The 55790-nt window shown below is 70.0% G+C and carries 54 protein-coding genes and 1 tRNA gene (2 of these 55 cut by a window edge); 26 read left to right on the top strand and 29 right to left on the bottom strand.

What is annotated here, in order from left to right:
- Both radA and ACT3UN_RS08525 read right to left on the bottom strand, forming a co-directional pair.
- Positions 1–20: the start of a DNA repair protein RadA gene (gene radA, locus ACT3UN_RS08520; protein WP_301442746.1), read on the bottom strand. 1390 nt of this gene lie to the left of the window's left edge; the window shows 20 of its 1410 coding nt (coding positions 1–20); its start codon is at positions 18–20; the stop codon falls past the left edge of the window.
- Between the two features lie 94 nt (positions 21–114).
- Complete coding sequence (locus ACT3UN_RS08525) at positions 115–714, bottom strand: hypothetical protein (protein ID WP_441579312.1); 600 nt, start codon at positions 712–714, stop codon at positions 115–117.
- A gap of 223 nt (positions 715–937) precedes the next feature.
- On the opposite strand from ACT3UN_RS08525, the gene ACT3UN_RS08530 reads away from it, so the two are divergent.
- The 9 genes from ACT3UN_RS08530 (at position 938) to ACT3UN_RS08570 (ending at position 7958) form a co-directional block, all read left to right on the top strand.
- Positions 938–1528, top strand: a complete 591-nt coding sequence (locus tag ACT3UN_RS08530; protein WP_301444228.1) for a CarD family transcriptional regulator — start codon at positions 938–940, stop codon at positions 1526–1528.
- A 5-nt stretch (positions 1529–1533) separates the two neighbouring features.
- Complete coding sequence (locus tag ACT3UN_RS08535) at positions 1534–2466, top strand: IspD/TarI family cytidylyltransferase (protein ID WP_301444229.1); 933 nt, start codon at positions 1534–1536, stop codon at positions 2464–2466.
- Positions 2463–2954: a 2-C-methyl-D-erythritol 2,4-cyclodiphosphate synthase gene (gene ispF, locus ACT3UN_RS08540; RefSeq protein ID WP_301444230.1), complete on the top strand. Its 492-nt coding sequence runs from the start codon at positions 2463–2465 to the stop codon at positions 2952–2954. The genes ACT3UN_RS08535 and ispF overlap by 4 nt, the downstream gene beginning before the upstream one ends.
- A 256-nt stretch (positions 2955–3210) precedes the next feature.
- The gene (locus tag ACT3UN_RS08545; RefSeq protein ID WP_441579313.1) at positions 3211–4251 is read left to right on the top strand and encodes an intradiol ring-cleavage dioxygenase; all 1041 of its coding nucleotides are present in this window, start codon (positions 3211–3213) and stop codon (positions 4249–4251) included.
- Positions 4252–4305: 54 nt separating this feature from the next.
- Positions 4306–4617, top strand: a complete 312-nt coding sequence (locus tag ACT3UN_RS08550; protein WP_301444299.1) for a twin-arginine translocase TatA/TatE family subunit — start codon at positions 4306–4308, stop codon at positions 4615–4617.
- On the top strand, positions 4614–5438 hold the full coding sequence (tatC, locus tag ACT3UN_RS08555) for a twin-arginine translocase subunit TatC (RefSeq protein WP_441579314.1): 825 nt from the start codon (positions 4614–4616) through the stop codon (positions 5436–5438). The genes ACT3UN_RS08550 and tatC overlap by 4 nt, the downstream gene beginning before the upstream one ends.
- Position 5439: 1 nt before the next feature.
- Entirely contained in the window at positions 5440–5985 is a 546-nt protein-coding gene (locus tag ACT3UN_RS08560) for a Sec-independent protein translocase subunit TatA/TatB (RefSeq protein ID WP_301442915.1), read from the top strand.
- Positions 5986–6021: 36 nt separating this feature from the next.
- The gene (locus ACT3UN_RS08565; RefSeq protein WP_301442914.1) at positions 6022–7287 is read left to right on the top strand and encodes a sensor histidine kinase; all 1266 of its coding nucleotides are present in this window, start codon (positions 6022–6024) and stop codon (positions 7285–7287) included.
- Complete coding sequence (locus tag ACT3UN_RS08570) at positions 7284–7958, top strand: response regulator (protein WP_301442913.1); 675 nt, start codon at positions 7284–7286, stop codon at positions 7956–7958. The genes ACT3UN_RS08565 and ACT3UN_RS08570 overlap by 4 nt, the downstream gene beginning before the upstream one ends.
- 20 nt (positions 7959–7978) lie before the next feature.
- Here ACT3UN_RS08570 and ACT3UN_RS08575 read toward each other — a convergent pair whose 3' ends face one another.
- Together ACT3UN_RS08575 and ACT3UN_RS08580 are read right to left on the bottom strand one after the other, a co-directional pair.
- Entirely contained in the window at positions 7979–8527 is a 549-nt protein-coding gene (locus ACT3UN_RS08575; RefSeq protein ID WP_301442912.1) for a neocarzinostatin apoprotein domain-containing protein, read from the bottom strand.
- 101 nt (positions 8528–8628) lie between these two features.
- Positions 8629–9516: a fumarylacetoacetate hydrolase family protein gene (locus ACT3UN_RS08580; RefSeq protein ID WP_301442911.1), complete on the bottom strand. Its 888-nt coding sequence runs from the start codon at positions 9514–9516 to the stop codon at positions 8629–8631.
- Positions 9517–9543: 27 nt separating this feature from the next.
- Here ACT3UN_RS08580 and cysS point away from each other — a divergent pair, with 27 nt between their 5' ends.
- On the top strand, positions 9544–10962 hold the full coding sequence (gene cysS / locus ACT3UN_RS08585; RefSeq protein ID WP_301442910.1) for a cysteine--tRNA ligase: 1419 nt from the start codon (positions 9544–9546) through the stop codon (positions 10960–10962).
- Between the two features lie 135 nt (positions 10963–11097).
- Here the strand turns inward: cysS and ACT3UN_RS08590 are convergent, their stop codons facing one another.
- Complete coding sequence (locus ACT3UN_RS08590; protein ID WP_444656899.1) at positions 11098–12495, bottom strand: MFS transporter; 1398 nt, start codon at positions 12493–12495, stop codon at positions 11098–11100.
- A 69-nt stretch (positions 12496–12564) separates the two neighbouring features.
- Here ACT3UN_RS08590 and rlmB point away from each other — a divergent pair, with 69 nt between their 5' ends.
- Complete coding sequence (gene rlmB / locus ACT3UN_RS08595) at positions 12565–13515, top strand: 23S rRNA (guanosine(2251)-2'-O)-methyltransferase RlmB (RefSeq protein WP_301442908.1); 951 nt, start codon at positions 12565–12567, stop codon at positions 13513–13515.
- Positions 13516–13612: 97 nt separating this feature from the next.
- Here rlmB and ACT3UN_RS08600 read toward each other — a convergent pair whose 3' ends face one another.
- The 3 genes from ACT3UN_RS08600 to ACT3UN_RS08610 are packed head-to-tail and all read right to left on the bottom strand — an operon-like array spanning position 13613 to position 16242.
- The gene (locus ACT3UN_RS08600; RefSeq protein ID WP_301442907.1) at positions 13613–14512 is read right to left on the bottom strand and encodes a metal ABC transporter permease; all 900 of its coding nucleotides are present in this window, start codon (positions 14510–14512) and stop codon (positions 13613–13615) included.
- Positions 14509–15213, bottom strand: coding sequence for a metal ABC transporter ATP-binding protein (locus ACT3UN_RS08605; protein WP_301442906.1), 705 nt, complete (start codon positions 15211–15213; stop codon positions 14509–14511). The genes ACT3UN_RS08600 and ACT3UN_RS08605 overlap by 4 nt, the downstream gene beginning before the upstream one ends.
- Complete coding sequence (locus ACT3UN_RS08610; protein ID WP_441597287.1) at positions 15214–16242, bottom strand: metal ABC transporter solute-binding protein, Zn/Mn family; 1029 nt, start codon at positions 16240–16242, stop codon at positions 15214–15216.
- A gap of 76 nt (positions 16243–16318) precedes the next feature.
- On the opposite strand from ACT3UN_RS08610, the gene ACT3UN_RS08615 reads away from it, so the two are divergent.
- Positions 16319–17473 carry a LacI family DNA-binding transcriptional regulator gene (locus tag ACT3UN_RS08615; RefSeq protein WP_441588448.1) on the top strand — a complete coding sequence of 385 codons (1155 nt, stop codon included), beginning with the start codon at positions 16319–16321 and terminating at the stop codon, positions 17471–17473.
- On the opposite strand, the gene otsB is transcribed toward ACT3UN_RS08615, so the two are convergent.
- The 5 genes from otsB to thrE form a co-directional block, all read right to left on the bottom strand.
- Entirely contained in the window at positions 17448–18356 is a 909-nt protein-coding gene (otsB, locus tag ACT3UN_RS08620) for a trehalose-phosphatase (protein WP_301443899.1), read from the bottom strand. The two genes, ACT3UN_RS08615 and otsB, sit on opposite strands and share 26 nt — an antisense overlap.
- Before the next feature lie 25 nt (positions 18357–18381).
- Entirely contained in the window at positions 18382–19056 is a 675-nt protein-coding gene (locus ACT3UN_RS08625; protein WP_301443900.1) for a hypothetical protein, read from the bottom strand.
- Positions 19053–20624 carry an alpha,alpha-trehalose-phosphate synthase (UDP-forming) gene (locus tag ACT3UN_RS08630; RefSeq protein WP_301443901.1) on the bottom strand — a complete coding sequence of 524 codons (1572 nt, stop codon included), beginning with the start codon at positions 20622–20624 and terminating at the stop codon, positions 19053–19055. The genes ACT3UN_RS08625 and ACT3UN_RS08630 overlap by 4 nt, the downstream gene beginning before the upstream one ends.
- A gap of 123 nt (positions 20625–20747) precedes the next feature.
- Positions 20748–21116 (bottom strand): hypothetical protein, encoded by a 369-nt coding sequence (locus ACT3UN_RS08635; RefSeq protein ID WP_301444216.1) that lies wholly within the window; start codon positions 21114–21116, stop codon positions 20748–20750.
- A 52-nt stretch (positions 21117–21168) separates the two neighbouring features.
- Complete coding sequence (gene thrE, locus ACT3UN_RS08640) at positions 21169–22707, bottom strand: threonine/serine exporter ThrE (RefSeq protein ID WP_444656919.1); 1539 nt, start codon at positions 22705–22707, stop codon at positions 21169–21171.
- A 249-nt stretch (positions 22708–22956) separates the two neighbouring features.
- Here thrE and ACT3UN_RS08645 point away from each other — a divergent pair.
- A tRNA-Thr gene (locus ACT3UN_RS08645) sits at positions 22957–23029 on the top strand.
- A 729-nt stretch (positions 23030–23758) separates the two neighbouring features.
- A complete protein-coding gene (locus tag ACT3UN_RS08650) occupies positions 23759–25192 on the top strand; it encodes an MFS transporter (RefSeq protein WP_441582599.1) in 1434 nt (477 codons plus the stop codon).
- Positions 25193–25248: 56 nt separating this feature from the next.
- On the opposite strand, the gene ACT3UN_RS08655 is transcribed toward ACT3UN_RS08650, so the two are convergent.
- Entirely contained in the window at positions 25249–26472 is a 1224-nt protein-coding gene (locus ACT3UN_RS08655) for an oxygenase MpaB family protein (protein WP_441582600.1), read from the bottom strand.
- A 368-nt stretch (positions 26473–26840) separates the two neighbouring features.
- Here ACT3UN_RS08655 and ACT3UN_RS08660 point away from each other — a divergent pair, with 368 nt between their 5' ends.
- Positions 26841–27227: a hypothetical protein gene (locus tag ACT3UN_RS08660; protein WP_441578901.1), complete on the top strand. Its 387-nt coding sequence runs from the start codon at positions 26841–26843 to the stop codon at positions 27225–27227.
- Positions 27228–27356: 129 nt separating this feature from the next.
- Here ACT3UN_RS08660 and ACT3UN_RS08665 read toward each other — a convergent pair whose 3' ends face one another.
- Positions 27357–28577, bottom strand: a complete 1221-nt coding sequence (locus ACT3UN_RS08665) for an MFS transporter (protein ID WP_444656900.1) — start codon at positions 28575–28577, stop codon at positions 27357–27359.
- Positions 28578–28598: 21 nt separating this feature from the next.
- Positions 28599–29324, bottom strand: a complete 726-nt coding sequence (locus tag ACT3UN_RS08670; protein ID WP_444656901.1) for an LppP/LprE family lipoprotein — start codon at positions 29322–29324, stop codon at positions 28599–28601.
- 152 nt (positions 29325–29476) lie between these two features.
- Between ACT3UN_RS08670 and ACT3UN_RS08675 the strand changes: the two genes are divergently transcribed.
- Entirely contained in the window at positions 29477–30589 is a 1113-nt protein-coding gene (locus tag ACT3UN_RS08675; protein WP_301442814.1) for a DUF418 domain-containing protein, read from the top strand.
- Here ACT3UN_RS08675 and ACT3UN_RS08680 read toward each other — a convergent pair.
- Positions 30550–31668 carry a glycerol dehydrogenase gene (locus tag ACT3UN_RS08680; protein WP_301442815.1) on the bottom strand — a complete coding sequence of 373 codons (1119 nt, stop codon included), beginning with the start codon at positions 31666–31668 and terminating at the stop codon, positions 30550–30552. The genes ACT3UN_RS08675 and ACT3UN_RS08680 overlap by 40 nt on opposite strands.
- Before the next feature lie 98 nt (positions 31669–31766).
- On the opposite strand from ACT3UN_RS08680, the gene ACT3UN_RS08685 reads away from it, so the two are divergent.
- A complete protein-coding gene (locus tag ACT3UN_RS08685; protein WP_441578902.1) occupies positions 31767–33506 on the top strand; it encodes a dihydroxyacetone kinase family protein in 1740 nt (579 codons plus the stop codon).
- A gap of 4 nt (positions 33507–33510) precedes the next feature.
- On the opposite strand, the gene ACT3UN_RS08690 is transcribed toward ACT3UN_RS08685, so the two are convergent.
- A complete protein-coding gene (locus tag ACT3UN_RS08690; RefSeq protein WP_301442817.1) occupies positions 33511–33804 on the bottom strand; it encodes a hypothetical protein in 294 nt (97 codons plus the stop codon).
- 266 nt (positions 33805–34070) lie between these two features.
- Between ACT3UN_RS08690 and ACT3UN_RS08695 the strand changes: the two genes are divergently transcribed.
- Positions 34071–34478 (top strand): hypothetical protein, encoded by a 408-nt coding sequence (locus ACT3UN_RS08695; protein WP_301442818.1) that lies wholly within the window; start codon positions 34071–34073, stop codon positions 34476–34478.
- 10 nt (positions 34479–34488) lie between these two features.
- The gene (locus tag ACT3UN_RS08700; RefSeq protein WP_301442819.1) at positions 34489–34998 is read left to right on the top strand and encodes a GNAT family N-acetyltransferase; all 510 of its coding nucleotides are present in this window, start codon (positions 34489–34491) and stop codon (positions 34996–34998) included.
- Positions 34999–35023: 25 nt separating this feature from the next.
- Here ACT3UN_RS08700 and ACT3UN_RS08705 read toward each other — a convergent pair whose 3' ends face one another.
- From ACT3UN_RS08705 to ACT3UN_RS08715, 3 genes are read right to left on the bottom strand one after another with little or no spacing between them, the layout of a single operon-like run.
- Entirely contained in the window at positions 35024–36730 is a 1707-nt protein-coding gene (locus ACT3UN_RS08705) for an ABC transporter ATP-binding protein (RefSeq protein WP_301442820.1), read from the bottom strand.
- Positions 36730–39300, bottom strand: coding sequence for an ABC transporter ATP-binding protein/permease (locus ACT3UN_RS08710; RefSeq protein ID WP_301442821.1), 2571 nt, complete (start codon positions 39298–39300; stop codon positions 36730–36732). The genes ACT3UN_RS08705 and ACT3UN_RS08710 overlap by 1 nt, the downstream gene beginning before the upstream one ends.
- 39 nt (positions 39301–39339) lie before the next feature.
- The gene (locus tag ACT3UN_RS08715; RefSeq protein ID WP_301442822.1) at positions 39340–40728 is read right to left on the bottom strand and encodes an MFS transporter; all 1389 of its coding nucleotides are present in this window, start codon (positions 40726–40728) and stop codon (positions 39340–39342) included.
- 66 nt (positions 40729–40794) lie between these two features.
- On the opposite strand from ACT3UN_RS08715, the gene ACT3UN_RS08720 reads away from it, so the two are divergent.
- Positions 40795–41745 (top strand): phytoene/squalene synthase family protein, encoded by a 951-nt coding sequence (locus ACT3UN_RS08720; RefSeq protein WP_441578903.1) that lies wholly within the window; start codon positions 40795–40797, stop codon positions 41743–41745.
- Positions 41742–43379, top strand: a complete 1638-nt coding sequence (gene crtI, locus ACT3UN_RS08725) for a phytoene desaturase family protein (RefSeq protein WP_441578904.1) — start codon at positions 41742–41744, stop codon at positions 43377–43379. Before ACT3UN_RS08720 ends, crtI begins: the two co-directional genes overlap by 4 nt.
- Here crtI and ACT3UN_RS08730 read toward each other — a convergent pair.
- Both ACT3UN_RS08730 and ACT3UN_RS08735 read right to left on the bottom strand, forming a co-directional pair.
- Positions 43324–43845, bottom strand: a complete 522-nt coding sequence (locus tag ACT3UN_RS08730) for a GNAT family N-acetyltransferase (RefSeq protein WP_444656902.1) — start codon at positions 43843–43845, stop codon at positions 43324–43326. The genes crtI and ACT3UN_RS08730 overlap by 56 nt on opposite strands.
- Positions 43845–44642 carry a L,D-transpeptidase gene (locus tag ACT3UN_RS08735; protein ID WP_441578905.1) on the bottom strand — a complete coding sequence of 266 codons (798 nt, stop codon included), beginning with the start codon at positions 44640–44642 and terminating at the stop codon, positions 43845–43847. The genes ACT3UN_RS08730 and ACT3UN_RS08735 overlap by 1 nt, the downstream gene beginning before the upstream one ends.
- A gap of 254 nt (positions 44643–44896) precedes the next feature.
- On the opposite strand from ACT3UN_RS08735, the gene ACT3UN_RS08740 reads away from it, so the two are divergent.
- Together ACT3UN_RS08740 and ACT3UN_RS08745 are read left to right on the top strand one after the other, a co-directional pair.
- Positions 44897–45580 (top strand): response regulator transcription factor, encoded by a 684-nt coding sequence (locus ACT3UN_RS08740; protein WP_441578913.1) that lies wholly within the window; start codon positions 44897–44899, stop codon positions 45578–45580.
- A gap of 5 nt (positions 45581–45585) precedes the next feature.
- Positions 45586–47178 carry a sensor histidine kinase gene (locus tag ACT3UN_RS08745; protein WP_441582604.1) on the top strand — a complete coding sequence of 531 codons (1593 nt, stop codon included), beginning with the start codon at positions 45586–45588 and terminating at the stop codon, positions 47176–47178.
- Between the two features lie 11 nt (positions 47179–47189).
- Here the strand turns inward: ACT3UN_RS08745 and ACT3UN_RS08750 are convergent, their stop codons facing one another.
- From ACT3UN_RS08750 to ACT3UN_RS08775, 6 genes are all read right to left on the bottom strand, one after another.
- Positions 47190–48020 carry an esterase/lipase family protein gene (locus ACT3UN_RS08750; RefSeq protein WP_441582605.1) on the bottom strand — a complete coding sequence of 277 codons (831 nt, stop codon included), beginning with the start codon at positions 48018–48020 and terminating at the stop codon, positions 47190–47192.
- A 58-nt stretch (positions 48021–48078) separates the two neighbouring features.
- Positions 48079–50589, bottom strand: a complete 2511-nt coding sequence (locus ACT3UN_RS08755) for an ABC transporter permease (protein WP_301442129.1) — start codon at positions 50587–50589, stop codon at positions 48079–48081.
- A gap of 5 nt (positions 50590–50594) precedes the next feature.
- Positions 50595–51341 (bottom strand): ABC transporter ATP-binding protein, encoded by a 747-nt coding sequence (locus ACT3UN_RS08760; RefSeq protein WP_444656903.1) that lies wholly within the window; start codon positions 51339–51341, stop codon positions 50595–50597.
- Positions 51342–51345: 4 nt separating this feature from the next.
- Positions 51346–51897 (bottom strand): helix-turn-helix transcriptional regulator, encoded by a 552-nt coding sequence (locus tag ACT3UN_RS08765; RefSeq protein WP_301442131.1) that lies wholly within the window; start codon positions 51895–51897, stop codon positions 51346–51348.
- A 138-nt stretch (positions 51898–52035) separates the two neighbouring features.
- Positions 52036–53019, bottom strand: coding sequence for an esterase/lipase family protein (locus tag ACT3UN_RS08770; RefSeq protein WP_301442132.1), 984 nt, complete (start codon positions 53017–53019; stop codon positions 52036–52038).
- Positions 53019–53459 (bottom strand): HIT family protein, encoded by a 441-nt coding sequence (locus ACT3UN_RS08775; RefSeq protein WP_301442133.1) that lies wholly within the window; start codon positions 53457–53459, stop codon positions 53019–53021. The genes ACT3UN_RS08770 and ACT3UN_RS08775 overlap by 1 nt, the downstream gene beginning before the upstream one ends.
- A 32-nt stretch (positions 53460–53491) precedes the next feature.
- Between ACT3UN_RS08775 and purD the strand changes: the two genes are divergently transcribed.
- The 3 genes in view from purD to ACT3UN_RS08790 are tightly spaced (at most 54 nt apart) and all read left to right on the top strand, a layout consistent with a single transcriptional unit that may run on beyond the window.
- Positions 53492–54778, top strand: coding sequence for a phosphoribosylamine--glycine ligase (gene purD / locus ACT3UN_RS08780; RefSeq protein ID WP_301442134.1), 1287 nt, complete (start codon positions 53492–53494; stop codon positions 54776–54778).
- A gap of 54 nt (positions 54779–54832) precedes the next feature.
- A complete protein-coding gene (locus tag ACT3UN_RS08785) occupies positions 54833–55564 on the top strand; it encodes a hypothetical protein (RefSeq protein ID WP_301442135.1) in 732 nt (243 codons plus the stop codon).
- A 3-nt stretch (positions 55565–55567) separates the two neighbouring features.
- Positions 55568–55790: the 5' end (the start) of an Fpg/Nei family DNA glycosylase gene (locus ACT3UN_RS08790; RefSeq protein WP_301442136.1), read on the top strand. The gene runs 632 nt beyond the window's last position; the window shows 223 of its 855 coding nt (coding positions 1–223); its start codon is at positions 55568–55570; the stop codon falls past the right edge of the window.

The following is a 55790-nucleotide window of genomic DNA, read 5'->3' on the forward strand; positions in this document are numbered from 1 at the left end:
GGTGCGGTCTTCGTGGCCATGCTCCACACACTAGTACCGGGCACGGACATGAAAAACGCGCCTTCCCCCGTGGCAGGGGAAGACGCGTTCGGCTTGCGGCGAACTAGCCGGAAACTAGCCGATGTCGGCGCCCTCGTGGTCGCCGTCGATGGTGTCGGTGCCCTCGCGGGTCACGCCGTCCTGGTGGCGGTTGGTGTGGCCGGCCTCGGCGTACCAGGCGGTGATGGGGGCGTTGATCTCGAGGTCGCCGTTGCTGAACTCGAAGGTCACGACGCGGGCGGCGCCGGTGTAGAAGTTCTCGCCCTCGACCGTGGTCTCCAGGTACTCGACGCAGCCGGCGTCGGCGTCCTCCGGGTTCATGTCCGAGATCGCGGCCTCGGAGTCGGCCACCACGGAGCAGTCGGGGGAGACGGTGACGTTGCCGCCGATGTCCAGGGTGGCGTCCTGCACGGAGACGCGCTCCAGGGTGATGTCGTTGCCCTCGACGCCCTGGTTGGCGAGGTTGAACTTCAGTGCGACGGAGTTGTCCTCCTGGGTGATCAGGGTGACGTCCCGCACGGCGGCGTCCCCGAGGTCACCGTCCGTGCCGTTGACGGCGGCCACCTGGTTCGCGGTCTGGGAGATCTGGCCCGCGCCACAGGCGGTCAGGGCCAGGGCCGCGCAACCGGCGGTGACGGCGAGCAGCCGACGCGCGGCGGGCTTCCGGTTCTTCACTGTTGTTCTCCTCCATCTGAGGCCCGTTTCGGGGGGCCGTCAACTGCAGATGATATGTCCCGGCACGTGTCACGGTGACGGGTCTCGTCGAGTCCACATTAACCTGTGTGGGGGCTGGACACATAGTCGGAGGATTCACCTAGGGGTGGCGTGCAGGGTGGGGTGCAGGGCGGGGTGCCCGTGACGGGCGGGGTTGAGCAGCAGGGTGCTAAACTGGCTCGTCATGGAGTTCAACATCGGGGACGTCGTCGTTTACCCCCACCACGGTGCCGCAGTGATCGAGGGAATTGAGCAGCGCGTTTTCAAGGGGGAGCCGGTCGACTACCTCGTGCTCCGGGTGAACCAGGGGGACCTGCTCGTCCGGGTGCCCGCGGCGAACGCCGAGACCGTCGGTGTGCGCGACGTGGTGGGCGAGGAGGGGCTGCTGAAGGTCTTCTCCGTCCTGCGTGAGACGGACGTCGAGGAGGCGGGCAACTGGTCCCGCCGCTACAAGGCCAACCAGGAGCGTCTGGCCTCCGGCGACGTGAACCGGGTGGCCGAGGTCGTGCGCGACCTGTGGCGTCGCGACCAGGACCGTGGCCTGTCCGCCGGCGAGAAGCGCATGCTGGCCAAGGCCCGCCTGGTGCTCGTCGGAGAGCTCGCCCTCGCCGAGGGCGTCGACGACAAGAAGGCGGACGACACGGTGCGCCGGATGGAGGAGACCATCGTGCGCCACCGTGAGGAGTCCGCGGCCCGCCGTGCCGCAGGCGTCGGGGAGGACGAGGCACCGCAGTCCGTCGACCTCGACGATGAGCTCGGCGAAGACGAGGACTGACGCCGGTGGCGGGAGCAGCGGGAGCCCCCGGGGGACGCAGCGGTGACGGTGTCGACGGTGTCGGCAGCGTCGAGCGGGTCTTCGCCGTGGTTGCTGCCGCCGGCAGCGGCAACCGGTTGGGGGAGGTGCTGCCCAAGGCGTTCGTCGAGGTCGACGGGCGCACGATCCTGGAGCGTTGCCTGGACGGGCTGGCCGCCTCACAGGCCGTGGGCCACACCGTGGTGACGGTGTCCAGCGACATGCTCGAACACACCCGCGACCTGGTGGCCGCCCAGTCCGGGCTGTGGGGACCGATGGATGTCTCCGTGGTCCTCGGGGGAGCCGACCGCGCCGACTCCGTGCGCGCCGGACTCGAGTCCGTCCACGCCCTGGTAGGCGATGCGGGTCAGGATGCAGGGCTCGACGGCGGCTCCGCCTGTGCCGAGCTCGGTGAGGTTCCTACAGGGTTCCTCGTCGCCGTTCACGATGCCGCCCGGTGCCTGACCCCGCCGGACATGATCCGCGCCACCGTCGCCGTCGCCGCCGAGGGCGTGGAGGACGGCACCTGGGCCGGCGTGGTCCCCGTCCTGCCCGTGACCGACACGGTCAAGGTGGTGGAGACCGTCTCCGGTGGGGCCGTGGACGGTGCGGAGGTCATCCGCTCCACCCCGGAGCGCCGCGTGCTGCGCGCCGCACAGACCCCCCAGGTCTTCGCCCTCGACCGGCTGATCGCGGCCAACCGCATGCAGCAGGCGCGGGAGGAGCTGGACTCGGCGCACCCGACGGGCAACCCGCCGTCCGACCTCGCGCCGGCGGCGGTGACCGACGACTCCTCGCTGATGGAGATGGCCGGTGAGACCGTCGCCGCCGTGGCCGGGGATGAGCGCGCCTTCAAGATCACCCTGCCGGAGGACCTGGAACGCGCCCACCGCGCTGTGGGCAACGGGGGAGTGGCGTGATCGTCCCGCGTGTCGGTGTGGCCACCGACGCCCACCAGGTGGAGGCCGGCAAGCCGTGCTGGATGGCGGGCCTGCTGTTCGAGGGGGCCGACGGGTGCGAGGGGCACTCCGACGGCGACGTGGTCGCCCACGCCGTCGTCGACGCCCTGCTGTCGGCGTCCGGCCTCGGCGACCTCGGCTCCTTCGTGGGTGTGGGACGCCAGGAGTACGCCGGGGTCACCGGTGCCCGTCTTCTCACCGAGTGCCGGGAGTTGCTGGCGTCCCACGGGTTCACGATCGGCAACGCCGCGGTGCAGATGATCGGCAACCGCCCGAAGATGGGTCCGCGCCGGCTCGAGGCGCAGCGGGTGCTCTCCGACCTCCTCGGTGCGCCGGTGAGCGTGTCCGCCACCACCACCGACCACCTGGGGTTCACCGGTCGTGGCGAGGGCGTCGCGGCCGTGGCGACCGCCGTGGTGTGGCAGGACGCGGCGGCCGTGGGGGTCTGAACGGTCTTCTGACCGGGGGAAGTGCCGACCGCGGGGGCCGGCGCGCATCCGCTGACGGTAGGCGGGGATACCGCCGATGGGGTACGCGAGTGACTGCGTAGGAGGGATTCGGCACCGGCCTGCGTCGACGAGACTTGGGAGCACGTTGTTGAACGGCAGACGCCCCGGATGACCCCGGGGAGCAGGACCGCCGTGAACACCGCGACACCGCAACTGTTCCCAGTCCCCGGGAAGCACCCCGGGAAAGGAGACCATCATGGCCACCCGAGTTCCCGAACCCACCTCCACCCCCGACGGCCCCGCCTACGAGGGCCGCCTGCTCGACCGCCCCGACGAGGAGGTCGTCGACCAGGGCGTCGGATTCGACCTGCGCACCCTGATGAGCCGTCGGGTGTTCATCGGGGCCGGCGTCGCCGGCGCCGGTGCCGTCGCACTGGCCGCCTGCTCGGACGGCTCCGGTTCGTCCTCCAGCGGGGTCACCACCACCGCGGGCAGTGTCGACACCGCCGACCTGCCGGACGCAGAGATCCCCGACGAGACCGCCGGGCCCTACCCGGCCGACGGGTCCAACGGACCGGACGTCCTGCAGGAGTCCGGCATCGTGCGCAGCGACATCCGCTCCAGCATCGGTGCCGACGACCCCGTGGACGGCGTCCCGTTGGAGTTCACCTTCACCATCACCGACATGGACAACGACGACGCACCGTTCGCCGACGTCGCCGTCTACGCCTGGCACTGCGACGCCCAGGGGCAGTACTCGATGTACTCCGAGGGCGTCGAGGACGAGACGTGGCTGCGCGGCGTGCAGGTCGCCGACGCCGACGGCACGGTCACCTTCACCTCCGTGATGCCCGGCTGCTACACCGGCCGCTGGACCCACATCCACTTCGAGGTCTACCCGGACGTCGACTCCATCGACGACTCCGCCAACGCGATCGCCACCTCCCAGATGGCCTTCCCGGAGGACGTCCTCACCGACGTCTACGAGCTGGACACCTACGACGGCTCGTCGAGCAACCTCTCGCAGATCACCCTGGACTCCGACAACGTCTTCGGGGAGGACAGCGCCGCCCTGCAGATGGCGACGATCTCCGGCGACGTGGACTCCGGCTACATCTCCTCGCTCACCGTGCGCGTGGACACCACCACCGAACCGACCGGCGGCGACGCACCCGGCGGTGGTGGCGGCGAGGGTGGCCCCGGCGGCGAGGGCGGCGAGCCGCCCAGCGGCGGCATGCCGGACGGCGAGATGCCGGACGGTGCCCCCGACGCCGCGTCCGACGCGACCGCGTCCTGACGCCCCAGAACACACCCCAGAACACACCGCTAGAACCCACCTAAGGAGTACGTCATGCTACAGAACCTCACCGGAATGCACGCCCTGGTCATCCTGGCCGTCGTCCTGCTGCTCTTCGGGGCAGCGAAGCTCCCCGCCCTGGCCAAGAGCCTCGGCCAGTCCGTCCGGATCCTGAAGACCGAGGCGTCTGACCCTGCGCCCGCGGCGGCAACCGCTACCGCGCCCGCGGTACCTGCCGCAGCAGCCACCGAGGACGTCGCCGCAGCGCCCACCGCGCAGGCACCCACGATCCACACCGTGAACACCGTCGACGACCTGGACGGCGTGAACGGCCTGAACGGTGCAGAGAGGAAGCTCACGTCATGACGTCCGCGACCGCAGGACCGGCCGGCATGCCGCTGTCCGGCCACCTGCTCGAAGGACGCAGGAGGCTCACCCGCGTCGCGGCGGCCCTCGTGGTCGCGGCCGTCATCGCCTACCTGCTTTCCGACCAGGTGCTGGAGGTGCTGCGCGCGCCGGTGGTCGACATCGCGCAGACCCGCGCCGCAGCCATTAACTACGACAGCATCACCGGCGCCTTCGACCTGAAACTCCGCATCGCCCTGTTCGGCGGTATCGCCCTGTCGAGTCCGGTCTGGCTCTACCAGATCCTGGCCTACGTGGCCCCCGCGCTGACCCGCCGGGAGAAGCGCTACGCCTTCGGTTTCCTCGGCGCGGTGATCCCCCTGTTCGTCGCCGGGTGCGCCGCCGGTGTGGCGGTGTTCCCCCGCATCGTCGAACTGCTCGCCAGCTTCGCCTCCGCCGACGACAGCACCCTGCTGCAGGCGTCCTACTACTTCGACTTCGTTCTCAAACTCGTCCTGGCCGCCGGTGTGGCGTTCACGTTCCCCGCCTTCATCGTGGTCCTCAACTTCATGGGCGTGCTGTCGGCCCGCACCATCGCCCGCAGCTGGCGGGGGATCACCATCAGCATCGTGGTCTTCAGCGCCCTGGTCACCCCGGCGGCCGACCTGCTGTCGATGTTCTTGATCGCCGTCCCGATGGCGGTGCTGTTCGGGATCTCGCTGGCCATCGCCTGGATCCACGACCGACGGCACCGTACCGACGCTCCCGACTGGGCGGATCTCGCAGAGCAGGACGACCAGCAGGCAAGCACCCGGACAAGCACCCTGGAAGGAGTGTCCTGACATGTTCGGTCTCACCATCGAGAAGATCATCGTGATCGGCGTCGTGGCCGCGATCATCATCGGCCCGCAGCGGCTGCCGCTCTACGCGGAGAAACTCGCCACCTTCATCAGGAACTTCCGCAGCTTCACCGACTCGACGAGACGCCGCGCGGAGGAGGAGCTGGGCGTCCCCGTCGCCGCGATGGACCCCAAGACGTGGAACACCCAGTTCCGAGCCTACGATCCGCGCAGGATCGTGCGCGACGCCCTGAACGGTGACGGCACCGCGGGTCCTGCCACAGCACCGGACGCCGCCCCGGACGCAGTAGCGTCCTCCCCGGAGACGGGCCGCGAACCCGAACCGGAACCGGCGCAGCAACAGGAGCCGGTGCAGGAGTACCGGGAGCGCTGGGTCGTGGTCGGCGGATCCTCCGGACACCCGATCCGCCGCCGGATCGTCGAACCGGTCCCGCCCGTCACCGACGTGCAGGACGATGCGCAGGACGTGCAGGACGATGCGCAGGACGCTCCGGCCGCAGCGGCGGCCCCTGCGCCGGCCGCACCCTGAGCGTCGCGGATCGCCCCGATACTGCACAATGGCCTCATGACCCAGGCAGAACCCCACCCCCCGACCCCCACCGAGCGTCCGGCATGGATCCCGGTGTGGGTCGGGGATCTGGCGGTCATCGCACTGATCCTCGCCTCCGTCGCCGTACCCGGCCCGGGCCCCGGACCCGCCGGGCCGGGCGGGGGGATGCCCGACCACCGCCTCGACCTCGTCGTCACCGGGGCCGCGGTGCTGGCGGCGGCATTGATGCCGCTGCGTCGACGGTGGCCGCTGCCGGTGCTCGCCGTCTGCCTGGCGGTGTACGTGGGAACCGTCCTGCTCGGGGTGCCCGCACTGGGCCCCGGCATCGCCGCGATCGTCGCCGCCTTCGCCGCGGCCACCAGCGTCCCGCGTCCGGTGGCTCTGGGCTGCGGGGCGACGGGCGCGATCCTGGTGGCCGTGCTGAGCCTGTTCACCAACGACCGGCTGACCCTGGACCCGCAGGTCTTCCAGATCGCCGCGGGCATCGCCATCGCCACCGCGCTGGGGGACAGTGCGCGCTCCCGGCGTGAGTACGCCCGGGCGGCCACCGAGCGCGCCGAGCGGGCCGAGCAGACCCGCGAGGCCGAGGCACGGCGCAGGGTGGCCGAGGAGCGGCTGCGCATCGCCCAGGACCTGCACGACACGGTAGCGCACCGGATCTCGGTGATCAGCCTGAACGCCGGGGTGGCGTCCAGCTCGCTGGACACCCGGCCCGACAAGGCGCGCGAGTCACTCGGCACGATCCGTGAGGCCGCGCGTGAGGTGCTCGGCGACATCGGTGTGCTCCTGCGCTACCTGCGCGCCGGGGACGCCGGCGGTGCCGGTGCCGGGGCAGGGGACACCGGCGGCGGGTCCGTCCAGCTCCCGCAGCCGGGTGTGGCGGACCTGGACGACCTGGTCGCCTCCATCGCCGGGGCGGGGCTCACGGTGCACCGCTCCACCGACGGCGACCTGGCCGGACTCGACGACACCACCGGACGGGTGGTCTACCGCGTGGTGCAGGAGGGCCTGACCAACGCGCACAAGCACGGTTCGGGCAACACCGCCGAGCTTGCGACCAGCATCGCGAGCGTCCAGGACCGTCGCGTGGTGTCGGTGCGGGTCAGCAACCCGGTCTCCGAGGACGGACGCAACCAGCCGGACGCCCCGCACGGGTTCCTGGGCCTCACCGGGCTGCGCGAGCGTGTGGCCGCCGTGGGCGGGGCGGTCACCGCCGTAGAATCGGACGGGACATTCACGCTCACCGCCGAACTACCACTTCCCCGGGAGGAACATCCGTGACCACCGTGCTCGTCGTCGACGACCAGGTCCTGATCCGTCAGGCCGTCGTCGACATCCTGTCCAGCGCACCGGACACCGAGGTGGTCGGTGCCGCGTCCGACGGTCTGGAGGCGGTGTCCATGACCGCCGAACTGCACCCGGACGTGGTGCTGATGGACATCCGCATGCCCCGCCTCGACGGCATCGAGGCCACCGGGCGGATCTGCTCGGAGCCGGGCAACGCCGACAGCCGCGTGCTGATCCTCACGACCTTCGAGGAGGACGAGTACGTGGTCGCCGCCCTGCGCGCGGGGGCCAGCGGCTTCATCGGCAAGGGTGCCGAACCCGACGAGATCATCCGCGCGGTGCACTCGGTGGCGGACGGGGACGCGTTGTTGTCGCCCACGGCGACACGCAGCCTGATCGCCCGCTACGTCCAGTCCCCGGAACCGCGTCCCGCGGTCTCCGAGGAGGCCGCCGGACGCCTGGGGCTGCTGACCGAGCGCGAGCGTGAGGTGCTGCAGCTGGTGGGCAGGGGGTTGTCGAACCAGCAGATCGCCGAGGAGTTCTTCATCTCCCCGCACACGGCGAAGACCCACGTGAACCGGATCATGACCAAGATCCACGCCCACGACCGGGCCCAGCTGGTGATCCTCGCCTACGAGGGTGGGCTGCTGGTCCCCGGGGAGTAGTTCGCGGCTTAGTTCGCGGATTAGCTCGCGAAGGTCACCGGGACCGCGGCGACGTCCTCGAAGGGCGGCTGCGAGGAGTGGTCGGTGATCAGCTTCAGCGAGCAGGAGTCCGTGGTGCAGTCCACGGAGCCGTCCTCGTTGGTGGCCTGGACCGTGAGGTCGAACTCGGCGTTGCCCTCGGCGTCGTAGGTGGCGGTGCCGCCCTCCTCGCCCTCGGGGACCACCCGTGCCCACTCCTCCATGGAGCCCGCGTAGGTGCCCGGGTCGGCGCTGGCACCGTCGGTGGTGCCGACGGCCACGTAGTAGCTGTTGGCGGTGTCGAGACCCTCCAGGGTGACGGTGACCGTGTCGCCGTCGGAGAGATCGTCGGCCTTGTCCACGGTCAGCGGGCCGTCCGAGGCGCCTGAATCCTCCGCCTCATCTGCGCTGTCTGTGGCGCTGGCGTCGGAGCTGCTCGAGCTGTCAGAGCTGTCGGAGTCGTCGGAGCAGGCCGTGACGCCGAGGGCGAGGGAGGCTGCGGCGGCCAGGGCGGCCGCACCCCGCAGCGAACGGGTGGTGCGAAGGGACATGGGGGCTCTCCGAAACGTGTTGGGCGGCGTAAGTGTACTGAGCCGACCCTATCAAAGCGTCCGGACGCAGGGGGCCCGTCCGGGGACCCCCGGGCGCCAGATCACATCCGGATGGTGGACTCCACCGCGCCGAGCCCGTCGACCTCGATGCGCACCACGTCCCCGTCGGCCAGGAACCGTCCGGAACCTGCACCCACGCCCTCGGGTGTGCCCGTGACGATCACGTCGCCGGGCTCCAACGTGGCGAAGTTGGAGATGTAGCGCACCAGGTCCACCGGGGGGAACACCAGGTCGGCGGTGGAGTGTTCCTGGCGCAGGTCACCGTTGACCCAGGTGCGCAGCACCGCGCCCTCGGCCACCGGGTCGTAGTCGTCGGCGACGGTCAGCCACGGGCCGAAGGCGGAGGAGCGGTCCAGGTTCTTGCCCTGCAGCCACTGCTGGGTGCGGTACTGCCAGTCGCGCTGGGAGAAGTCGTTCATCACCGCGTAGCCGCCGATCGCGGCGCGGGCCTCCGCCGCGGTCGCCCCGCCCTGGGCACCGGGCAGCCGCGAGCCGATGACCACGGCGAGCTCACCCTCGTAGTCGGCCTTTTCCGTCATGCCTTCCGGCACGGTCACCTCGGCATACGGTGCGGTCAGCGCCGAGGGGTACTTCACGAACAGGGTCGGGTGGTCGGGGATGGGGTGGCCCATCTCCTCGATGTGCTCGCGGTAGTTCAGGCCCACGCAGAAGATCTTCGACGGAGAGGGGACCACCGGCAGCAGGTCGGCGAAGGGCACGGTGACCTCGTCGCCGTCGCGGCGCAGTCCGGCCTCCACCGCGCCGCGGATGCCGGAGGAACTGCCCGTGGCGCTGCCGGTGAGCAGTGCGCCGAGCCCGCGGCGGTCCACGATGCGTCCGGTCACCCCACCCCCGTTCGGTGCGTCGTCGACCCCGTCGACCTGGATGGTGCATCGCGAACCGTCGATCCGGACCGTCGCAAGTTTCATGGGGCCCCCCCGTCTAGACTGTCTGTTGTGACTCTGCGATTCTTCGACACCGCGACCCGTGAACTCCACGACTTCGTTCCGCTGCAGGAGGGGCATGCCTCGGTGTACCTGTGTGGTGCGACCGTGCAGTCCGTCCCGCACATCGGTCATGTGCGCTCCGGCGTGGCATTCGACGTCCTGCGCAACTGGCTCGAGGCCAAGGGGCTGGACGTTGCGTTCGTGCGCAATGTTACAGACATCGACGACAAGATCCTCAGCAAGTCCGCCGAGAACGGTCGGCCCTGGTGGGAGTGGGCCGCCACCCACGAGCGCGAGTTCACCCGCGCCTACGACCTGCTCGGCGTGGCCGCCCCGTCCGTCGAACCCCGCGCGACCGGGCATGTCCCGGAGATGATCGCCTACATCCAGCGCATCATCGACGCCGGGATGGCCTACGCCAGTGAGGACGGCTCGGTGTACTGCCGCACCGCGCAGGTGCCCGGGTACGGCTTCCTGTCCCACCAGAAGCTCGACGAGCTCGACCAGGGGGAGGACGCCGCACCGGGCAAGGAGGACCCGCGCGATTTCGCCATGTGGAAGGCCGCGAAACCCGGCGAGCCCGGGTGGGACACCCCGTGGGGCTTCGGGCGCCCCGGCTGGCACATCGAGTGCTCGGCGATGTCGCGCAAGTACCTCGGCGCGCGGTTCGACATCCACGCCGGCGGCATGGACCTGCAGTTCCCGCACCACGAGAACGAGGCCGCCCAGGCGCATGCCGCGGGCGACGAGTTCGCCAACCTGTGGATGCACAACGGGTGGGTGACGATGTCGGGCGAGAAGATGTCGAAGTCGCTGGGCAACGTGCTCTCGGTGCCGAACATCCTCACCCTGGTGCGTCCGATCGAGCTGCGCTACTACCTCGGCTCGGCGCACTACCGCTCCATGCTGGAGTACTCCGAGTCCGCGTTGCAGGAGGCCGCCGCCGGTTTCCGACGTATCGAGAAGTTCCTGACCCGCGCGGTCGAGGTCCTCGGCACGGTGGAGACCGGCACCTGGCTGCCGGCGTTCGAGGAGGCGTTGGACGACGACCTGGCCGTCCCGCAGGCGCTCGCCGTCGTCCACGACGCGGTACGGGCGGGCAACAAGGCCCTGGAGTCCGGCGACCGTGCCCAGCTCGCCGAGATTGCCGGCGCCGTGCGCGCGATGGTCGGTGTGCTGGGTGTGGACCCGCTGTCGGCGACGTGGTCCGGGCCCACCGCCCAGGGCCGTGGCCAGGGGATCGGCGCCGGTTCGTCGGACGCGGCGACGGTGGCGTTGGACGTCCTGGTGAAGGCGGAGCTGGAACGGCGTGCCTCGGCGAAGGCGGAGAAGGACTACGCGACCGCCGACGAGGTGCGCGACCGGCTGAAGGCCGCCGGCGTGGCCGTCACCGACACCGCCGACGGGGCGACCTGGTCGCTGGGGTAGTAAGCAGGGCACGGGCCCGCGCGGCGTCCGCTCCGTTGTCTCGCGTCAGTTCCCAATCCGATTCGGTTCTCCCAGGACACTCGCGGTGACCGAATCGGCTTGGGTTCGTACATTCGCTCCGGGGAAGAGGCGCGCCTACCGCTCCATCAGCCGTGTGCCCTTGAGTTCCGGCAGCGCGAGCGCGGCCACGGCCGCCACCGCGAAGGCCACCCCGAACAGGGCGAACAGTACCGGCATCCCACCGAAGACCAGCAGCGGCGGCACGATCAGCGGGGCGAGGATCGAGGCGAGCCGTCCGAAGCCGGTCGCCGCACCAGTGCCTCTCGCTCTCATGGTGGTGGGGTAGAGCTCCGGCCCGATGGCGTACAGCGCACCCCACGCACCCAGGTTGAAGAACGACAGCAGACAACCCGCGGCGATGATCTGCCACTCCACCCCGGCGAAACCGTAGAGCCCCGCGGCCACGGCCGAGCCGGCGAGGAACGCGGCCAGTGTCGTCCTGCGCCCCCAACGTTCGATGAGGAAGGCCGACACCGCGTACCCCGGCAGCTGCGCCAGCGTGATGACCAGGGTGAAGGTGAAGGACTTCACCAGCGTGTAGCCCTGGTCCACCAGGATCGACGGGATCCAGGTGAACGCGCCGTAGTAGCTCAGGTTGATGCAGAACCAGATCGTCCACAGCGCGGTGGTGCGTGAGCGCAGCGCCGGCGACCAGATGCCGGACGCTGCGGCGTCGGAGGCGTCGGAGGCGTCGGACGCCCCGGCGCCAGCCGCGCCGCCTGCGGCGTCCGGTGCGTCCTGCGCCTGTTCGCCCTGCGTACGCAGGCTGAACTTGGCCGGCTCGGACTCCTCGAAGCCGACGACGATCCGCTCGGCCTCCTCGTGGCGGCCCTTCGACTCCAGGAAGCGCACGGACTCCGGCAGCGACATGCGCACGTACAGGGCGTAGAACGCCGGCACCATGCCGAGCGCCAGCGCCCACCGCCACCCGTTGTCGCTCAACGGGATGATGAACGCGCCGATCACCGCGGCGGCCAGCCAGCCCACGGCCCAGAACGCCTCCAGCACCACGACCATGCGTCCCCGGACCCTGCGCGGCGCGAACTCGGAGACCAGGGTGGACGCCACCGGCAGCTCCGCGCCCAGCCCCAGGCCCACCACCACGCGTAACGCGATGAGCACCGCCAGGCCACCGGCCAGGGCGGACGCCCCGGTCGCCAGCCCGTAGACCAGCAGGGTGGCGGCGAAGACGTTGCGTCGGCCGAAGCGGTCGGCGAGCAGCCCACCGAAGGTCGCGCCTAAGGCCATGCCGATGAAGCCGGCGGACGCCAGCCACGAGGTCTCCGTGTGGCTCAGCCCCCAGTGCGTGGTCAGGGCGGCCATGATGAAGCCGATCAGGCCCACGTCCATCGCGTCCAACGCCCACCCGATGCCGGACCCGCCCAGCAGTTTCACGTGCCTGCGGGTCACCGGCAGGGCGTCGAGACGTTCGGTACGGGACAGGCTCGTGCCCACGGGATCCGGAGGGGTCATAACCAGCAGAGGATACCGTGCGGACACGGCGTTGTGAACAGGGGGAACGCGCGGGGTAGTCTGGTCGCCATGGCAGGAAACGACAAGCGCCGCGGCGCGGTACGGAAGACGGCGCGCAAGGGCTCCGACAAGGGCTCGGGCGGCACCAGGCGACGGGGACTCGCCGGCAAGGGGCCCACCCCCAAGGCCGAGGACCGCGTCTACCACGCGAAGTACAAGGCGAAGAAGACCAAGGAACGGCACGACTCCGGGCGTCAGCGCCCCAGGGACGCCGACGACCAGCCGGAGCTCGTCGTCGGACGTAACCCGGTGATCGAGTGCCTGCGGGCGGACGCACCGGCGACCGCCCTGTACGTCGCCGTGGGCACCGGCAACGACGACCGCCTCTCCGAGGCGGTGCACACCTGTGCCGAGCGTGGCATCGCCGTGCTCGAGGTCAGCCGCGACGAACTGGACCGCATGACCGGAAACGGCATGCACCAGGGCATCGGGCTGCAGGTGCCGCCGTACAAGTACGCCGAGGTCGAAGACCTCATCGAGGCCGCGCAGACCTCCGGGCGTCCCGGCATGATCGTGGTGCTCGACAACATCACCGACCCGCGCAACCTGGGTGCGGTCATCCGCTCGGTCGCCGCCTTCGGTGGCCACGGTGTGGTCATCCCGGAGCGCCGGTCGGCGTCGGTGACCGCGGTGGCGTGGCGCACGTCCGCCGGTACCGCCGCACGTCTGCCCGTGGCCCGGGCGACGAACCTGGTGCGCTCGCTGAAGCAGCTCCAGCAGTCCGGCTACCAGGTCGTGGGCCTGGACGCCGGCGGCAAGCACACGCTCGACACCTACGACGGGACGACCCCGGTCGTGGTCGTGGTCGGTTCCGAGGGCAAGGGACTGTCGCGTCTGGTGGGGGAGACCTGCGACGACATCCTCTCGATCCCGATGGCCGGACGGGTGGAGTCGCTCAACGCCTCCGTCGCCGCCGGTGTGGTGCTCAGCGAGTTCGCCCGCCAGCGCCGGGTCGGGTAGCTCGGTTCATTCCGGTTAGCTCCGGGGCGTGAGGGGTCAAGGTGTTCCCACCTTGACCCCTCAGGTCGTCCAGGAGCCCCGAAAGCGACCTGAGGGCTCAGGGTGCCGCATGGTGGGGGTCGGCGACCTCCCCGGTGGAGCCCGGTACGGCACCCACGGCGGATCCCTTGCGCGCGGTCTCGTCGCGGACGGCCCGCCGGCCCCGGGCCCACCCGATGGTCCGGCACGCCAGGTAGATCACGAAGCTGATCGTGGTCACGAAGGGGCTCACCGGCAGCCCCGGCGCCAGCGACAGCACCAGCCCGCCGGCCGAGGCCGTGGTGGCGAAGATCGCGGACAGCACGACCGCCAGCAGGGGGTTCGAGGTCACCCGCACCGCCGCGGCACCCGGGGTGATCAGCAGAGCGAGCAGCAGCAGCGCGCCCACGATCTGCACGCCCTGGGAGGCGACGATGCCGATGAGCACGGCGAAGGCGGCGGCCAGCAGCTTCACCGGCACACCGGAGGCCGCGGCCATCACCGGGTCCACCGTGGCGAACAGCAGGGGACGCCACAGCACCGCGACGGCCGCGGCCACCAGCACCGACATCAACGCCAGGATACCCAGTGAGGCGCCGGAGACCCCCACGATCTGCCCGGTGAGCAGGGCGTAGGCCTCGGAGGTGCGCCCGGGGTACAGGTAGATGAACAGCACGGACAGGCCCATGCCGAAGGCGAGGACCACACCGACGGTGGCGTCCTGCTCCTTCAGCCCCAGCAACGCCAGGACCACGGCGGCCAGCACGGCACCGAGGACCGCGCCGGTGGTCACGCTCACGCCGAACAGCAGGGCCGCGGCGGCTCCCATCAGGGCGAGCTCGCCGGTGGCGTGGGCGGCGAAGCTCATGCGGCGCATCACGATCAGCGGTGCCAGTGCACCGGACACCAGTCCGAGCAGCAGCGAGGCGAGCAGGGCGTTCTGGACGAAGTCGACCTGCAGCAGGTCCCAGGTACTCACACGACCACCATCCGTCCGTTGACCTCGGCGACGTCGACGTGCGTGCCGTAGAGGCGGGAGAGCACCGGGCCGGTCATGACCTCGTCCACGGCACCCGTGACGTGTCCGTCGGGCCCGAGGTAGAGGATGCGGTCGGTCACGCCGAGCACCGGGTTGATGCTGTGGGTGACGAAGACGACGGCGGTGCCGTGTTCCCGTCGTCGCCGGTCGAGCAGGTCGACGGCGGAGCGTTGGGCCGAGAGGTCGAGGCTGAGCAGCGGTTCGTCGCACAGCAGCAGTTGCGGGTCGGTGGCCATGGCCTGGGCCTGGCGGACGAGCTGCTGCTGCCCGCCGGACAGCGTGCCCACCCGACGGTCCGCCAGGCCGGACGCACCGACCTCGGCGAGGGCGGCGTCGATGGTGGCGCGGTGGGGGCGTCGGCGCGACATCACCCCGTGCTCGATCGAGAGCCCGACGAGGTCGCGGACCCGGATCGGCAGGTCGGCGTCGAACATGCGCTGCTGCGGGATGAACCCGACCCGCTCCGGGGCGTTGACGCTGCCGGAGGTCAGGGCGCGGGTGCCGAGCACCGCGTTGAGCAGGGTGGACTTGCCCACTCCGTTGGGGCCGAGCACGGTGAGGAACTCCCCGGGCTCGACGGTCAGGTCCAGGTCGTGCCACAACGGGTCGACGCTGGCACCGGTGAAGGTCAGGGCGGACATCTAGCTGAGCGCATCCTCGAGGTCGGTGATGACGGCGTCGACGTAGTCGGCGTAGTCCTGCTGGCTGCCCCCGCTGGTGCCGGGGGTCTCGGTGACGTTGACGACCGGGACGTCGTTGTCCTCGGCGGCGTCGGTGAGCTGGCGGGACGCCTGGCTCTCCGACTGTGTGTTGGTGATCAGTGCGTCCGCCTCGCCGTCGGCGACGAGGTCACGTGTCGCGGCCAGGTCGGCGACGGAGGGCTCGCCCTCGTTCAGGACGGTCCGGGCGAAGCTCTCGGGGGTGACGTCGTGGATCTCGGACCCCTTGAGCAGCAGTCCGGCGACCGGTTCGGTGAGCACCACGTGGGCGTGCGGCAGCTCGGCGATGCGGGTGGTGAACTCGTCGGTCATCTCGCGCACGCCGGTGGCCTCGGCGGGGAAGCTCTCGTCGAGGTCATTCAGGTGGGCGGCCAGGTCGTCGGCGAAGTCGGCGACGAGGTCCATGTCGAACCAGACGTGCGGGTTGTCCTCGCCCTCGAGGATGCCGCTGCCATGGTCGTGACCGTCGTCGGACGCGTCGGACGCATCGGCGTCCGCGTCGTCGGACGCCGTAGCGTCCTGCGTGTGCTCGTCGTGGTCGTGGTCCTCGCCGAGGGGGGCGGCGGTGATGACCTCGGAGTCGTCGCCGGCGTTGTCGGTGAGCCAGTTGTCGTAGCCGGCGCCGTTGCCGACCACGATGTCGGCGTCGCGGATGGTGGCGATGTCGCGGGCGGTGGCCTCGTACTCGTGCGGGTCGTCGTCGGTGCCCGAGAGGATCGTGTCCACGGTGATGTCGGACGTGTCCCCGTCGGCAGCGTCGGCGGCAGCGTCGTCGACGACCTGCTGGGCGATGTCGCCCCACGTCGAGGTGGACGCGACGATGCGGATCCCGCCGTTGTCGGCGGACGCGCTGTCCGCACCCGAGCAGGCGGTGAGCCCCAGGGTGAGCGACGTGGCTGCGGCCAGTGTCAGGGCGGTGACGGTGCGGGGGGTGGGGCGGCGTCTGGGCATGGGGCCGACTCTAATCCTTGTTGGGAACGATTGCCAATTAGGGTAACCAGGGTCACAGCGGGGCAGGTCGGATACCATGGTCGACGTGAATCGCTCCAGCAACCAGGCCCGTCAGGGACGACGGGGGACACTCGCCTCCATCGCCGCGGAACTGGGTGTCTCCCGGACCACGGTGTCCAACGCCTACAACCGTCCCGAACAGCTCTCGGTCGACCTCCGCGAACGCATCATGCGCACCGCCGAGCGCATGGGCTACTCCGGGCCGGACCCCACGGCGCGCTCGCTGCGTACGCGCCGGGCCGGGGCGATCGGCGTGCTGCTCACCGACGACATGACCTACGCCTTCGAGGACCAGGCCTCCCTGGAGTTCATGTCCGGGGTGTCCGAGGCGTGTGTGGGCATGGACACCTCCATGCTGCTGATCCCCGCCGGGGCGGAGACCGCGGAGGAGGACCGGCCCGCCGCCCTGGTGAACCAGGCCGTGGTGGACGGCTTCATCGTCTACTCCGTCGCCGCGGACGACCCCTTCCTCGCCTCGGTGACCAACCGCAACGTGCCGACGGTGATCTGCGACCAGCCGGCCGACGACCACGGGGTGAACTTCGTGGGCATCGACGACCGGGAGTCGATCCGTCCGGCCGCCCGGGCGCTGGTGGACGCCGGGCACCGTCGCATCGGCGTGTTGTGCATCCGTCTGGACCGCCGGCCCAACAACGGCCCGGTCAGTGCCGGACGCCTGGCGGACGCGCAGATGCACGTGCAGAAGGGCCGTGTGCTCGGCGCACTGGCCGTGCTCGAGGAGGCCGGGGTGGACCGGTCGGACGTGCCGGTGATCGAACGCCACCTCAACAACCCCGACACCGCCCGCAGCGCCGCCGCGGAACTCCTGGAGAACCACCCGGACCTCACCGCGGTGATCTGCACGACCGACAGTCAGGCGCTCGGCGTGCTCGACTACGCCGAGGACAACGGCATCGACGTGCCCGGCGATCTCTCCGTGGTGGGTTTCGACGGCATCGCCCGCGCCCGTGACCGCGGCCTGGCCACCGTGGAGCAGCCCAACCGCGAGAAGGGTTTCACCAGCGGAAACGTCCTGGCCGCCCTGATCGGACGCAACTCCGAACCGACCCGCCGGCAGCCGACGATGGCCTGGGCGGAGCCCGAGCAGCGCATCATCCTGCCGACACGCTTCCTTCCGGGCAGGACTATCGGTCCTCCCGCAGCTCGCTGACCGCGGCCACCGATGCGGCGTCCACCACACCGCCGTCACGGTCTCCCTGGCGCAGCAGGCGCGCCTCGGCCAGCCGGGCGAGCACGTCGGCCACCGCGACGGGGTCGGCCAGGCGCCGGTGTGCCGCGGTGTCCCCGTCGCCGACACGGATACCGAGGTCAGGACGCGCCGGCACGCCGTCCCCGTCCGTCGCCAGCCCCTGCTGGTCGAGGACGCTCAGGGCGGTCTCGTCGGTGACGTCGTCGCCGGCGAACACCACGGCGTCGGGTTCGGTGCGGTCGATGAACGCCGAGAGGTAGCTGCCCTTCGTCACCGGGGAGACCGAGACCTCCACGATGCTCTTGCCCGGGGTCACGGTCACCCCCTCGAGTTTCTGGGCGGCCAGGCGGAACTCCTCGTAGGCGGTCAGCCCCGTGCGTTCGTCGGAGGCGCCACGGATGTGCAGACCCACGGCGAAGGGCTTGTGCTCGACCCACATCCCGGCGTCGCGGTCGGCGTACTCCTGGGCCATCGCCGACAGTGTGTCGAGCAGCTCGCGCTGGTCGTCGTCGAGACCGGAGCTGGTGGCGTCGGCGGGTTCGGCACCGTGACTGCCCACCAGAAGGATGTCCCCGGGACCGGGGTGCGCGATGGCGGTGGCCTCGGCGACGGGTTCGAGGACCTCGAGGTTGCGTCCGGACAGCAGCATCACGGTGGTGCCGGCGCACCCGGCGAGCCGGTCGATGGTGGCACGGGCGCCGGGGACCATGCGCACCGCCAGCGGGTCGGTGGAGAAGCCGGAGAGGGTGCCGTCGAAGTCCAGGGCGACGAGCAGGTGCGGTACTTCGGCGAGGTACTGGATGTCGTCGGTGGAGACGGCGGGGAGGGTGGTGGCGTCGGTCATGGCCCCCAGCGTAGCGGCACCGGAATCACGGTGTGGCGAGGAACTCCACGAAGCGTCCCGTCTGCCACGCCGACGGGGAGTCGTCCGCGCGGGTCAGCCGCAGCTCGTCCTCGCCGGGGGTCTCCCAGCGCAGCGTGGGCACCTCGTCGGTGTCGCCTGCCTCGTCGTCGGTGTCGGCGGTCTCGGAGGGCTCGGCAGACTCGGAGGGCTCCGTGGTTTCAGCGTCGGTGGACTCGGTGGACTCGGTGGACTCGGTGGCCCCGTCGCCTTCGCCGAGAACGGCGACGAGCCGTTCGGCGAGTTCACGGTCGTTCGGCAGGCACTGGGTGCCCTCGGATTCGCCGCTGATGTCGCGGGCGCTGAGCCCGGGGAACCGGACGCGGTCGTTGTCGAGCCATTCCACGTCGCCGCTGATCGCCATGCAGCCCGCTCCGCCGGTCACGGTGCTGCCGCCGAGGGCCAGCCAGGTGCGCGCCTGGTCGGTCTGCGACAGGCTGGACGACACGGCCGTACCGGAGTCGGCGAGGCCGGCGTCCTCGATGCGTCCGACCTGCCAGCGCACGTCGGCGAGTTCGCCGGGGATGTCGGAGCCGCACGCGGTGAGCAGGAGCCCACCGGCGAGAACGACCCCGCCGAAGGCGGTGCGTCGGCGGGTGCGTGCGGTCGGGTGCAGGACGCTGCGGGGGTGCTGCCGGGTCACTCGCCGTCCGCCCCTGCGTCGGCGGCGTCGGTGTCGAGCACCTCCGGATCCAGCACCGCGAGGAAGCGGCGCGCCCACCCGTGCACGTCGTGGGTGCGCACCTCCTCCCACATCTCCGCCATCCGGGCCTGCTTGTCCTCGTCGGGGGAGTCGATGGCCTTCATGATCGCCGCCGCAGTCGACTCCACGTCGTAGGGGTTGCACAGGTAGGCGTTCGGCAGCTGGGTGGCGGCACCGGTGAACTCACTGAGCACCAGGGCGCCGGAGCCGTCGGAGTGGCTGGCGACGTACTCCTTGGCGACCAGGTTCATGCCGTCCTTCAGGGCGGTCACCAGCATCACGTCCGCCGCGGCGTACAACGACACCAGCTGGGCGAAGGGCATGCTCGCGTGGGAGTAGTGCACCACCGTGTGGCCCAGGCTGCCGTAGGCGCCGTTGATCCGGGAGACCGTGCGTTCCACGTCCTCACGGGTGCGGGCGTAGGAGTCGAGGCGTTCGCGCGACGGGGTGGCGACCTGGATCAGGCAGACCTCGTCCGGGTTCAGCAGGCCCTGGCTGAGCAGCTGTTCCAGTGCCTTGAGTCGCTGGTGGATGCCCTTGGTGTAGTCCAGGCGGTCCACGCCGGCGAGCAGGATCTTCGGTGAGCCGACGCGGCGGCGCAGCGCCGTGGCCGCCGAGACCGTCTCCGGGGCGGTGGCCTTGGCCTGCACCCCCTCGGTGTCGATCGAGATGGGGAAGACCCCCACCTTCACCTCACGTCCGTCGGCGGTGCGCACGGTGCCGGCCACGGCGTCCCTGCGCGGCAGCCGGGCCCCGCGGATGTAGGAGACGCCGGACTCGTCGGTGCCCGCGGCACCGTCGTCGGTGAACGTGCCCTCGCCGTCGGCTCCGCAGGCGTCGCCCTCGCCGACCTTGCTGAACGTCACGTCGCCGCCGAGCGCGCGCAGCGTGTACAGGAAGTTCCAGGCCGAGTCCGGGGTGTGCAGGCCGATGAGGTCGGCGCCCAGGGTGCCCATCAGCACGTCCCAACGCCACGGGAGCTGACGGAACAGCTCCGGGGAGGGGAAGGGGATGTGCAGGAAGAAACCGATCTTCAGGTCCGGGCGCATCTCACGCAGCATGCCGGGCACGAGGTGGAGCTGGTAGTCCTGCACCCACACCGTGGCACCGGGGGCGGCGGCGTCCGCGGCGGCCCGGGCGAAACGCTCGTTGACCGTGCGGTAGGCGCGCCACCAGGAGCGGTGGAACTCCGGGTGCACGATCAGGTCGTGGTACAGCGGCCAGAGGGTGTCGTTGGAGAACCCCTCGTAGTAGGTCTGGAACTCCTCGGTGGAGATGTTGACCGGGGACAGGGTGATCCCGCCGTCCATCTCCGGGAGGTCGGCGGCGACGATCTCCTCGTCGGGGGAGTCCGCGGTGGCGCCGGGCCAACCGACCCAGCTGCCCTGACTGGACTCCAGCACCGGACGCAGGGCGGTCACCAGACCGCCGGGGCTGGGGGACCAGGTGACGTTGCCGTCGCGGTCCACGGAGCGGTCGACGGGCAGCCGGTTGGCGACCACGACCATGTCGCTCCCCGTGTCGATCCCGGTGTCGATCCCAGTGTCGGTGGTGCTGTCATCTCCGGCAGTCACGGCGTGGTCTCCCCTTGGGTCGCGGGTCGGTCTTCTCGGATGTCTGTGACCTACAGACTACTCGCCGGAATCCTTCTTCGCGGTGGTGGAGGTGGCCGCCTTCTTCGCCGTGGTCTTCTTGGCGGTGGTCTTGGTCGCCTTCTTCGCGGGAGCCTTCTTGGCCGTCTTCTTGGTGGCCTTCTTCGCCGTGGTCTTCTTGGCGGCCTTGGGGTTCTTGGCCTCCTCCTCGGCGGCGGCGTCCGCGGCCACCTTGCGGTGGATGAGGCCCTCCGGTTCCACGCCGAGCATGCACATCAGCGTGGCGGCGTCGAGGAAGTCGTCGGCGTAGGTGGCGACGATGCGCTGCGCGGCCTTGGCGGTCTCCTCCTCCACGGTGTGCAGGGACTCTGCGCTGGTGGTGTGGTTGTCGCTGACCTTCGGCGGCACTTATTGCTCCCTTGCATGACGATGTTCGGCCTGAGACCCGTAAGCCTTCAGTCTAACTCCCCTGACCGTCCGGCGCACTTTCCCGGTCCTTCTTCCGCTGATGCGAGCGGGTGGGGTCCGGCAGCCAGGGGGTGCCGCGGCGCCGCTGGCGCAGGACGCCCCAGTGCACCGGCGGGGTCGCCGAACCGCCGGGGCGTCGTCCCCGGGAACGGCGTGCCGGGGGACGCCGCAGGTCGTTGTAGCGGTACAGGATGCGGGGACGACGCAGCCGACGCGCCACCCACTCGCCGAGGACCACGCCGGCAGCCAACGCGGTGGCGGTGGCCAGGGCGATACCCAGGTTCGAGATGCCGACCACGAACTGGTCGGTGAGCATGGAGTACATGCCGCGGTACAGGGCCAGGCCGGGCAGCAGCGGGGTGATGCCCACGATGGCGGTGATCTGCGGGGGGATGAGGTAGCGGCGGGACAGCAGACCACCGGCCAGGCCGACGAAGGTGGCGGTGATGCCCGCGGCGGTGACGTCGCCGGTGCTGAGCTGCACCTGCAGGAACCGGTAGAGCGAGTAGGACACCAACGCGGTGAGCGTGGCCACGATCAGGGCACGTCGTTCACAGAAGGACGCGATGGCGAAGAACAGCGCGGCCCCGACGCCGCCGAGGATCTGCACCGCGGCACCGCCGAAGGTGCCCTGCGTGCTGGAGGTGTCGATCGGCGGCAGGGTGACCCCCAGCCGGCTCGTCAGCATCAGGCCCATGGCGATGCCGGAGATGATGCCGCCGGTCATCAGCACCGTCTCGAAGAACCGTGCCGAGGACGTCACCGGCGCTCCGGTGACCCCGTCCTGCAGGGCCTGGACCAGGGTCAACCCGGCGAGCATGGCGACGATGCACGAGGCGATCACCAACGACGGCGACAGGTAGTGGTTCAACGCCCGGGCGAAGCTGAAGGTGAGCGCGACCGGGATCGTGGCGATGATGCCGCCGGTGAGGTTCTGGAAGAACAACGGAAGCGACTTCGACGCCAGCCACACGTTCGTGGCCATGATGATGATCGAGGTGATCGTGGCGATCAGGGCAACGAGCGGCTCACCGCCGAGCATCAGGGCCACCGCGCCGGCGAAGCCGCCCCAGGCCAGGGTGGCCCAGCGGATGCGGTAGGGCGGGGGACTGGTCTCGATGTCGGTGAGGATCTTGCGGGTCAGTTCGAGCTCGGTGGCGCCGTTGACGATCGAGCGGATCAGCCGGTCGACCTCGGTGAGTCGGGAGAAGTCGCTGTTGAGCGCGTGCACCACCCGGAAGCAGCTCATCGGCGTGGTGTTGTCCGTGGACGGCGAGTAGATCGTGATGGTGTTCAGGGTGATGTCCACGTGGCAGCCGTACAGGCCGTAGGCCGAGGTGACGGCCTTGACCTGGGCCTTGGCATCGGTGTTGCCGGTGCCTGCGGACAGCAGCAGGTCGCCGATGCGTGCGGCGGTGTCCATCACCAGGTGGACCTGGGCGGAGTCGGTGAGGTTGACCGGGGCCAGCGGGGAGGGCGGCGGTGCGGTGCGGATCGTGTCGATCGTGGACCGGTTCCCGCTGAACAGCATCGCCGAGACCTTGTTCCTCACCGCGGTGAGGCCCCTGCTGCCGGCGCTGCTGCCCGAGTCGTTCCCGGTCGGGTTCTCACCGTTCACTCGGCACCCCTCTTCCTCACTGTCTGCCGTGGTCGACGTCTCCTACCGGGCACACTCTACGGTAGAGGATCCGGATTCGATCGGGTGGCTGCGCTGCTGATAGAGTCGTCGGCTGAAACCCGGTGGAGACGCCGAGGACGGGGCCAGGCGCCGTCGGTTTCCGCTGGAGTGGCGCAATTGGTAGCGCAACGGTCTTGTAAACCGTAGGTTGCGAGTTCAAGTCTCGTCTCCAGCTCACTGAGCAGGCTATACGCCGGTCGAGGGGTGGGCGCTCGACCTGGATAAGCGGGTCGGATTTCCAGTATTCGGCTGAATAGCCTCCGGCGGTCGGGTGCGGGGCGATGGTGAAGATCCGGTCCGTATCTGACTCTCCAGAGCACTTCGAGCGACAGAAACGGCCCTTGAATCGCGCTCCGGTAGCTACTTGATCGGGACACTCGGTGCCTGCGCTACCTCGCGGGTAGGTCTTCGTCGTCCACCAGGTCCCACAGAAGTTCCCGCCCACGTTCCCAGCTGGTCTTCTCATCGCGGCTAGGGTGAGGCATTCTCTTCATCTACGGTCCTTCGTCTTGGCAGCGTGCTCGATGGCGCTTCACCCTGGCTATGGTCCCCCGTGACGTTTTGCGCTGGGTTGACGGCGCTGTAGAGTCCGGCACTGAACTTATGCAGCAATGGCGCGCCACGACCGTCGTTGCTGTTCGTTGCCGAGAATTCTTCGTAGTGAGGTGTCTTTTTGACCCAGGCCAACTAGCCGTCCGCGTCCCCACGTCGGGTTACCCGACCGTGCCCAGGGGCGGATGTCGCATTGGCCTGAGCCTTGTCACTCGCCCCACTATGTCGTGTTTATCCCCGGGTGCAGCTCCGCCGACTGCCCCGGGTCTTCTGTATTCTCCGTGCTGATGTGCGGGTCCCGGCGTGGGTTCTCGGCGAGCTCCCCGATTCAACGAATCAGGAGTTCTTCCCCGTGTCATCCTCATCGCCGAACATATTGCGTTCGGCACCGACGGCAGCCCGCATCGCGCTGGCCGTCGTGCTCGTCGCCGAGATGATGAATGCGCTCGACTATTCGATCGTGCTCAACGCGATTCCCACCCTACGAGACAGTCTGGGCGCTGGTCCCGCGGCGGTGCAGTGGCTCACCGTCGGCTACTCACTGGCATTGGCTGTCGGGCTGGTTACCGGAGGACGCCTCGGCGACGCGTACGGCCGTCGTCGGGTCTTTCTCACCGGGACCGCCGTATTCGCCGTCGCGTCCCTGCTGTGCGGTATCGCGCTGAACCCCGAGTTCCTGGTGGTGTCCAGAATCCTCCAGGGGGTCGGCGCGGCGATCATGCTGCCGCAGGCGTTGGCGACCATTCACGTGACATTCAGCGGCGAAGCCCGGAGCAAGGCGTTCGGTCTCTATGGCGCGATCCTCGGCGTCGGCGACGTGCTCGGCCCGGTGCTCAGCGGAGTTTTGCTGCAGCTCGATCTCTTCGGTTGGGGTTGGCGGTCGATCTTCCTGATCAACCTTCCGATCTGTGTCGTCGTGCTGGTGCTTGGTCGCCTGTTCATCACCGAGTCCACCTCGGACAAGCCGGAACGTCTCGACATGCTCGGCATGTTCCTGTCGGTGGTGGCTGTGGTGTTGATCGTGTTCCCGCTGACTCAGGGAGCAGAACACGGCTGGCCACTGTGGGCCATCCTGCTTCCGGTCGCCGGCTTGCTGACTGTGGGCGTGTTCATTGCCCAGCAGCGGACCCGTCAGGGCAGGGCGCCGACCATCGTATTGTCGATGTTCTCCGACCGGGGGTTTTCGGCGGGGTTGTCCGCACAGCTGGTGTTCGGGCTGTTGTCCGGCTTGTTCTTCATGACCATGACGATCTTCCTGCAGACCGGTCTGGGGATGAGCGCTTTGCAGACATCCGTGGCATTCGTCCTGCTCACCGCCGGAGCATTTATGGGCGTGGCCGTCGCTGTGCGTAGCGCCGGACGTTTCGGACGACGCCTGCCGCAGGCGGCGGCGCTGTTGGCTCTCGCCGGGGTGGTGGTGTTCCTGCTGGTGATTGCACAGTGGCAGGCTCAGCTGACGATGGTCGGCATGGCGGTCCCGCTGATGATGCTGGGCTGTTCTTTCGGCGCGCTCAGTGGGCCGTTGGCGGATCTGGCGCTGCGGAACGTGGAGCACGCGAATGCCGGGGCTGCCTCCGGACTGTTCAATACCGCTGTTCATCTGGGCATGGCCCTGGGGACGGCGCTGACCGGTGTGGTGTTCTTCTCGGTCACCGGTGGTTCGACTGACGCAGCGCTCAACCAGGAGGCATTCACCGGGGTGCTGTGGGCGGTCGGGGGAGCGTGTGTGGTGATCTGGGTGTTGATGTTCCTGATCCCTCGTCGGACCGTGTCAGATCGCCGGTAAGCCAGGAAACCCCCGCTACGGTCCTGCGTAGCGGGGGTTGAGCCTGACTGTGATACTTAGCCGATCTTGTGGACCTCATATGCCTTGGTGCTGTCGAGCGCTTCCTCGGCGGTCTCCGGGGCGTCGGCCGCCCGGAACTCCAGGATCTGGTCGGTGTGGTTGTGGTCGTAGGCCTTCTGGCCGGTGCCTTCCTGCCTCTTCTTCAGCAGCTCCTCGCGCTGCTCCAGCGGGGTCAGCGGGTTGCCGTACATCCGCCGCGAGACTTCAGGGCTCAACACCCGGGGGCTTTCGGCGGGGATGTTCAGCAGTGCGGGCTCGTAGTAACGCAACGCCCGCGGGCAGATGCGCTTGATCAACCACAGGAACAGCCTGGGCTGTGCGGCGAGCACCTTGTAGATCGGCTTCCAGGCGACGATCGACAGGGTGTCCACGAGGCGTGACTGTTTCACGCCGAGCATCGGGCGCATCCACCGCGGGTACGTCGCGATGATGCTCGTGCGCAGCAGGGGGCGGCCGAGTTTCTGCAGCCACTTCGGCAGGTCGGGCTCGATGGTGACGAAGCCGTCGAGGATGACGTCCACGTTGCGGATCGCCGCCTCGGAGGCGGACAGCTTCTCCCGCCAGTCATCGAGGTACTTCTGCACCTCGCCGCGGGTACGCGGTACATCTTCCTGGCGGATGGGCTGCGTCGCGGCCGCGGTGACCATCTGCGACCAGTACTCGTTCTCCTCGTCCCGGGAGAGTTTCCCGGGGCCGAACGTCTCGTACACGTAGAGGATCGAATGCCAGGCGGTCACGTGGATCCAGAGCTGTGACTCCGGCTTGTTGGCCTCGTAGTTGTTGCCGGTCACCGGGTTCACGCCGTACGAGCGGTCGTGGACCTTCATCAGGATGTCCGCCATCCGGATCACGGTCTGGGAGTCCGCGGTCATCCAGGACACGAAGTACTCCATCGTGCGGTCGTACCTGGCCGGCGTGCGCTTGTACACCTGGCCGGACGCATCGACGGCGGCAACCAGGTCCGGGTCCAGGTGCTCGATGGTCACGGCGCGGGCGAAGCCCTGCAGCGCGGCCGTCGGGTAGAGCCAGACCTTCCACGCGACAGAACCGGGTCCGAACCAGCCTTCGTCGGCGCGGGTGATCTTGTCGTCTTTTCCGCCACGGCGGAAAGCCTTCGGGCTGGGGGAGTCCGACTTCTGATCGCCGGCGGCGGCACCGGGGATCGTCGCCTCGGCCAGGCCGAGAGTGTTGTTCTCGTCGCCGGTAAAGGGGCAGGACACGGTGGTCTCCTTCGGTAGGTAGCGCGTAAATGTAGCGTTCGTCACACAAACACTAGCCGAAAGTGATTCATCTTGGAAGTGAAATGGTCAACGGTCCAGGACTAGTTGGGCGTTGGGGCGAACGGTCGCATCAGGAGGTCGGGCGGGGAGGTTGCCGGGACGCTGTGCGACGGAGGCCGGGTCCACTTCTTCCCCCGGCCCCGTGCAACTGGTGGTCCGCGGGGAACCACCACCAACAGCGAGGGGCACGGGGGTGACGGTGGGCAGGGGAGGGTAGTCGTCCTGGCGACATCCCCCGGTCATACTGTGGCTGAAGAGGCGGCTTCCCGCGTCCGAAGTACACAGGAACTCCAGGTACGCTCCGGTCCATGAATTTTTCCGTGAGAGGCGTTGTCGGAATCATCCTGTTTGTCGCGGTCAGCGGCTGGGTGATTGGGCTTCAATACGGTCTTACCGGAACACTTTCCGGAGCGGCAGTAGGACTCGTCCTGGGTGCGGTGTTCGCGTACATGGAGTCACCTCACAATGACTGGCGTCCACGTAACCCACTGTGGGTCATCGCCCCCCTGGTCGGCGGGATTTCCCTGGTGGCGGCAGTGTGGGGGTTACCACTGTCGCTGGGAGCCTTCGCTTTCCTGGCTGCTCTGTTCGCTTCTCCGCGTATGTGGGGGCGCTGGGTGTGGCTCACGCTAGCGAGTATCTGGATGGTGTTCATGGTGGGGTTTGTCGGCCTTGCACTATTGATAGCTTGGTGAACGAGAGGTGGAGCATTGGTCCTGGCTCTCGCCTCTTTCTCTTAACCCCGTGCAAATGTTGGTCTGGCGTGGGAAGACCAACAACTCAGCGGGGTACTGGGAGGGCGGACGCCTACCCGACGCGTGGGGTCACTCGCTCCGAGGCGTCTGCCGTCGGCGCAGTACCCCGGACAGGGCGATGACGGTGACCCCGGCAAGGGGGATCACCAGGAGACCCACGCGCAGGCCCGCGGCGTCCGCCACCACACCGACGAGCGGAGGCGAGGCCACGAAACCGAGCCTCATCAGCCAGGACACGACGGTGAGCCCGGTGCCGGGACGCAGTCCGGGCAGCTCGTCGGCGGTCTGCATCGCCGCCGGGATCAACGTGGCTACGCCGAAACCGGCGGCAGCGAAGCCCAGGATCGTGCCCGGGACCGTGGGGAACGCCAGTGCGAGTCCCATTCCCACCGCCGCCACCGCGCCGCCGAGACGCGCCACGGTGCGATGCCCTAGACGGTCGACCATGCCGTCGCCGAGGACGCGTCCCACGAACTGTGCGGCGACCAACGCCACGAATCCCGCCGCGGCGACCGAACCGGGCGCGCCGAGGGAGGTGATGTACAGCGACGCCCAGGACATGCCAGCGTCCTCGACGAGTGAACCGGCGATGGCGATGATGACCAGCGCGCCCAGCATCACGACAAGGTGGCCGGTCAGCGGACCACGGCGCGCAGCGTCCGGCCCCACGGACTCGTGGGTGGCGTCAGGGGAAGCAGTGTCCGGAGCAGCGTCCGGGCCGGATTCGGTAGCAGGAAGACAGAAGCGCAGCGCGACGACCGCCACCAGGGAGAAGACCACGGCGGACAGGCCGAGATGGATCTGACGGGGCAGGTCCACGGCGATGGCGGCCGCCGCCATCGCCCCGCCGAGTACCGCCCCGAGCGACCAGACCGCGTGGAACGAGTTGATGATCGTGCGGCCGTAGCGGCGCTGGACCTGCAGGCCGTGGTCGTTCTGGGCGACGTCGGTGATGGCGTCCATCGCCCCGCCGACGAGCAGCCCGGTCACGAACATCCAGAGCGTGGGGGACGCCCCGGCGCCGAGCACGCCCAGGGCGGTGCCGATCGTGCCGGCGACCGCGACGCGGGCGGACCCGAACCGTCGGATCAGCGGGGCCGCGGCCAGCCCGGCGAGGATCGCGCCGACGGGGAAGGCGATGACGGCGAGACCGTAGACGGCGTTGCTCATCCCCAGGTCGGCCTTGATCTCCGGGTACCGGGGGATGAGGTTGGCGAACACCGCGCCGTTGGTCAGGAAGAGCGCGGCGACGGCCCGGCGGGCGCGCCGGTCGGTGGGGGTGGGGGACATTGCGGCGAACTCTACAGCGACCTACCCCAGCGAGGACAGGTCCAGGGTTGCCGCGGTGTCGTTGAGCTCGGTGGGGATGGAGTTGTCGCTGACCTGCACCTCGGAGCCGTCCCAGTGGAACGTCGCGGAGGCGGACACCGTCTCGTTGGCGGCGGCAGGCTGGTCGCCCAGGAACTCGTAATTGACCTGCACGGTGCTGTCGTCGATGCGGTCCACCGACTCGATATACCTCGCCAGGATCGGTGCGGGCTCGGTCACCAGCTCACCGTCGGCGAACAGGGCGACGGTCTGGTTGCTGCTGCCGGCCGTACCGTTCGGGTTGTCCTGCGTTCCGTTGCCGCCATTGAGCACTACCCAGGACAGCGGCAGGCACGGGTCCATCTCGTCCTCGGAGACGGTGTAGTGGAAGAACACGTCTGAGTCGCCTGAGCCGTCAGAGTCCTCGCCGGCGAAACGCACCGGCAGCGGGTCGTCGCCGGTGAGAGGGTTGTCACCCGACTTGCCCGAGTCCTCCTCACAGTCCGGTGCGGCGGAGCTCGACGAGGTGGTCTCGGTCTCGGTCTCGGTCGGCGTCTCCGTCGGCGACCCGGTCACCGTCGACGTCGCGGTGTGCACCGCCGTCTCGGTCACGGTCGCCGGGTCGTCCTGCTGTGAGCAGCCCGCCAGGAGCACGGCCGCGGCCGCGGCCGCGGGGACGGCGACGGCGGCCACGAGGGAACGGGCACGGGTACGACTGCGTGAATCCATGGCCGCCAGGGTATCGCGGCCGTCATACCGCGGGCTGAGTCGCCCGCGCGGCCGTGCACCGATGATCAGACCCGGGGCCGATGTGGTCACCGCGGCGTCCGGCATAGTCTCCATAGGGTCAGCAATCATCACCCCTTCAGGAGAAACCCCCGGTGACCACCCCGAACGCACCCACCCGCTACGCCTTCCTGGACGTGCTGCGCGGCGTGGCGCTGTGCGGCATCCTCTTCGTCAACCTGCGTGACCTGCTCTACCGCTGGACGGAGCACGCCGACCTGCACCACCCCGTCCTGCGCTTCTACGACGTGGCGATCCAGGGACGGTTCGTGCCGATCTTCGCCTTCCTCTTCGGCGTCAGCGCCTGGCTGCTGTACAGCTCCTCGGCGCGGCGCACCACCGTACGTTCGGCACGCTGGCTGATGGTGCGGCGCTTCGTCACGCTGCTGCCCCTCGGGCTGCTGAACCTGTTCCTGCTGTACAGCGGCGACATCCTCACCATGTACGCGATCATCGCACTGGTGCTGGTGGTGCCGGCGATGTTCCTGCCCCGCGGCCCGGTGCTCGCCGCCGGGGTGGTCGGCACGCTGGTGGCCTACTGGATGTGGGGCAACAGTCCGCTGATCGCGGCCACGTTGATGGTCGCCGGTTTCGGTGCCGCCCAGTACGGGCTGCCGGGGTGGCTGGAGTCGACGCGACGCCGCGACCGGACGCTCGCCGCGGTCGTGTTCGTGCTCGCCGCCGCCGCGGGCGTCGCGCTCAGTGTCGTGCAGAAGGGCATGCTGGACGCCGCGACGCTGCCGGATCCGGACGTCCTCGACCGGGTGGCGGGTTTCGGTGGGTTGTTCACCGCCGTCGCCATCGTCACCGGGCTGTCGCTGGTCTGGCGCGCGCTCACTGCCCCTTCACTGCGTGCCGCGCTCACCGCCCCCTTCGCCGTGCTGGGACGCACCGCGCTGACGAACTACCTCGGTGCGTCCGCCCTGGCGCAGGTGCTGCTGCACGTGGCGCCGGACGTGGAGCTGACCAACCTGTGGCTGCTGCCGGTGGCCACCGTCGCGATCCTCGTGGTCCAGGTCCTGGCCAGCGCCCTGTGGCTGCGGTACTTCCGTTACGGCCCGGTGGAGTGGTTGTGGCGGTGCGCGACGAGGTGGGAGCCGGTCGCACTGCGCCGAAGTGCAGAACCAGCCACCGACCCGGCCCCGGAACCAATCCCTGCCACCGACGGTCAGGAGCGGGAGGTGCGCTCCTTAAGGTCGCGGGCGTAGAGGTCGGCGGCCCTGATCGCCTGGACGACGTCGGTGGGGGAGTACTCGCCGGGCATCTGCTTGAGCGTCTCGCCGTCGGAGCAGGCCAGCTCGGCGATGCGCAGCAGGTCGGCGTCGTCGGCGTCGCCGAGGTGGATCTCCTCCAGGGTGGTCGGCAGACCCACGGACTGCAGGAAACCGATGTAGCGGTCGGCGTCCGGCTCGGGGGCACCCTCCAGCATCAGCTGCACGCCGATGCCGAAGGCGACCTTCTCACCGTGGGTCATGTGGTGGATGTCGCCGTCCAACGCGGTGAAACCGTTGTGGATGGCGTGGACCGCGGCGAGGCCGCCGTTCTCGAACCCCAGCCCGGAGAGCAGGGTGTTGGCCTCGCAGATGTTCTCCAGCGCGCGGCTGACCACGTGCGCCTCGTTGTCGCGCAGCGCCTGGTGGGCGTAGTCGAAGAGGGTCTCCTCGCACTTCTCCGCCAGGGCCAGGCCGGCCAGGGTGGGCCGGGCGGTGTCGTCCATGCGCCGGGAGTTCGCCCGGTCCACCGCGCGGGCCTCGATGGAGGTGGCCAGGGCGTCGCCGATGCCGGAGCGCAGGGTGCGCACCGGGGCGTTGGCGATGACCCGGGTGTCGACGGCGATGAGGTCGGGGTTGCGGTCGTAGAAGAGGTAGGAGTCGAAGACACCGTCCTCGGTGTAGATCACCGACACCCGGGCGGTCGGGGCGTCGGCGGACACGGCGGTGGGGAACACCGCGACCGGCAGGGAGGCGTGGTCGGCGACCGCGCGGGCGGTGTCGATGGTCTTGCCGCCGCCAAGCCCGATGATCACGTCGTTGCCCCCGGAGCGGGCCTTGTCGGTGATCCGGTCGATCTCCTTGAGGGAGGCCTCGCCGCCGAAGATCTCGTGGGCGGCGTCCAGCCCGTCCCCGGAGAGGGACTCCTGCAGCTTCTCCCCGGCGATGCCCCAGACGACCTCGTCGGCGATGATCAGCGGGGAGGTGCCCAGGGGCCGCAGGTAGCCGGCGGCCCGGTCGATCAGGTCGATGCCCTGGACGTAGCGCGACGGGCTGGTGAACAGTTTGTCTGTCATGGGGACGTTCCTCCTGTGAGGGGTTCGGTTTTCGCCACCACCCTAGGCCCGCTTCCGGTCGCGTGTGGCGGCCGTGACCTTTGGCTACAGTGGCGTGCATGTCCGACTCTCACCCGCAGCAGGTTCCCCTCCGCTCCTTCCGCAACGACCCCGCGGACTTCCTCCCCGAGGCCCTCGGCGGTTTCATCGCCTCCCACCCGGACGCCGAGTGGCACGACAGCGGTTTCGTCGCCCGTTCGTCGGCGGTGGTCACCGACTCCGGCGAGCCGGCCGTGGCCGTGGTCTCCGGTGGCGGCTCCGGCCACGAGCCCATGCACGCCGGTTTCCTCGGCTCCGGCATGCTCGCCGCGGTGTGCCCGGGGCTGCTGTTCACCTCCCCGAACGCCGTGCAGATCGCCGAGGCCACCCGGTGGGCCGACCAGGGTGCGGGCGTGGTGCACGTGGTGAAGAACTACACCGGCGACGTCATGAACTTCACCGTCGCCCGCCAGGCGCTGGACGACGTCGACACCCGCGTCGTCCTCGTCGACGACGACGTCGCCACCGATCTCGCGTCCGGTGCGTCCGACTCGTCGGACGGCCCGGGACGCCGCGGCACCGGCGCGACGATCATCGTGGAGAAGGCCGTCGGTGCCGCCGCGCAGCGCGGCGACGACCTCGACCGTGTCGCCGACATCGGCCAGTGGGTGGCGGACAGCTCCCGCAGCATGGCCGTGGCGCTCGCACCCGGGCACCTGCCGACCAGCGGGCGTGACACCTTCGACCTGCCCGAGGGGAAGATGGAGGTCGGCGTCGGCATCCACGGCGAACGTGGCGTGGACCGCGTGGACGTGGAGACCGCTGACGAAGTCGTCGCCCGGCTGATCGACGGCATCGGCGGCTCGCTCTCGCTGGAGGACGGCTCCGAGGTCGTGTGCCTGGTCAACGGGCTGGGAGGGACCGCCCCGCTGGAGCTGAACCTGGTCTTCGGTGAGGTGCTGCGTCAGCTCGCCGACAAGGGCGTCGTGGTGCGCCGGGCCATGGTCGGCACCTACGTGACCTCGGTGAACATGGCCGGGGTGTCGCTCACGCTGACCTCGGTCGGTGACGCCACCGACCAGCTCGTGGAGCTGCTCGACGCCGCCACGGACGCGCCGGGCTGGCCGCGGGTGCTCGGCGGGCAGGACGCACCGGCGACCTACCGTCCCGCCGTGACCAGTTTCGACGACGACCTGCCGGAGTCCGGGGAGGAGAACCGCTGGCTCAGCGACTTCGTCGCCCGTGTACAGGGATCGGTCGACGACCTCACCGAGCTCGACCGGCTGGCCGGCGACGGCGACTTCGGACAGAACATGGACGCCGCCTTCGGCGGGATCGACCTGCCGCTCCTCGGCCCGGACGCCCGGGTGCTCGAGGCGCTGGGCCACCGCCTGCTCATCCGTGCCGGCGGCACGTCCGGCGCCGTGCTGGGCACCCTGTTCCGCGAGCTCGGCCAGGCGATGGAGGACGCCGACGACCCGGTCGCCGGACTGGCCGCCGGGCTGGACGCCGCCCACCGGGCCATCACCGACCTCGGCGGGGCACGGCAGGGCGACAACACGTTGATCGACGCGCTGGTCCCCGCCGCAGAGGCGGCGGCGTCGGCGGCGTCTGGGAAGGACGGTTCCTCCGACTTCGCCGCCGTGCTGGAGACGTGCCACACGGCAGCGGCCGAGGGCGCGGAGAGCACCCGGGAGATGGTCGCGAAGAAGGGCCGCGCCAGCTACGTCGGCGAAGCCTCCCAGGGGGTCGTGGACCCCGGGGCGATCCTGGTCTCCTGGATCTTCGGGGGCTCCGGGAACGTCAGCGACTACACCTGAGCGGTCAGGAACCGAGGGTCGGCAGGTTCGGGAGCTGCAGGCCCGAGGACCCCAGGTTCTGGTCACCGTTGCTGGAGCCGAAGCTGGACCCGAAGTCACTCGAACCGAAGTCCGTGGACCCCAGGTTCGCATCCCCGAAGGTGGAACCCAGGCCCGAGGACCCCAGGTCCACGGAGATGTCCCCGAACGAGGAACCCAACGGCGGGATGTTGATGACCGGCAGTCCGGCGGTGAACTCCACGTAGAGGTCGCGGATCGGGCCCGACACGATTTCCTGGATCTGGACGATGAACGACATGGGTTCCTCCGTGATGGTCAAGGGTCAAGGTGGTTGGGCAGGGCGTCTGAGCCGCTGCTTGCTCCGAAGATAGCCTGTTCTGGGGTCCGACTCAGGGGTGAATCCGCGAAAACCCACGGAAAGATGTCGTAGATCACCTTTCCGGGGGTAGGGGGCGCTGCGGTGCGGGCGCGACGGTGGCGGAGTAGAGTCGTCGTCGAAGAAGTTGTCAGATCAACTACATGGTTGACCTGCGCGCACACCAAGAAGAAGTAAGGACCTACCCCATGAGCCTCTCCACCACCATCCTGCGCGGCGTCAGCGGCGCGTACTTCCTGCAGTCCGGCATCGGCAAGCTCGGCATGCCCGCCGAAGCCGCCAGCGGTCTGCAGCAGTTCGCCGCCACCGGCGTCCCGCAGGTCTCCAGCCTCGAGCCGGGCGTCTTCGGCAAGGTCGTCTCCTGGTCCGAGATCGGCGTCGCGGCGTCCCTGCTGACCCCCGTGGTCTCCAACCGCGTGGCCGGTCTGGCCCTCGGCGCGATCAACGCCGGCTTCCTGTCGATCTACTTCCGCAACGACCAGATGACCCAGAAGGACGGCATCCGCCCGTCCGAGGCCGGCACCGGCCTGTCGAAGGACCTCTTCATCGCCGCCATCGCCGGCGCCCTGATCGCCGCGCCGAAGAAGACCAAGTAGTCTCGTCGGCGTGACTGAGCCCAACACCCGGATCAAGATCCGCCCGGCCGTCGAGTCGGACATCCCCACGATCACCGCCATCTACAACGACGCCGTGCGCACCACCGTCGCGGTGTGGAACGACGAGGTCGTCGACGAGGACAACCGCCTGGCCTGGTTGCGCAGCTACCAGCAGCCCGGCACCCGGGCCATCGTCGCCGAACAGGACGGCGAGGTGCTGGGCTACGCGACCTACGGGGAGTTCCGCCACTACGACGGATTCCGCCACACCGTGGAGAACTCCATCTACGTCGACGGCACGCGCCGTGCCGGAGGAGTGGGCACCGCCCTGCTGCAGGCGCTGGTGGCCGACGCCCGGGAGGCCGGCAAGCACGTGATGGTGGCCGCGATCGAGGGCGGCAACACCGCCTCGCTGAAACTGCACGCCAAGATCGGCTTCCAGGAGTGCGGCACCGTGCGTCAGGTCGGCACCAAGTTCGACCGGTGGCTCGACATGACGCTGATGCAGATCATCCTCTAGCCGCCTTTTCCTGGCCGCCTTTTTCTTAGCCCCGCACCCGCCAGGACGCCGAGGCGTCCCACTCGGCCACGAGCCGGGCGTACGCGCCGTCGGCGGCGGCGAGTTCGGACGGGGTCCCCTGCTCCACGATGCGCCCGTCGTCGAGGACCACCACCCGGTCGGCGACGGCGAGCGTCGCCGGGCGGTGGGTGACGACCACGGTGGTGTAGTCCGGACGTACCGTGCGGATCGACGAGACCACCGCGGCCTCGTTGTGCGCGTCCAGCGCCGAGGTCGCCTCGTCGACGAGCAGGACGTGGGAGGGTTTCGCCAGTGCGCGGGCGATGCCGACGCGCTGGCGTTCACCGCCGGAGAGCCGGTTGCCCAGCTCGCCGACGGGGGTGTCCCACCCGGTGGGGATCTCCTGCAGCACGCCGCGCAACCCGGCGGCGTCGGCCACCCGGTCCAGTGCGGCGTCGCCGAGGTCCGGGTTCACCGCCAGCAGGTTGTCCCTCACCGTGCCCGCACCCAGCGCGGTCTGCTGGAAGACGACGGAGGCGTTGCCGCGCAGGACGGAGGCGTCGGCATCCCGCCCGTCGAGGGTGACGGTGCCCGCGGCCGGCTCCACCAGCCCGGCGAGGGTGCGCAGCAGGGTGGTCTTGCCCGAGCCGGAGCGTCCGACGACCACGGTGACCGTGCCCGGGGTGAGCTCCAGAGACGCCCCGGACAACCCAGTGGTGCCGTCGGGGAAGCGGACGTCGACGTCCGCCACCCCGATGTGCGGCGCGACCGGGGCGGGGTGTGCCGGCACCACGTCCGGGGCGGTGACGACCTCGACGGCCTCGGTGAGGGTGCGGTCCAGGGAGCGCAGGCCGACTGCCAGCCGCGACACCCCGGTGACCTGCTCGACGACACGCAGCATCACGATCACGGTCACGGCGGCGGACACGGCACCCAACGTGCCGGCGTCGAAGGCCAGCCACACGGTGAGCCCGTAGCCGATGAGCACGGCCTGCAGCACCAGGCTGAACAGGATCTCGCCGGGGACCTGCCAGAACAGCAGGCGCAGGCTCCGGCCGCGCGCGTCGACCAGGGCGTCGTCCACCAGGCGGGCACCGGCGGAGACCTGCCGTGCGGTGCGTAGCGACGGCTGGGCACGGGCGTAGTCGGTGAGCCGGTCGTCGAGGTTCTCGTTCGCGGCGGTGAACTCCTCGTCGGCGCGGGTGACCATGCGGCTGGACGCCAGCAGCGCGAGCATCATCAGCACGCCCCCGGCCACGGTGACCAGGGCCGCCGGGACGGTGAAGAACGCCAGGCCCACGCCGAGGGCGAAGGTGAAGACCACCGCGGTGACCAGCGGGCCGACCAGCAGCACCGGCGCGGACGTGACCTCGTTCGCCCCGGTGGCCAGCAGGCTGCGCAGCCGGGCCGCCTTCGCGGTGGTGATCACCGGCGTCGGCCAGGACAGCACCGCGCCGGGGGCATGCCGTTGGATCGAGTGCATCAACGACAGGCCCACGGCCAGTCCCTTGTGGGCGGCGAGGATGTCGATCCCCCACGCGCCGGCGATGAGCGCGACCATGAGCAGCACCCACGGCCAGGCGTCGGCCGGGGCGCCGCCGAAGAGGTCGTCGAGCAGGGGGTAGAGCACGATCACCGCTCCGGCCTGGATGACCGAGGAGGCGACCGTGAACAGGATGAACAGGCGGAGGTCACGGCCGCCGCCGCTGATGGTGCGGATCTTGGTGAGCATCAGTGGGACTCCTCCCCGGTCATGTTGCCGGTCAGGCCGGCGTTCTCGTGGGCGTCCCACAGTCCGGCGTAGGCGCCGCCGTCGGCGATGAGCTGTTCGTGGCGTCCTGCCTCGACCACACGCCCGTGGTCCATGACCACGATCCGGTCGGCGTCGGCGACGGTGTGCAGCCGGTGGGCGATCATCAGCACCGTCTTCCCGGCGAGCAGGCGGTCGAGCGCGGTGAGGATGGCCCACTCGCTGTCCGGGTCGGCCGAGGCGGTGGCCTCGTCGAGCACGATGACGGGGGTGTCGGCGAGCAGGGCGCGGGCGATGCCGATGCGCTGGCGTTCGCCGCCGGAGAGCCGGTCGGAGTCGACCACGGTGTCGTAGCCGTCGGGCAGGGCGGTGACCGTGTCGTGGATGTTCGCCGCACGGGCGGCGGCGACGACCTGCTCGTCGGTGGCGTCCGGGGCGGTGAGGGCGATGTTGTCGCGGATGCTGGTGTGGATCAGCTGCACGTCCTGCAGCAGGATGGTGACCTTGGCGTAGAGCTCGTCCTGCGTCAGGTCGCGTATGTCGGTGCCGTCGATGCTGACCGAGCCGTCCAACGGGTCCCACAGGCGGGCGAGCAGCGCGCCGACCGTGGACTTTCCGGCGCCGGACGGCCCGACGACGGCGGTGACCGTGCCGGGGTCCAGCGCGAGGGAGAAGTCCGTGAGCACGTCGCGGTCAGGGGTGTAGCCGAACCGGACGCGGTCGAGGACCACGTGGCCGGCCGGTGCGCGGCGGTCGGCCGGGCCGGGCAGTTCCGGGGTGGTCAGCGCCAGGTCGAGGCCGGCGCGGCCGTCGAGGGAGACCAGCAGACCGCCGATGCCGCCGGTGATCGCCACGAGCTGGGCGCCGAAGGACGGGCCGAGCACCAGGAACGGGATGGCGTCGGCCACGCTGACCCAGCCGGGCAGCATCAGCAGCCAGGTGGCCACGACCAGCAGGCCGAGCACGGTGGTGGGACGGTTGATCATCACCGCCATGATCTTGGCCGCACCGGTGTCCTTCTGGAGTTTGTCGACGAAGGCGCCGACGCCGCGCAGGGTGCCGGGCAGGTCGACCACGCTGCTGTCCCCGAAGACCTGGGAGACCTCCCGCTGGGCGATGAAGCTCTGCGCCTGGCCGGTGACCGTGGAGATGTTGCGCTGGGCGATCACCACCCGGTCGCGCTCCTTGCGCTGGATGTTGACCATCACCGTGATGAACGCGGCGATCGGCAGCAGCAGCACCAGACCCAGCCGCCAGTCGACGGTGAAGAGGTAGACCAGTGCGGCCAGGGGTGTGACCACCGCGCCGACGAGGTCGGGTACGGCGTGGGTGACGATGTAGTGCATGCCGGCGACGTCGTCGGCCACGAGCTTGCGGACCTCCGAGGACTGCCGGTGGGTGAACCACCCCAGCGGCAGGCGGGCGAGCTTGTCCATGAGTCGTCGACGCAGCGCGGCGGAGTAGGTGGCGTCGTAGAAGTGCATGGCCAGCATCAGCAGCGTGGTGCCGACCGCGGAGACACCCATCACCACCAGGGCGGTGACCCCGGTGGAGAGCATCTGGTCGCGTCCGGCACCGTCGAGGAACTGGCGGCAGAGCTCGGCGAAGAGGATGAACGGAACGATGCCCAGCACCGACAGCAGGGCCTGGACCACCCCGGCGATGATCATCGGGGTGCGCGCCGGGGCGAGCACACCGGCGGACGGTGTGGGTTCAGACTGATCAGGCTGTTCAGCCTGCCCGCTCTCCTCCGTGTGTTCGGCCTCCGCGCGTTCGGCCTCCATCTCCTCCAGGACCCGCGACTTGCCCATCGCGCGTCCGGCGGCCCAGTAGCCCTGGGCGTGCAGCGTGGCCTTGTTCAGGTTGTGTTCGCGCTGCAGGACGGTCCGGGCGTGGCGGGTGGCGGTCACCTCGCCGGTGACCCAGGCGTACCAGCCGTCCCAGTCACCTCCGGCGCCGCCATTGTCAATTGCCTGCGCCAGCGCGCGGCCCTCGGGCAGTTCGTCGACCCACGCGGCGGTGATGTTCGGGCCCTGCGGCAGTGGCGCCTCGGCGTCGCTGGCATGGTGCTTCTCCAGGTAGACCACCACGGGTATGTCGGCGGGCACGGCGGCGGCGATCTGGGTGATCGCCGGGTAGGACGCCAGGTCGCCGAGCAGGAGGTACCCCTGCGGTGCGGGGTCGAGCAGTTCGAAGTCCTGCTCCCCGAACCGGGTGGCGACGAGGGTGTCGCCGGCGGTGCAGTTCTGCGCCCACCAGGACGCCGGGCCCATGGGGTGGTGGATCACGAAGTCCACGGCCAGGGTGCCGGCGACCGGGTCGGCGGCGGCGAAGGTGTAGCCGCGCTGGAACTGCTTCGACCCGCCGTCCGGGTCGGGGAACCAGGCGCGCATCCACGCGGCCGGTGCCTCGCCGTCCGGCGACAGGATCGTGTCGGACCGGAAGTGGACCCGCACCATGGTGCTGGTGCGCCATTCGGTGCCGGTCACGGTCAGGACGTGGTCCTTGGCGCCGAGCCCACGCAGCACGGCCCCCTGGAAACCTCTGCTCACGGTAAAGCCTCCTTCGGGTGAGATGAGGCTTACCGTACCTTACCGGGAGGGGGTACCGGCACCCCTCGCCTTGGTGAGCAGCAGCAGGCCGACGAGCAGCACCACACCGATGCCCAGGATGCCGAAGCGGTCCTCGCCGGTGATGCCGGTGAACAGGGAGAAGGCGGCCGGGGCCATCCAGCTCACGCTGCGTCCGGTGGTGGCGTACAGGCCGAACATCTGGCCTTCGCGTCCCGGCGGGCAGATCCGGGCCAGGTAGGAGCGCGACGCACTCTGCGCGGGGCCGACGAACAGGCACAGCAGCAGCCCGAAGATCCAGAACATCGCCGGGCCGTCCACGAAGAACAGCACGAAGGCGTCCAGCACCAGCAGGATCAGAGACACCATGATCACCGGTTTCGGCCCGACCTTGTCGTCGAGGTAACCACAGGCCAGGGCGCCGATCGCGGAGACCACGTTCGCACCGACTCCGAACAGCAGCACGTCGGCCGGACTGAGCCCGTAGACCGACACCGCGAGCACGGCGCCGAAGGTGAACACGCCGGCCAGCCCGTCGCGGAAGACCGCCGAGGCGATGAGGAACCACACGGCCGAGCGGTCGGTGCGCCACAGTTCGGCGATGTCGCGGAACAGACCGCGGTAGGACTCCGCCACCGAGGAGGTCTGCGCGGTGGGGTCGGGGGTGTTCTCCGGGACCTTGAACATCACCGGGATCGCCGAGGCCAGGAACCACACGGCGGCGATGACGGCGACGACGCGCACGTTCCAGCCGTCCTCGACCGGGACGTTGAACAGGCCACGGGTGTCGCCGTCGCCGGCGATGAAGCCGAGGTAGCAGAACAGCAGCAGGACGATGCCGCCGAAGTAGCCCATCGACCAGCCGAAGCCGGACACCCGGCCCACGTTGGCGCGGGTGGAGACCTGCGAGAGCATGGCGAAGTAGCTGACCTCGGCGAACTCGAAGGTCACGGAGGCCACGGACATGATCACGATGCCGGCCCAGAAGTAGCCGGGGGCGTCGTCGCCGATGCCGACCAGGCTGAACATCAGGCCCACGGTGACAAGCGTCCACACGGTCACGGAGCGGCGCCGGGTGCCGCGGGCGTCGGCGCGGCGTCCCATCACCGGGGCGACCAGGGCGATCGTGACCCCGCCGACGGCCATCGCCCAGCCGTACCAGGTCGCCGGGCTGGTGCCGTCGCCGAACCCGCCCTCGATGGAGCCGCCGACGGAGTCGGTGAGGTAGACGGAGAAGATGAAGGTCACGAGCACGGCGTTGAAGGCCGCCGACCCCCAGTCCCAGAACGCCCAGGCGAGGGTGGGGCCGCGGTAGATCCCGGTGAGCGCGGCGGTGTCGGTCGCGGTGTCGGTCGCGGTGTCGTGCGCGGTGTCGGGGCCGTGGCCGTCGTCGGGTGTCGTGGTCGCCATGCCAACAGACTATTGCCCAGGTGAACATACCGGGGACGCGGGTGTGGCGGGGTACTCTGTCTGTCGATGAATACACGCAGTCGCAGCACCGCCGCCGGGGCGTACGGGGCCCTGGCCGAGCACGTCTCGGCCACCGTGATCGGACGCTACTCCACGTCCTTCTCGCTGGCCACGCGGTTGCTGCCGGCCGGGGTGCGCGACGACATCCGCAACCTCTACGCCGTGGTGCGCATCGCCGACGAGATCGTGGACGGGGCCGCCGGCGTCGCCGGGGCTGCCGGGGGTACAGAAGGCACAGAGCGCACAGACGTGCGCGGCGTGCTCGACGACTACGAGGACCGCGTGCTCGCCGCGCCGGGCCGGGGGTTCCACACCGACCTGGTGCTGCACGCCTGGGCGTGCACCGCACGGCGCTGCGGGATCGACCCCGAGCACATGCGGGCCTTCTTCTCCTCGATGCGCAGCGACCTGGAGCAGGTGGTGCACGACCGTGACAGCCTGGCCCGCTACATCCACGGTTCCGCCGAGGTCATCGGCCTGATGTGCCTCGACATCTTCCTCGCCCACGCCGGGCCGGTGAGCGGGCGGCAGCGCGCCTGGCTGGAGGACGGTGCCGCCGCGCTCGGCGCGTCCTTCCAGAAGGTCAACTTCCTGCGTGACCTCGCCGACGACCGGGACGTCCTCGGGCGGCTGTACCTGCCGGAACTGCAGGACGGCCCGCTGACCGTCGCGGTGCGCGACCGCATCCTCGACGAGGTGGACGCCGGGATCGCCGAGGGGCGTCTCCGCATCCCCGCCCTGCCGTCGGGCTGCCGCGCCGGGGTGGCGTCCGCCGCCGCGCTCTACGCGGAGCTGTCCGCACGCCTGCGTCGTTCCACCCCGGAGCAGATCGTGGGTACCCGCGTGCGCGTGCCCGCCCCGGTGAAGGCCTCGCTCACCGCCCGCGCTCTCGCCGGGTCCGTCGCCGGGTCCGTCGCCGGCTCGGTCGCCGGCTCGGTGACGGGGGCACGTCGGTGAGCGCGCAACGCGCCGTCGTCGTCGGCGCCGGGGTCGCAGGTCTGGCCACCGCCGGGCTGCTGGCACGTCAGGGCTACCAGGTCACCGTGCTGGAACGCGGAGACACCGTCGGCGGGCGCGCCGGCTCGCTCAGCGTCGACGAGGCGCCGGGGTTCCGGTGGGACACCGGCCCGAGCTGGTACCTCATGCCGGAGGCCTTCGACCGGTTCTTCCACCTGATGGGCACCTCCACCGACGAGCAGCTCGACCTCACCGACCTCACCCCCGGCTACCGCCTGCTTCCGGAGGGCCTGGACCCGGTCGACGTACCGGTGGGGGAGGACGCCGTGGCAGCGCTCTTCGAGTCACTGGAGCCCGGTGCCGGTGAGACGGTGCGCGACTACCTGCACGAGGCGGGGGACACCTACCGCATCGCCGTGGAGCGTTTCCTCTACACCGACTTCTCCTCCCCGGCCCCGTTCCTCGCACCGGGTGTGCTGCGCCGGGCGGGGCGTCTGGCACGGTTGCTGACCGGCACGCTGGAGTCGCTGGTGGACGGACGTTTCGCCGACCGCAGGCTGCGCCAGATCCTGTCGTACCCGGCGGTGTTCCTGTCCTCACGTCCGTCACAGACCCCGGCGCTGTACCAGTTGATGAGCTACACCGACCTGGTGCAGGGTGTGAGGTACCCGGTCGGCGGGTTCACCAGCGTGGTCGGGGCGCTGCACCGGCTGGCCGTGGAACACGGCGCGCAGGTCCGCACAGGCGTGGACGTGACGGCGATCGTCACCGACACCGACCGGGCGAACCCGCTGCGTACGGTGCCCGGGCTCGGACGCCTCGGCGCGGCGGTGTCCTCGGCGCGGGCGCGTGGTGTCACGGTCGCCGGCGGGGAGTTCATCCCCGCCGACGTGGTCGTCAGCGCCGCCGACCTGCACCACACCGAGAACGTCCTGCTGCCGCCGGGGTTGCGCACCTACCCGGAGCCGCGGTGGCGGCGGGCGGACCCGGGGGTCGGTGCGGTGGTGGTGATGCTCGGGGTGCGCGGGGCGCTGCCGGAGCTGGCGCACCACACGCTGATCTTCAGCGAGGACTGGACGCCGGACTTCGCCGCCGTCTTCGACGGGGCTGGTACCGGCAAACCCGACTTCTCGCGCTCGGTGTACGTCTCACGTCCCTCGGCGACGGACCCGGACGTGGCGCCGGAGGGCCACGAGAACCTGTTCATCCTGGTCCCGGTGGCCTGCGACCCGACGATGGACGCCGCCACCGTGGAGGCGGTCGCCGATGCGACGGTGCGTCTCGTCGCCGAGCGCGCCGGCGTCCCGGACCTCGCCGAGCGGGTGGTGGTGCGCCGGACGTTGGGGCCGGCGGACTTCGCCACGCGCTACAACTCCTGGCGCGGCTGGGCGTTGGGTCTGGCGCACACGCTGGCGCAGTCGGCGTTCATGCGCGGCACGAACCGGTCACGGGCGGTGGGGAACCTGTACTACGCCGGCTCCACCACGACACCCGGGGTGGGGGTTCCGATGTGCCTGATCAGCGCGGAGAACGCCGTGCGGCGTCTCACGCGGGACTCGAAGGCGAAACCCCGCCCAACTAGAAGCGGTGCAGCATCACGTGGCACCGGCCGCTGGGGTCGAGACCACCGTTGACCTCGCTGTCCACGTAGCCGAGCTTGGCGTACACGTGGCGCGCGCGGTCGTTGCCGAGGTCCACGGCCAGGGAGACGCCGGGGTAGCCGGCCTGACGCGCGACGCGCAGCAGCACGGCCATCAGTGCGGTACCGCGACCGTGACCGGAGTACTCCGGGCGCACCGCGATGGCGACCTCGGGGAACTCGTCGGCCACGTAGCCGGCACCCGGGTCGTCGGCGGTGAAGGTGCGCAACCACGCGCCGCCCACCGGCGTCCCCGCGTCTGGACCGGTGTCCGTCTCGAGAATCACCCCGCCCTGTTCCGGGGTCCAGCCGTCGACGTAGGCCTCGATCTCAGCCTCGATGCCGTCGCTGACGGGCTGGCTCTCGTCACCCCACTGGTCGGTGAGGATGTAGAGGGCCCGCAGGAACTCCCGGTCGGCCTCGACGGCCGGACGGTAGCGCAGAGCAGTGGTGTCGTTCATCAGTAGATGAAGACCTCGTCGCCCGGGTTCAGGGCGTCGAAGTAGGTGATCGCGTCCTGGGTGTTCAGACGCACGCAGCCGGCGGACAGGGCGTCCAGCGTGCCCTGGTGGAAGGCGTGGCCGTTGTTGGTGAAGTACACGGCGTAGGGCATCGGCGCGTTGTTGAACTCACGGCTGATCTCGTCCTTCACCTTGTACTGCACGGTGAAGTTGCCGCGCGGGGTGTCCTGCCCGGCCTTGCCGGGGGACATGCTGACCGGCCCGTAGGACGTGTCGCCGTCCCGCTGCAGCCAGGTGCGCTTGCCGTCGATGTCCACGCACACGCGGGCGGACGCCGGGCAGGGCGTGTTGTCGGTGCTGGCGGCACGCTGCTCGGCGGCGGCGCGGGCCTCGCGCTCGGCGGCGGCGGCAGCGGCGGCGCGGTCCGCGGCGTCCTGCTCGTCCTGACGGTCCTGGACCGCACCCGGGGCGACGAGGTCGGCCAGGTCACGCACGCCCTGCTCGTAGGCGTCGCGGAACTGCTCGGGGACCTTGCCGGCCTGCAGCAGGGCGGCGTCGTGCGCGTCGAGGACGCCGTCGCGGACCATGTCGTTGATCTCGTCCGGCCCGGGCAGCTCGATGTCACCGACCGACGGCAGGTTGGCGGCGCTCGGCGCGGCGACGGCGGGGGCGATGCCCGCGCCGCCGATGCCGATCGCGGCGACGGTGGCGACGCCCAGGGCGGCCACGCGACGACGGAAGGTCCGGGCGGTGCCCGTGGGGCGGGTGTGGTGTGCTGGCTCTCTCCGAATGTTCACGGGCGCTATCCTATCCCCTGGCAACGTAGGTGGGCCACTTTTGCCTGGGTGTGTGTTGGGGCGCGTGCCCGTCCGCGTTCACCGAACGGTTACGGGAGTCGCTAGGGAAGTCACAGGTATTCTGGATGTGCCGAGCATGAAAAATCCGGGAAGCCGGTCCAGACTAGGGAGATATGAACGTGCCTGTGTCGAACAATTCCAGCAACACCAGCGGTGGCGCCCACAGTGCCCACAGCGCCCACAGTGCCCAGCCGGTGAAGGTCCTCGTCGTCGACGACGAGGCGAACATCGCCGACCTGATCAAGGCGAGGCTGGAGTTCCAGGACTTCGAGGTCCGCACCGCCGCCGACGGGGCCACCGCCCGCGAGATCGCCAAGACCTTCCGTCCGGACGCCTTCATCCTCGACGTCATGATGCCGGGGATGGACGGCTTCACCCTGCTCAACAAGTTGCGCGAGGACGGCCACGAGGCCCCCGTGCTCTTCCTCACCGCCAAGGACGGGGTGGACGACCGCATCCACGGACTGACCATCGGTGCCGACGACTACGTCACCAAGCCCTTCGCCCTGGAGGAGGTCATCACCCGCCTGCGGGTCATCCTGCGCCGGGTGCAGCCCGCCGAGGAGGACGACCCCTCGCTGATCAGCTACGCCGACATCACCCTCAACGACGACATGCACGAGGTCACCAAGGCGGGCAAGGTGGTCGACCTGTCGCCCACCGAGTTCAAGCTGCTGCGCTACCTGCTGGTGAACTCCGAGGTCGTGGTGCCGAAGTCGCGGATCCTCGACGCGGTGTGGGAGTACGACTTCGGCGGCGACGGCAACGTGGTGGAGTCCTACGTCTCCTACCTGCGCCGCAAGATCGACACGAAGGACCCCCGCCTGATCCACACCGTGCGCGGTGTGGGCTACGTGCTGCGGCTGCCGCGTAGCTGATGGCGGTGACGGACAGGATCGCCGGGCGTGCCCGGCGTGCGGGACGCACCTACCCCGGTGTCTTTCTGTCCCACTACCCCCTGAGGTTCTCCCTGGTCCTGGTGATCACGGTGCTCACCGCCCTGGGGCTGGCGGTGTCCGGCACGGTGGTGACCGGGATGATGCAGCGCTTCCTCACCGAGCGCGTCGACGAACAGCTGCAGGACAGCGCCGCGTGGGCGGCGAGCATCACCGAGTCGCCGTGCCAGGAGACCTACCAGTCCCACGACCAGCTGGTGATGCAGCGCCCCCCGTCGAAGATGTACTGGGGGCTGCCGGGTGACGCCTGTCAGACCACCGGCCCGAACAGCGTCAACGACTCACTGCCGGACGTCTCGTCGATCACCGAGTCGACGCGTCCGGTGACGGTGCCGGCGGCGGACAACTCCGCCTCCCAGGCGCCGTGGCGCGCCGCGGCGGTGACGAACGAGGACGGCGGGGTGACCGTCTTCGCCCTGCCGATGGACGGCGAGTCGAAGATCATGGACGGGATGACGACGATGCTGATCGTCATCAGCCTGCTGATCCTGGCATCCGTGACCGCCGCCAGCCTCTTCCTGGTCAGACGCGCCCTGCAGCCGCTCTACCAGGTGGAGCAGACCGCCGGACGCATCGCGCGCGGCCACCTCGACCAGCGTGTGCCCAACTGGTCGCCGAAGACCGAGGTCGGCCGGCTGTCGGTGGCGCTCAACCGGATGCTCGCGCAGATCCAGGGGGCGTTCATCGCGGTGAACGACTCCGAACGCCAGGCCCGTGAGGCCGAGTCGTCGATGCGCCGGTTCATCGGGGACGCCTCCCACGAGCTGCGTACCCCGCTGACCAGCGTGCGCGGCTACGCCGACCTCTACCGCTCGGGTGCGACGAACGACCCGGACATGGTCATCGACCGTATCTCCGCGGAGGCCGGTCGGATGAGCCTGCTGGTCGAGGACCTGCTGACGCTGGTGCGTATGGACGAGGGACGTCCCATGCGTGAGGACCCGGTGGACATGCTGGAGATCTGCCTGTCGGCCGCGGAGAACGCGCGCGTGGGATTCCCGGGACGCACCGTGAGCGTGCGCAACGAGGCACGCTCGGTGCCGGTGACGCTGGGCGACAGCGCCCGGCTGCACCAGGTCGTGGGCAACCTGGTGACCAACGCGATGCGCCACGCCGGGGACGACGCCTCGGTCGTGATGCGGCTGAGCCGTCCGGACGACGACCACCTGTCCGTGGAGGTCATCGACGACGGTGAGGGCATCGCCGCCGAGGACGTCCCGCACCTGTTCGAGCGTTTCTACCGTGCCGACGTGTCGCGTTCCCGCCAGTCCGGCGGATCGGGCCTGGGCCTGTCGATCGTGAAGCGTTTGATCGAGCGGCACAACGGCACGATCACCGTGGAGAGCGAGCTGGGCGAGGGGACGACGTTCCGTATCCTGCTGCCGGTGTGGCGCGACGACGGCGACGACGGTGAGGACGACGACGACCTTGAGGACCTTGAGGACGCCGAAGACATCTCGGAGGAAGAACCGGACCAGGAGCCGGGCGGGGCTTCGGGCCGCGACACCTGGGGCGGCTGACACCGGTCGGCCTAAGCGCCGGGAGCCCCGGGTGGAGCGTCCAGTGCCTCGACGACGAGCGTGCCGACGATGCGGTGGTGGGGGATCACCGCGTGACTGACCCGGGCGTCCGGGAACCGGTCCTGCACGGTGACGAACCGCAGCGGGCCGCGGTGGGCGTCCAACCCGGTCAGCGGGTCGTGTGAGCCCAGCGCGAGGGCCCGGTCGCGCGGGACGATCCGGTCGCCACGGGTGATGACCTGGGTGACCGGCACCGTGGAGCCCACGGTGTGCGCCAGCACCTCGCGCAGCACCGGGGAGCCGGCGAGCTGGTCGGCCAACGCCGGGGAGAACGCCCGGTCCAGGCGGTGCAGGACGCGGTGCTCGGGCGGGCGGAACCACGGGCGCGCCACCCCGCGGAAGTCCGCCGCCAACCCCACGACGTGACGCACCGCGTCGGCGTCGAGCCTGCCGGAGGAGGCCAGCGCCAGCAGCCCGCCCTGGGAGTGCCCGACGAGGTCGACGGGACCGTGGGTCTCGACGATATGGGACACCTGTGCGGTGACCTCCTCGAGGGAGTCGTGTAGACCGCCGGTCCCACGGTGACCGTAGGACACCGACAGTACCGGGCGTCCCGACTCCCGGAGGGCCGGGACGATGCGCTCGAAGTTCCCCCGGCTGCCGGCGGTGCCGTGCACGAGGACGACAGGACGCAGGGCGGTACTGCCGGTGCCGGCGGTGCCGGCGGTGCCGGCAGTGACGTCCGCGCCGGCCGGAGCGTCCGGAGTGTCCTTCCAGGGGTCGACCGCCTGCGGCAGGCGGTCGAGCAGGCGGCACAGCAGCGGGGGACGTGGTGCGGGCATCCCCCTACTCTGCCACCGGGACGGACGACATGGCGGACGGGGCGTGCGCCCCCGTCAGCTACCGCCGCCGGACCGGGGAGCGGTCCCGGGATGTGACCGCGCCGATGATCGAGCCGGTGATCCAGGCCAGCAGCGGTCCGACCACCGCAGTCAGGCCAAGGGCCAGCCACTGGGAGGAGGTCAGGAAACCGGTGTAGAACTCGGAGTGGCCCAGCACCTCGCGCACCGACTGACTGACCCGGGGGAGGACACCGACGACGACTCCGAACACGGTGCCGGGCAGGGCGATGAACAGGGCCTGTGTGGCGGAGAACCTGCGCAGCAGTCCCGGGCCGGCGCCGATCGCCGTGATGGTCGACATGTCACGCCGTGACTCCGTCGCCGCCAGCATCACCACCAGCAGCACCGTGCCCAGGGTGAGCAACCAGCTCAAGGCGACGGGAATGGTGACCCACATCGCCTGTTCTCCGTCTACTGCAGGCGTGTCAACGGTGACGTTGGGGGAGTTCGTCGGCCAGACTCCCATGGTCGTGCCGGCGGCCGCGAGGAGGGACGGCCGGGAATCGAGGAGGAAGACCTCGCCCTGGTACCGCTGTTCGAGGCTCAATGACTCGGCGGTGTCCGGGCTCAGCGCCACCTGGTCGGCTCCGGTGCCACCCGTGAGACCGGGGATGACGACAGCCGGAATCCGCAGCGTGTCATCCGGGGGTCCAGGGTCCTCGTCGGAGTAGCCGGGTGTGTAGCCGTAGTACGGGTCGTACTCGCGCAGGTCGAGGGGGAGCTCATCTCCCTCGAGAAGCTCCGGGTTCGAGACCACGGCCTTACCCTCGGCGAGGGCATCGACCGCGGCGCTGACGTCATGGTCCTCGACGCCGGAGAAGGTGGAGTACAGGTTCCCGTCGGTGGCCCGGATGTCCGCCCAGTCGTAGAGCGGGTAGAAGCCGCCCGATTTTCTCCTGTCGTCGAAGCTCAGACTCACGCTGAAGGTGCGGCCGTCGACGGTACGGGACCCGATGTCCGCGAGCGGGTGGTGGGACAGCGCGCCCAGGCGTTCCCCGGCCTGGTCGATCTCGGTGGTGTAGAGCGACTCGTTTCCGCCCTGGTACGTCGACATCACCGCCACGTTGTCGCGGTAGTGCGTCTGGACCTGCGTGTTGTAGGACAACGTGAGCGCGGTGGCGGCGAGGAACGTCGTGCCCGCGATGGCGGCGATGGCCGGCACCGTCCGGTGGTTGTTGCGCAGACTGTCGCGCACCGCCAGCCGACCTGCGGTGGGCAGGATGTTCCCGAGCCGGGACAGCAACCACACGCTCAAACCACTGCTGAGCACGACACCGATGCCCGCGACTGCGATACCGAGCGGGACGAGGTTGTCGGAGGCTGCGATCAGGAACACTCCAGGGATCAGGAACAGCGGGCCGATGAGCATCCGCAGCCGGAAGCCTGACATGCGCTGGCTCCCACCGTCGGCCAGGGCCTGCACGGGGTCCTCCTTCCCCGCGCGGATGGCGGGAACCAGTGCCGACGTCACCCCGCAGACCAGGGCGACGACCGCGGTGAGCGCGGCAGCGACCCAGGACCAGTAGAACCCTCCCGTGCCGTAGAGGGATATCAGTGCGGCGCCGACTCCCACGGACATGGCGAGGCCCAGGACCGTGCCGATCAGCCCGACGATGATGCCCTGGGCCAGCATCGTCAGCCGTAGGTCGCGGGGAGAGGCACCGGTGGCGCTCAACAGGCCCATCGCGCGGCGTTGACGTCGCGCGGAGACGGCGAACACGGGGGTGACCACCGCAGAGACCAGCAGGATCCCGAGAGCGAGGAATCCGAGGAACGTCGCTGCCGTGGCGCCGTCGAGGTAACTCGATCCGTGGCTCGCCTGGTTGTCGACGCTCGGCAGGGAGGGGAGCTCCGCGGCGGAGGACATGACCGCGTCCTCGATCTCGTCGGCGCGCTCAGAGTCGTGCGGCATGTACCAGGTCACGTTCATCGCGGACCGGTTGACCGGGACGTCGTCGGCGTTGACGACGGACCCCTGGTGGTCGGCACCGAGGACGACCGTCAGCTCGGCGCCGTCCACGGTGACGGTGTCACCGTCCTCGGCGTCCAGCAGGAAGGCGGCCTGATTGTTGAGGTGTACGGTGCCGGAATCGACCTCGGGGCCGGTGCCGTCCGCAGAGGGGAGCACGGTGACGGCCGTGAGGTCGACCGTCCTGTCCCCCTTGCTGAACTCGGAGTCCTGGAAGATTCCGGCGGACAGTGAGTCCGTGAGGTCGCCGATGGCGCCGCGGAGCTCCCCGCCCTGGGCGTCCACGGTCTCCATGGTCGTGTCCTGCGCCTCCTCCCTCTCGAACTGCAGTGAACTGGCGCTGCTGATCGGGGAGTTCTGGTAATCACGGTCGTAGCCGAGCGCCATCGAGGCGAACCCGACGATCAGGGACACCGGAAGGGCGAACAGCAGGACGGCGACGACGGTGCGCACCTTGTGGGAGGCGAGGTCGCGCCGGGCGAGGCGGAAGGCCACGCCGGCCCGGGCGGTGGGGGAGGATCTGGTGGTGGAGTTGTTCATGGCAATCACTCCACGATCCGGCCGTCGCGCAGGTGCACGGTACGGTCCGCCCAGGCGGCGAAGCGGGGCTCGTGGGTGACGAGCAGGCCGGCGGCGCCGTCATTCACCCGGTCGCGCAGCAGCGACATCACCGACTCCGCGGTGACCGAGTCCAACGCACCGGTGGGCTCGTCGGCGAGGAAGAGGTGACGGTCGCCGATCAGCGCGCGGGCCACGGCCACGCGCTGCTGCTGGCCACCGGAGATCTCGGACGGGAACCGGTCGGCGGTCTGGGCGAGGTTGATCTCCTCCAACGCCGCGACGGCGGCGGCGCGGGCGTCCTTCCGCTTCGTCCCGTTGAGTTCCAGGGGAAGGGAGACGTTCTCCGCCACGGTGAGGGTGGGGATCAGGTTGTAGTCCTGGAAGACGTAGCCCACGTGGGTGCGGCGGACCTCGGCGCGGGCCTGCGGCGAGAGGTGGGAGACGTCCACCCCGGCGACGAGGACGCGTCCGTCGCTGACGGTGTCCAGCGTGCCGGCCACGTTGAGCAGCGTGGACTTGCCGGAACCGGACGGGCCCATCACGGCGACGAGTTCGCCGGGTTCGATGGTCAGGCTGACCTTGTCGAGTGCGGTGACGGTGGTGGGGCCGTCCTGGTGGAACCTGCTGACCTGGTCGAGGTACAGGGCGGCGGCGTTGGTCGTCGCGTCCTGCGACCGGTTGCCGGAGAGGCGCCGGGGGGACAGGGGTGAGGTGTCGTTGGGGCGTATCATGGCGTCAGTTCTCCTCGGTAGTGGTGGCGGGCGGCAGTGACTCGACCTGGTCGAGCCAGCGGATCTGGGACTCCATGTCGAAGATCCGGCGCTCCAGCTGCAGCCGGTCGGCCGCGGTGGACGGTGGGACCTCCGCCTTGCTCCTCGTGAGCGTGCGGAGTTCGTCGAGGACGGCGAGACGTTGGTTGTGCAGGACGGAGGCGAAGTCCATGCCGTCCGGCAGGCGGCCGGTGGCGGACGCCGCCATCGCGGTCTTGATCACCAGGTCGTCGCGGTCGTTGGGTGGCGGCAGGATGGGGGAGTGCCACCAGGTGGTCAGCTCGGCGCGGCCGGTGTCGGTGACCGCGTAGACCTCGGTGTGCCGTCCGGACTCGCCGGTGTCGGACCCGGTGGGTTCGACGAGGCCGTCGCGGGTGAGGCGTTGGATCGTCTGGTAGACCTGTCCGACATTGACTGGCCAGGTGGCGCGCGTTCGGTCCTCGAAGTCGGACTTCAGCCGCCCGACGCTGCGGGGTTGCTCGGCCAGCAGGCTGAGCAGGGCGAACTTGATGGACATGATGCGTGTTCCCTTGCTGGAATCGGGGTGCTTACTCGGTAAGTTCCATTGAGGTTACCGGGTAAGTTACCGAGTAAGCAAGGGGGCGGGCACCGCCGGTCCACGGCGAGTGCGTTCCCCTGTGCCCCCCGCGCGACCTCAGTCGCGCAGCCCCTCCTCCAGGATCTTCACCACCAGCTCCTGGACCTCCGGGTGCGCGGGCATCTCGTCGTGGCGCACCCGGCTGACCCCCTGGTCCTGCAGGAACGCATTCCACACCCGTGCCGGACCGCCGGGGCCGTCACCCGAGTCCGGCTCCAGGAACGCGGTCTCGTAGGGGACCACGGTGGTGTCGTTGCGGGTGGCCAGGCACGAGTACCGGATCCCCGGGCGGGTCTCCGGCGCGGTCGTCATCGTGTCGATCAGCGGGGAACCCACCACCTGCTGCAGCCCCGCCGGCCCCATCATCTTGCTGATCACCGCCTCTGCCACACGCACGGTCGTCTCGCTGGCGGTGATCACCGAGGCCATCAGTCCGCGGACCGTGGTGCCGTGGTGCGGGGAGGAGAGCGTGACCAGGTGGTGGACCCGGTCGGCGCCACCCATCTCGTTGATCCAGTAGCGGGCGAGCAGCCCGCCCTGGGAGTGACCGACGATGTCGATCTTCTCCGCCCCGGTGGCGGCGAAGACCTGGTCGATGTAGGCGGCGATGTCCTTCGCCGAGGTGATCACGTCCTGCGTGCCGTGCACGCCGTAGTCCGGCGCGAACACCACCCACCCCTTGTCACGCAGCGAGACCACGAGGTTCTGCCACGCGTTCTTCGACGAGATCGTGCCGTGCAGCAGCACCACCGGGTACGGGTGCTCCTCGGTGGGGCGGGCGTGCCAGAGGTCGTCGACGAAACCCACCGTGTACTGGCGCGCGCCGATCGGCAGGGTGGTCGACCCGCCGGGCAGCTGCGGGGTGCGTGGCAGCAGCCGGGAGGGGAACTCCAGGGTGTTGCGCACCCCGTCGGTGAACTGGGAGAGCTGGTTGAGCAACGTCTTTCCCGGCGCCTCGAGGAACTGGCTCTGCTGCGCCTGCTGGGCCTCGTCCTCGGCCTCGGCGATCGCCTTGGCGATGGCCTCGATCTCGTCCTCCATCAGCCCGCGCTGACGTCCGAACCGGTGGTGACGCCGCGTGCCCGCAGTCCCGCACGGATCTTCTCCGCCGCCTCGTCCATCTTGTCGGCGTCGGTGTCGCCCATGCCCAGGGCGTTGGACAGGTCGTAGCCGGACATGTCGGAGGCCGGGAACACGTGGATGTGGGCGTGGGGCACCTCGAAGCCGGCGATGAGGTAGCCGGCGCGCGGCGCGTCGAAGGTGTCCACGATCGCCGCACCCACGTGCTGGGCGACCTCGTTGAGGTGGGCCCACAGCCCGGGCTCCAGGTCGGTCCACCGGTCGACCTCCTCCACCGGCACGACCAGGGTGTGGCCGTAGGCCACGGGCTCGATGGTGAGGAACGCCGCCACGGTCTCGTCACGGTAGACGAACCGGCCGGGGAGGTCGCCGGAGATGATGCTGCTGAATACGGAAGCCATGGCGTCGATCGTAGCGGCTAAACTGGTCAGCCATGCGCACACTCGTCATCGGCAACGGAGCCCGCGAACACGCCCTGGCCTATTCACTGTCCACCGACCCCGAGGTCAGCGAGGTGCACGTCGCACCCGGTAACCCCGGCCTCGCCGGGGTCGCCACGCTGCACCCCGGCCTCAAGGCCGACGACGGGGAGGCCGTCGTCTCCCTCGCCCGGGAGCTCGCCGCGGACCTGGTCGTCGTCGGCCCGGAGATCCCCCTGGTCGCCGGCGTCGGAGACGCCCTGCGTGAGGCCGGTTTCCCGGTCTTCGGCCCCTCGGCCGCCGCCGCCCGTATCGAGGGCTCGAAGGCGTTCGCCAAGGAGATCATGGCGTCCGCCGGCGTGAAGACCGCCCACGCGGAGTCCGTCCTGCCGGGCGCCTCGTCCGACGAGATCGCCGCGGCCGTCGACCGTTTCGGCCCGACGTGGGTCGTGAAGGACGACGGGCTGGCCGGCGGCAAGGGTGTCGTGGTCACCCCCGATCGGGAGGAGGCGCTCGAGCACGTGCGCCACGTCCACGCCGCCGGCAACCCGGTGCTGCTGGAGAGTTTCCTCGACGGGCCGGAGGTGTCGCTGTTCTGTCTGGTGGACGGGGAGACCGTGGTCCCGCTGCTGCCCGCGCAGGACCACAAGCGCGTCGGCGACGACGACGAAGGTCCGAACACCGGCGGCATGGGCGCCTACACACCGCTGCCGTGGCTGCCGCAGGACGGTGTGCAGACCATCGTCGACGAGGTCGTCGCCCCCGTCGCCGCGCAGATGGTGAAGGAGGGCTGCCCGTTCTCCGGCCTGCTCTACGCCGGCCTGGCCTGGGGGGCCGACGGCCCCGCCGTGGTCGAGTTCAACTGCCGCTTCGGCGACCCGGAGACCCAGGCCGTCCTCGACCTGCTGACCACCCCACTCGGCGGCGTGCTCAATGCGGTCGCCACCGGCACCCTCGCCGAGCTGCCCGCCCTGCAGTGGAAGGACGGCTACGCGGTCACCGTCGTGCTCGCCGCGGAGAACTACCCGGGCACCCCGGTCACCGGGGTGGAGATCTCCGGTGCCGCCGCGGGCGACGAGGCGCGCGGCATCCGCGCCGCCGGTGTCGCCGCAGGGCAGGACGGGACGTTGGTCTCCGCCGGTGGCCGCGTCCTGAACGTCATCGGCACCGGTGCGACGCTGGAAGACGCCCGCGCCGCCGCCTACGCCGAACTGGACAAGGTCTCGCTGCCCGGCGGGCACTTCCGCACCGACATCGGCCTCGCCGCGGTCGAGGGGCGCATCGCGGTGCCGGGGCGGTAGCCGGGGCAGTAACCGGGCACTGATCTGTGAGGGACGAGCGGATAGTCTGGACGGATGATCAACAGAACTCTCCGCCGCACCTGCGCGGCCGTCACCACGGCAGGTCTGCTGTTCGGTGCGTCCGCGTGCTCGTCCGACAGTGAGTCCGACTCCGGTGACGCCACGTCGGGCGACCCGGCGGACATGATGCTCACCGACTCCGACACCCCCGCCGGCTGGGAGTGGAGCGACGCGGCCGAGGTCTTCGAGGACGGCAACGACGACGACATGTCCGAACTGCTGGACGCCGCCAACGCCGTGGTCACCGACCCCGAGCAGTGCGCGTCCATCGCCCCGTCCGTGGTCTCGATGCTCGCTCAGCTCTACGACAACCCCGACACCACGGCCGCGGCCGGGTTCCTCCCGCAGGCGGACTCGGACCCCGGTGTGGTCAACGCGATGGTCTCCACCGACCCGGAGAACACCGGGATGGCGTTGCCGGACGACCTGTCGGAGTGCGAGTCCTTCACACAGCGTTCGGAGCTGGAACCGGAGCGCCCGACGGTGAACTTCCGGGCGGACGCCACCGACGCCGAGATCCTCGGCGCCGAGAACGTCCACGTCATCACCGTGGTCAACGACGCGGACTCGGAGCAGGGCGACAACCCGCTCTCGGTGGTCGTCGGCACCGTCGACGGGGTGGCCTTCCGCGTCGACGCCAGCGGCATCGACGAACCCCAGATCCTCATGGACCTCGCCGACCGCCAGGTCGACCGGATCCGCGGCACCGACCCGGACGCGCGGTGACCGATGCCTGAAGGTCATGTGATCCACCGGCTCGCCGACGAACTCACCACCCGCTTCGCCGGACGGCCCGTCAACGTCTCCTCCCCGCAGGGACGGTTCGCCACCGAGGCCGCCGCGCTCGACGGCCGTCTCTTCGCCGGCGCCGAGGCATGGGGGAAGCACCTCTTCCTGCACTTCGGCGACCCCTCCGCGCCGGACGCCCGGATCATCCACATCCACCTCGGCC

This window comes from Corynebacterium sp. AOP12-C2-36 (genome assembly GCF_052379185.1).
In the GTDB taxonomy this organism is placed as follows: Bacteria; Actinomycetota; Actinomycetes; order Mycobacteriales; family Mycobacteriaceae; genus Corynebacterium.

What these genes read in the sequence shown, in the direction of transcription:
- rlmB (WP_301442908.1), top strand. Translation starts at nt 12,565, where the DNA reads ATGGCAGGAAACGACAAGCGCCGCGGCGCGGTACGGAAGACGGCGCGC.
- otsB (WP_301443899.1), bottom strand. Translation starts at nt 18,356, where the DNA reads ATGACCGACGCCACCACCCTCCCCGCCGTCTCCACCGACGACATCCAG.
- ACT3UN_RS08590 (WP_444656899.1), bottom strand. Translation starts at nt 12,495, where the DNA reads ATGACCCCTCCGGATCCCGTGGGCACGAGCCTGTCCCGTACCGAACGT.
- ACT3UN_RS08680 (WP_301442815.1), bottom strand. Translation starts at nt 31,668, where the DNA reads ATGACAGACAAACTGTTCACCAGCCCGTCGCGCTACGTCCAGGGCATC.
- ACT3UN_RS08545 (WP_441579313.1), top strand. Translation starts at nt 3,211, where the DNA reads ATGGCCACCCGAGTTCCCGAACCCACCTCCACCCCCGACGGCCCCGCC.
- ACT3UN_RS08730 (WP_444656902.1), bottom strand. Translation starts at nt 43,845, where the DNA reads ATGAACGACACCACTGCTCTGCGCTACCGTCCGGCCGTCGAGGCCGAC.
- ACT3UN_RS08575 (WP_301442912.1), bottom strand. Translation starts at nt 8,527, where the DNA reads ATGTCCCTTCGCACCACCCGTTCGCTGCGGGGTGCGGCCGCCCTGGCC.
- ACT3UN_RS08660 (WP_441578901.1), top strand. Translation starts at nt 26,841, where the DNA reads ATGAATTTTTCCGTGAGAGGCGTTGTCGGAATCATCCTGTTTGTCGCG.
- ACT3UN_RS08750 (WP_441582605.1), bottom strand. Translation starts at nt 48,020, where the DNA reads ATGCCCGCACCACGTCCCCCGCTGCTGTGCCGCCTGCTCGACCGCCTG.
- ACT3UN_RS08615 (WP_441588448.1), top strand. Translation starts at nt 16,319, where the DNA reads ATGGTCGACGTGAATCGCTCCAGCAACCAGGCCCGTCAGGGACGACGG.
- ACT3UN_RS08775 (WP_301442133.1), bottom strand. Translation starts at nt 53,459, where the DNA reads ATGGCTTCCGTATTCAGCAGCATCATCTCCGGCGACCTCCCCGGCCGG.
- tatC (WP_441579314.1), top strand. Translation starts at nt 4,614, where the DNA reads ATGACGTCCGCGACCGCAGGACCGGCCGGCATGCCGCTGTCCGGCCAC.
- ACT3UN_RS08670 (WP_444656901.1), bottom strand. Translation starts at nt 29,324, where the DNA reads ATGGATTCACGCAGTCGTACCCGTGCCCGTTCCCTCGTGGCCGCCGTC.
- ACT3UN_RS08770 (WP_301442132.1), bottom strand. Translation starts at nt 53,019, where the DNA reads ATGGAGGACGAGATCGAGGCCATCGCCAAGGCGATCGCCGAGGCCGAG.
- ACT3UN_RS08705 (WP_301442820.1), bottom strand. Translation starts at nt 36,730, where the DNA reads ATGCTCACCAAGATCCGCACCATCAGCGGCGGCGGCCGTGACCTCCGC.
- ACT3UN_RS08685 (WP_441578902.1), top strand. Translation starts at nt 31,767, where the DNA reads ATGTCCGACTCTCACCCGCAGCAGGTTCCCCTCCGCTCCTTCCGCAAC.
- ACT3UN_RS08695 (WP_301442818.1), top strand. Translation starts at nt 34,071, where the DNA reads ATGAGCCTCTCCACCACCATCCTGCGCGGCGTCAGCGGCGCGTACTTC.
- ACT3UN_RS08760 (WP_444656903.1), bottom strand. Translation starts at nt 51,341, where the DNA reads ATGATACGCCCCAACGACACCTCACCCCTGTCCCCCCGGCGCCTCTCC.
- purD (WP_301442134.1), top strand. Translation starts at nt 53,492, where the DNA reads ATGCGCACACTCGTCATCGGCAACGGAGCCCGCGAACACGCCCTGGCC.
- thrE (WP_444656919.1), bottom strand. Translation starts at nt 22,707, where the DNA reads ATGCTGTTCAGCGGGAACCGGTCCACGATCGACACGATCCGCACCGCA.
- ACT3UN_RS08765 (WP_301442131.1), bottom strand. Translation starts at nt 51,897, where the DNA reads ATGTCCATCAAGTTCGCCCTGCTCAGCCTGCTGGCCGAGCAACCCCGC.
- ACT3UN_RS08785 (WP_301442135.1), top strand. Translation starts at nt 54,833, where the DNA reads ATGATCAACAGAACTCTCCGCCGCACCTGCGCGGCCGTCACCACGGCA.
- ACT3UN_RS08715 (WP_301442822.1), bottom strand. Translation starts at nt 40,728, where the DNA reads ATGGCGACCACGACACCCGACGACGGCCACGGCCCCGACACCGCGCAC.
- ACT3UN_RS08720 (WP_441578903.1), top strand. Translation starts at nt 40,795, where the DNA reads ATGAATACACGCAGTCGCAGCACCGCCGCCGGGGCGTACGGGGCCCTG.
- ACT3UN_RS08665 (WP_444656900.1), bottom strand. Translation starts at nt 28,577, where the DNA reads ATGTCCCCCACCCCCACCGACCGGCGCGCCCGCCGGGCCGTCGCCGCG.
- ACT3UN_RS08630 (WP_301443901.1), bottom strand. Translation starts at nt 20,624, where the DNA reads ATGGTCGTGGTCGCCAACCGGCTGCCCGTCGACCGCTCCGTGGACCGC.
- ACT3UN_RS08605 (WP_301442906.1), bottom strand. Translation starts at nt 15,213, where the DNA reads ATGTCCGCCCTGACCTTCACCGGTGCCAGCGTCGACCCGTTGTGGCAC.
- ACT3UN_RS08755 (WP_301442129.1), bottom strand. Translation starts at nt 50,589, where the DNA reads ATGAACAACTCCACCACCAGATCCTCCCCCACCGCCCGGGCCGGCGTG.
- ACT3UN_RS08580 (WP_301442911.1), bottom strand. Translation starts at nt 9,516, where the DNA reads ATGAAACTTGCGACGGTCCGGATCGACGGTTCGCGATGCACCATCCAG.
- ACT3UN_RS08530 (WP_301444228.1), top strand. Translation starts at nt 938, where the DNA reads ATGGAGTTCAACATCGGGGACGTCGTCGTTTACCCCCACCACGGTGCC.
- ACT3UN_RS08560 (WP_301442915.1), top strand. Translation starts at nt 5,440, where the DNA reads ATGTTCGGTCTCACCATCGAGAAGATCATCGTGATCGGCGTCGTGGCC.
- ACT3UN_RS08610 (WP_441597287.1), bottom strand. Translation starts at nt 16,242, where the DNA reads ATGCCCAGACGCCGCCCCACCCCCCGCACCGTCACCGCCCTGACACTG.
- ACT3UN_RS08550 (WP_301444299.1), top strand. Translation starts at nt 4,306, where the DNA reads ATGCTACAGAACCTCACCGGAATGCACGCCCTGGTCATCCTGGCCGTC.
- ACT3UN_RS08565 (WP_301442914.1), top strand. Translation starts at nt 6,022, where the DNA reads ATGACCCAGGCAGAACCCCACCCCCCGACCCCCACCGAGCGTCCGGCA.
- ACT3UN_RS08690 (WP_301442817.1), bottom strand. Translation starts at nt 33,804, where the DNA reads ATGTCGTTCATCGTCCAGATCCAGGAAATCGTGTCGGGCCCGATCCGC.